Here is a 57,671-nt window from a genome sequence, read left to right on the forward strand (position 1 = left end):
CTGTCCTGTCGACCCCAAGGCATTGACTCTCGGGGGGAACCGATGGATCAAAAAGAGCTTGACCTTGAGGACAGAACACCTGTCCCGGCACCTGCAACGGTCCGCAATGGAAGAACCAGGCTAAGGACCATCCTGGCCGCGGGAGCTGTGGTTACGGCAGTCGCCGTGGCCGCGGTGGGCTACTCCGCCTCCGCGCAGACGCCCAGCATCACCGACACACAGGCGGTACCGGCACCTGCGCCCGAGGCCGACAAGTCCGCAGACACTCCCGCTTCTGCAACGGCCGGAGCCGGCACGCCGGAGGCGGCCGTAGCCGCCATCCCCGAGCCCGCCGCACCGGCCCCTGCGCCGGCCGCAGAACCCGCTCCTGCGCCGGCCCCTGCCCCGGCGCCTGCCCCGGCACCTGAGGCGTCCAACCTATACACGGTGGTCGCCGGGGACACTGTGGGGGCAATAGCTGCTCGCTTCGGGGTGGACATGAACGCCATGCTGGCCGCGAACGGCCTGGGCCTGTACTCGCCGATCGTACCGGGGCAGGTCCTGAAACTGACGGGACCGGCCGTCGCCGCCCCGGCACCCGCCGCTCCGGCACCCGACCCGGCACCGGCGCCTGCTCCGGCACCGGTGCCTGCTGCGGCTCCCGCCCCGGCGCCCGCTCCGGCGGTCCGCACAATCTATGTAGCGGGTGCCGGCGGACAGTCGATGGTGGACGCCTGCATCGGCCCCATCCACTTCACACCCACCGATGCCTATGCCCTCTTCATCACGGAGCATGACTTCTGCGGAGGATGGGCCCGGTTCTCGGGGATCGGCGTCGGCGAGACCGTCAGCATTCCCGGCTACGGGACCTACACGGTGGTCGGACGGGGGCAGGTGCCAAACCCCGGCACCACCAATAATGTCTCCGCGATCTTCGGCGGCTTCCCGCGGGTCATCCTGCAGACCTGCATCCCGGGGACCAACCAGATGCTGGTGATTGGCCTCAACTGACGTTCCCGAGCTGGTCCGAGGTGCCGAACCTGCAAGGCCAGGGACGGCACACAAGGCCCAGGCGAAAGGCGGCGAATGTCCCGGACAACGAAAAAGTCTCCGGAACCTGATGGTTCCGGAGACTTTTCCTTTGGGTGGCAGATGAGGGATTCGAACCCCCGTAGGCGTTGCCAGCTGATTTACAGTCAGCCCCCTTTGGCCGCTCGGGTAATCTGCCGAACTTCAAAAGAAGATCACTCGCGGTTTCCTTGGTCAGAACTACTGTTTCCAGTCCGTTCCGCTTCCAGCAACCGCGGGCAAGACAACTTTACAGAACTTCTGCCGAAGAATCGAATCGAGCCGCCAAGGCCTCCGAATACCCCGGAAATCCGCCAAAAATCAGGCTTCGCCAAGAATGCGTCCGGCCAGTTTCGCTTCGAACTTCGCTGCCTGCTCCTCGGTGATCTGGTTCAACTGCACCGCCCGCATTAGATCCGAGTGCACACCGTCCAGGCGGGAGGAAGCCTCGGCCACGGGGCTAAGGATGATCGAGGCAGCCACGGCCGCGGCTGCCACAGAGGTGGCCGCAGCGGCGAGGGAGGTGGCCGCAGCGGCAGTGGAGCGCGTGACGTAGCGGACGGCCTTCTGGTGCATGTGCTTTCCTTCCGGGACAACTCTTCCAACACCTCCAACCCTGGGGGCCAAGACTTCGTTCCCGCCGTGCGTCCGCTTTGAAGTAACTGTGAATCGACCGGAACGCGTCTGCTGCGGCCGTTTTCGCTTCGGGCCCGGCCCGGGCCCTGAGCCTTCACTTCGCCGCCATCCGTACTAGGCTGGAATGCAGACAACACTGCCCCCGAAGGGGTACCCAGGCGATCAGCAGGAGGACAGTTATGGCAGGCGAATCCACATTCGACGTCGTCAGCAAGGTAGACAAGCAGGAAGTTGCCAATGCCCTGAACCAGGCGCAGAAGGAACTGGCCCAGCGCTACGACTTCAAGGGCGTTGGCGCCGAGGTCGATTTCAGCGGTGAAAAGATCCTAATGAAGGCCAACTCCGAAGAGCGGGTGCTGGCAGTCCTGGACGTACTGCAGTCCAAGCTCATCCGCCGCGGAATCTCGCTGAAGTCGCTGGACACCGGCGAGCCCTACGCATCCGGCAAGGAATATCGGCTGGAGGCGTCCATCAAGGAGGGCATCGCCCAGGACCTTGCAAAGAAGATCAACAAGCTGATCCGCGACGAGGCGCCCAAGTCCGTCAAATCCCAGATCCAGGGCGATGAACTTCGCGTGACGTCCAAGTCCCGCGACGATCTGCAGGCCACCATGGCCCTCCTGAAGGACTTTGACGAAGCCGACCTGCAGTTCGTCAACTTCCGCAGCTGAACCGAGCCGCCGTTTTCGACGCGCAAAAATCCACACGCTACTCAAAAAGGCTGGCGACACCGGTATATGGGTGTCGCCAGCCTTTTTGCGCGTCGGAAACCACTTTGCGCGTCAGAAGTACGACGGCGGCAACTCAGCTGGCCGGGCCGCCCGCCATCAGTTCCAGGCGGGTGATGCGGTCCTGCATCGGCGGGTGCGTTGCAAACATCCGGGTCACACCGCCGGCACGGAACGGGTTGGCGATCATCAGGTGCGAGGTGTTCACCAGCTTCTGGTCCGGCGGGAGCGGCACCATCTGCACGCCCTGATGGATCTTGCGCAGGGCTGAGGCGAGCGCCAGCGGATCGCCCGTGAGCGCGGAACCGTCCTCGTCGGCGTCGTACTCTCTGGTCCGGGAAATAGCCGACTGGATCACCACCGCCGCGAGCGGAGCGAGAAGCGCCATCGCCATCACCGCGAGCGGGTTTGAATTGCGGCGGTCCCCTCCGCCGAAGATCAGCAGCATCTGGCCCACCGAGGTGATCACGCCCGCTACTGCCGCGGCCACGGACGAGGTCAGGATGTCCCTGTTGTAAACGTGCATGAGCTCGTGGCCCAGCACCCCCCGAAGCTCCCTGAGGCTCAGGAGCCGCAGGATGCCTTCCGTGCAGCAGACGGCGGCGTTCTGCGGGTTCCTGCCGGTGGCAAAAGCATTCGGCGCCGGCGTGGGCGAGACGTAAATCCGCGGCATGGGCTGGTTCGCCTTAGCGGAGAGCTCCCGGACGATCTGGTAGAGCTGGGGCGCCTGCTCCTCGGTGACGGGGTACGCCTGCATGGAGCGGAGCGCGAGTTTGTCGCTGTTCCAGTACCCGTAGGCTGTGGTGCCCACGCCCACCAGCGCCATGATCCAGATGGGGGTGGTGCTCCGCATGCTGCTGCCGATCACGGCACCCAGCCCCAGCAGCACCGCCCAGAGCACCCCGAACAGAGCCGCGGTCTTCAGTCCGTTGTGGTGATTATGCACTGTGCCTCCTCACGACGTTCCTACCCTCGAATGACGGCCTGGGCGGCGCCGCTACGCAACGGGATTCCGCGCGTCGTACTTCAGGAATCCCGACTGCCATCGCGCCACCGTCCACGCCACGGCGATGCACAACAACCCGCCCAGCAGCAAAACCCAACCTTCACTCAAAAGTTTAGTGCCGCCGCCGGCCAGCATGTCCCCGATCCGCGGACCGCCGGCAACCACCACCACAAACACTCCCTGGAGCCGCCCGCGCAGGTGGTCCGGTGTCGCCGCCTGGAGGATGGTGGTCCGGAAAACGGCACTCACGGAGTCCGCGATGCCGGCTAGGGCACAGCAGAGCGCCGCGGGCAGCAGCCACCACGTCACACCGTCGGCGCCGGAACGCCCGGCCAGCACCACCACCAGTCCGAAGCCGGCGATGGAGGCACCCCACCCCATGACGGACCACACCACGGCGCTCCCTTGCCGGCGGATGCCGCCCAGCGGTCCGGAGAAGAGCCCGGCCAGGAACGCGCCCACTGCTGTAGACGCCAGCAGCACGCCCACGGTGGCCTCGCCGCCGCCGATCATCACCGCACCGATCGCCGGCATCAGGGCCCGCGGCTGCGCGAAGATCATGGCCACGAGGTCGATCACAAACGTCATGCGCAGATTTGGTCTGGTACCCAGGAAGCGGAAACCCTCCACCACCGAACGCAGCCCGGCCCGGTGCGTGGTCTTCCCCGGCGGCATCGGAGGGAGCCTCAGCAGGGCCCAGAACGCAAAGGCGAAGCTTGCCACGTCCAGCGTGTAGGTCCAGCCGAAGCCCACCCAGGCCACCAGCACGCCGGCCAGCAGCGGACCGGCTGTCATGCCCAGGCCGAACGTGATCATGCTCAGCGCGTTGGCGGCCGGCAGGAGTTCCTTGCGGACCAGTGCCGGGATGATGGCGCTGCGGGCGGGCTGGTTGATGGCCTGGGCGCCGCTCTGCACGGCCACCAGCACGTAGAGCAGCCACACGTTGCCCAGCCCGAGCCAGGCCTGCGCCGCCAGCCCGGCGGTGGTAAGCCACAGCATGGTGGTCGCCAGCAGGGCAACCTTGCGGCGGTCGTGGGCATCGGCGATGGAGCCGCCCAGCAGGCCTCCGAGCACCAGGGGCACCAGCGCGAAGATACTCAGCAAGCCAACGTAGAGGCTGTCCTGCGTCAGCCGGTACACCTCAAGGCTCACCGCCACCAGGGTCAGCTGGCTGCCAAGGTTGGAGACGGCGGATCCAAGCCAGAGCCGGCGGAAGTCAGGGCTCTCGCGCAGCGGAGTGATGTCAGCCAGGAATCTTCCCACCGGGCAACTCTAGCGGCGGAGGCAGCGGGATCCGGGCCATTCAGGGGCCTGCATGCTGCGGCGCCCCTGAATGCCGGACGCGGCCTTGATAGTCTCGGGCGGGGAAACACTATGGCGGAAGGAATGCACATGCAGTTGTCCAGACGGCTGCTTTTCGGCTCGGCGGTCTGGGAGGTCACCCGGCCGCGCACTCCGCTGACGGCCGGCCACCTGATGATCCGCCTGAGCAATCCGGCAACGACCCTGGACCACAGGTCGGCGGCCGACTGGCTGCGCTGCCACAACGCTGCCCGAAGGGCACTGGCCGATGTTCTCGGGGCAGACACCTGCACCCTGCTTTTTGCGCATCGCTGGCATGCGCTCGGCGCCGCTATCGGCGAACCTGCCGCGGAGTCATCCACCCCCACGTTCCACCTGTTCGGCCGCTGGGACGGCGAACCGGTCACCCCCGCCGGGCAGCTGTCCCTGCCGGCGCAGCGCCGGAAGCCGGCGCCGGACCAGGAACTGGACAAGTACGACGCCGGGCTCCGCACCGCGCTGCTGAAAGCGGCAACTGCCTCGGTGGACGGGACGGCGCACGGGACACCGGACTTCGCGGCTGACGGTGCCGGTTCGGCAGACATCGCGGAAGGCGATACGGAAGCCGCCCAGGAACAGGAAGCGCCGCTTCCCGCCATCCGGGCCTGGGCGCCGTCGTCCCCTGCGGGCTCGGACCACACGGTCCTCGCACCGGAACGGACCATCGGTTCCGTGGAGGATGTGACCCCGCGGGAACTGCTCGCCCTGGCCGCGGCGCTGGAAGCTCTGGCGCTCCGGCAGGCTGTGACCGGCCTCAGCTGCCTGGTTCCTGACACTGCCGTCACGGCCGGCCGGCTCGAACTGCACGCGCTGGGCCGCTCTGCCGGTGAAGCCGTCAACCCGTTTGAAATGTTGCTGCGGTCTCCGGAGATTAGCCCAGCCTTATTGTGATTTAGTCATAATAAGTGCTTGAATGGGGCTATGACAGTTCACGAGGCAGGCCAGGATGCATGGGCAGCCGCCCTGCGCGCCCACGGCCGCCGGGTGACCAAGCAGCGGCTGGCGGTCCTCACCGCCGTCGAACGCCACCCGCACTCGCCGGCCGAAAGCATCCTCGCCGCCGCGCGTGAAGAACTGCCTGAAATGACCGCACAGTCCGTTTACGTGGTCCTCGGTGACCTCACGGACCTGCATATGCTGCGCCGGTTCGAACCGCCCCATTCCCCCGCGCTGTACGAGACGCGGGTGGGCGACAACCACCACCACGCCATCTGCATCAGTTGCGGACGGGTGGAGGACGTGGACTGCGCCGTGGGCCATGCGCCCTGCCTCACGCCGCACTGGGATGAAAATTCCGAGCCGATGACCATCCAGATCGCTGACGTCATGTACCAGGGCATCTGCCAGGACTGCCAGCGCACCCAAAAGCTACCCGCCGAACGAAACTAAGCAAGAAACCCAACCAAAGGAGAAAGATGACTCTGAACATCTCTGCGCCCGCTGTGTCCACCACACAGTCCGGTGCTCCCGTCACTTCCGATGCTCACTCGAAGGCTGTCGGCGCTGACGGCGCCATCATCCTGACCGACCACTACCTGGTCGAGAAGCTCGCCCAGTTCAACCGCGAGCGTGTCCCGGAGCGCGTAGTCCACGCCAAGGGCGGCGGCGCGTTCGGTAAGTTCACCACCACCGAGGACATCTCCAAGTACACCAAGGCCGCCTTCCTGCAGCCGGGCGTGGAAACCGAAATGCTGATCCGCTTCTCCTCGGTGGCCGGCGAGAACGGCTCCCCCGACACCTGGCGCGATCCCCGCGGCTTCGCCGTGAAGTTCTACACCTCCGAGGGCAACTACGACCTCGTGGGCAACAACACCCCCGTCTTCTTCATCCGCGACGGCATCAAGTTCCCGGACTTCATCCACTCCCAGAAGCGCCTGCCGGGCACCCACCTGCGCGACGCCGACATGCAGTGGGATTTCTGGACCCTGTCCCCCGAGTCCGCACACCAGGTGACCTGGCTCATGGGCGACCGCGGCCTGCCGGCTTCCTGGCGTGAAATGCAGGGCTATGGCTCGCACACCTACCAGTGGATCAACGCCGAGGGCGAGCGCTTCTGGGTCAAGTACCACTTCAAGTCCAACCAGGGCGTCAAGACCATCACGGGCGACCGCGCCGAAGAGCTGGCCGGCTCGGACGCGGACTTCTACATCCGCGACCTCCAGGAGAACATTGCCGCCGGCAACTTCCCCTCCTGGGACCTGCACGTCCAGGTCATGCCGTACGAGGACGCCAAGACCTACCGCTTCAACCCGTTCGACCTCACCAAGGTGTGGCCGCACTCGGACTACCCGCTGATCAAGGTGGGCACCATGGAGCTGAACCGCAACCCGGAGAACTACTTCGCGCAGATCGAGCAGGCCACCTTCGCGCCGTCGAACTTCGTTCCGGGCATCGCCGCTTCCCCGGACAAGATGCTGCAGGCCCGCATCTTCTCCTACGCCGATGCACACCGCTACCGCGTGGGCACCAACCACGCCCAGATCCCGGTGAACCAGCCGAAGAACCAGGTCAACAACTACAGCCAGGACGGCGCCGGGCGTTACCACTTCAACGCCCCGTCCGTTCCGGTCTACGCCCCGAACTCGGTTGGCGGCCCCGCTGCTGTTGAGCCGCAGAACCCTGCCGGCGGCTGGGAGAACGACGGCGAGCTGACGCTCTCCGCCCACTCCCTGCACGCTGAGGACAACGACTTCGGCCAGGCCGGCACGCTGTACCGCGAAGTGTTCGACGACGGCGCCAAGGCCCGTCTGCTGGACACCATCACCGGTGCGGTGGGCGGCGTGAAGAACGCCGGAATCAAGGAACGCGCCATCCAGTACTGGACCAACGTTGACGCCGACCTCGGCGCCAAGCTGCGCGCCAACCTGGGCGCCGGCCAGACCGAATCCGACGCCGAGGCAGCCAACAAGCTGTAGCCTCCTCCGGCGGCGCCCCGGGCGCCCCCGGCTGTGATTCATGGGAACACCCCGCTGCGGACATCCGCGGCGGGGTGTTCTGCTCTTTCCGTTGTGCGGCTCTTACCCCTGTTTTCCACATACGCGCCACGGGCCACTGGCCGGGCCGCCGGAGCCGCCCTAGGCTCACTGCATGACCACATTCCAGGGCATCCCCGCCGCAGCATTCGGCTTCTATGCCGAACTTGAGCAGAACAACAACCGGGAGTGGTGGCTCGGACACAAACCCCGGTACGAATCGCTCGTCCGGGAACCGCTGGCGGCCCTGCTGGCCCAGCTGGAGCCAAGGTTCGGCCCTGCGAAAATCTTCCGGCCGAACCGGGACGTCCGATTCTCCCCCGACAAATCCCCCTACAAGACGGCCCAGGGAGCGCTCGCGTCCTTCCAGGAAGGCGTGGGGTACTACGTACAGCTAAGCGCCGACGGCCTCCTGGTGGGAGGCGGCTGCCATTCGAGCTCGCCCGCCCAGCTGGCCCGCTTCCGGAACTCGGTGGACGCCACCGGGACCGGAGAGTCCCTGGCGCAGATTGTGCGCAGGGTCAGCGAAGCGGGATTCACTGTGGAGGGTGAACGGCTCAAGACCGTGCCAAGGGGCTTTCCGCGGGACCATCCCCGGGCGGAGCTCCTCAAATACAAGTCGCTGTCCGCGGCCAAGGCGCTCGGTGAGCCTGACTGGCTCGCCACGCCCGCAGCCGCGGAGGAAGTTTCCCGGCTCTGGGAACAGCTCCGGCCGCTCGTTGAATGGGTGGGCCGCCACGCCGCACCCTGAGCTTTGTGACGGCGGGCTGTGCGGGCCTTGCGACGCCGGGCGGGCTACGGAGTGTCGGAGGCGGAGGTCGCTGTCGTTGGAGCCTGCGCCGCTGATGAGGCAGCCGCCGGGCGGTGGCCTCTCTTGGCCAGTTGGATCTGCTCATAGACGTGGTGCCGCAGCTCGGTAAAGCGTGGCAGCGAACGGGTGTTCAGCTGGTCACGCTCTGCCGGAAGGTCGATCACGATGTCTTCCTGGATGACCGTCGGAGAGCTGGAAAGGATGATGACCCGCTCCCCCAGGTAGACCGATTCATCGATGTCGTGCGTCACGAAGAGCACCGTTACGCCGAGCTTCTTCCATACGACCCGGATCAGGTCTTCCAGGTCGGCCCGGGTCTGGGCATCCACGGCGGCGAACGGTTCGTCCATCAGCAGGACCTCCGGCTGGTAGGCAATGGCCCGGGCGATCGCCACGCGCTGCTGCATGCCGCCGGAGAGCTGCCAGGGGTAGGACCGCGGAACGCCGGACAGGCCCACGGCCTCGAGGGCCTCATCCACCAGCCTGTCGCGCTCGGCCTTCGGCATCCCCTGGTTCTTCAGCGGAAGTTCCACGTTGTCGCGAACCCGCATCCACGGGAACAGCGAGCGTCCGTATTCCTGGAACACCACGGCCATCTTTTTCGGAGGACCGGTCACCCGCTTGCCGTCGAGCAGGACTTCTCCCTCAGTCGGGGCCATCAGGCCGGAAATGCATTTCAGGAGCGTGGTCTTGCCGGAGCCCGAGGGGCCAACGAGGCACGCCAACTCGCCGGCGCGCAGGTCGAAAGTGAGGTTCCGCACGGCCTCGATGTCGCCGCCGTCGGTCTGGTACACCTTCTTCACCCCGCGGACGGACAGCATCGCTTCCTGGGCCGTTTGAGTTGAGTCAGGCTGCATTTTCTACCTCTTTCTGGCCGTGGTACCAGCGCAGGATGTTCCGCTCAGCCCACTGGAAGATGAATGACATGCCAACACCCAGCAGGCCCAGGACCACAATGCCGGACCACATCTCCGGAATGGCGAACGAGCGCTGGAACTGGACGATGGTGAAACCCAGGCCCGAGGACGAGGCGAACATCTCGGAAATCACCATCAGGATCAGCCCGAGGGACATCGACTGGCGGACGCCGGCCATGATTTGCGGGCTGGCCGAAGGCAGGACCAGGTAACGGACCCGGGCCCAGCCGTCGATGCCGTAGGTGTGGCTGGAATCGGAGAGCACCGGGTCGACGGCGCGGACGCCCTCAATGGTGTTCAGCAGGACCGGCCAGACGCACCCGGAGATGATGACGACAACTTTCATGGAGTCGGTGATGCCCATCAGCAGCATCAGCACCGGCACCAGGACCGGAGGGGGGATGGCGCGGAAAAACTCCAGCGTCGGTTCCAGCAGCGCGCGGAGCCATCTGACCGATCCGATCAGGACCCCGCCGACGACGCCGATCACGATCGCCGCGATCACGCCCACGGCGAGCCGCCCTATGCTGGGCAGCACGTCCGTGAGGAAACGCTCGCCGAACCAGACCTTGCCAAACGTTCCGACCAGGCTGGCCGGCGTGGGGACAAAGAAGTTGACCGGCCCCAGGGTGGAGGACCACCAGACCAGGACCAGCAATACCGGCAGTCCCAGCAGGAAGCCGAAGTTCTTCAAGACCTTCATACGATCACCTCGGAACGGACCGACGAGTGCCAGGCAAGGGTCTTCTTCTCAATGAAACGCATCAGGATGTTGATCAGCACGCCGATCAGCCCGGTGGCGAGCACCAGGGCGTACATGCCGGAGATTGCGCCGCCGGACTGGGCAAGGGCGATCTCCCGGCCGAGTCCCGGGGATCCGATCACAAGTTCGGCCGTGATGGCCAGGACCAGCGCCACCGCGCCCGCCAGCCGCACCCCGGTCATCAGGTATGGCAGGGCCGTGGGAAAGACGACGTAGCGGATGCGGGCCATCCTGCCCAGGCCGTACGTCTTGGCCGTATTGTTGGCGACCATGTCGACGTCGGCCACGCCGTAGAGGACCTGTATCAGGACCTGCCAGAAGGACGCGTACACAATCAGCAGCAGCGACGACTCGATCTTCACGCCGAAGAGCAGAACGGCCAGCGGGATCAGGGCCACCGAGGGGATCGGGCGGAGGAATTCAACGGTCGAATTGGTGGCCTTCCGGAGGAAGTTGCTGGAGCCGATAATGAAGCCGAGCAGCACGGCCGCCGCCACGGCTATCAGGAGGCCCAGGAACCAGGCCTTCATGGTCTCGCCGACCGCAACCCAGAAGGCGGTGAGTCCGAAGTCGGCAACGAGCGCGGCGATGACCTCACTCGCGGGCGGCAGATAGCGCTCATCGATGATGCCGAGCCGGGGAATCAGCTCCCAGGTGCCCAGGAACCCCAGGATCCCAGCGACCCCGAGCAGTTGTTGTGTTGGTACCTTACGGACCCGCCGGTAGTGCCGCTCCGCGCCGGGAGCGGCACTACCGGAGGTTGGAGCCTGTGAACTCACGGGAGGAGTTCGTCTGCGTTCGGAGCCTTGGTCAGCGTGCCGTAGCTGGCGGCGGCGTCGCCGAGGGTCTTGAACGCATCCTTGTTGAAGTCGACCCGGTACCGCGGCAGCACGATCTTGGCCCGGGCAGCCTCGTCGATCTTCGTGTAGGTGCCCACGATGTCGCGGACCTCCTGCGGGTGCTGCTGCGCATATTCAAGCGATTTGTTCATGGCACGGGTGAACTTCTGCGTGAGCTCAGCCTTGCCCTTGATGGTGTCTCCCTTGGTGAAGTAGCCGGCGATGTCCAGCTCCGGGCTCATCTCGACGAAGTTCCAGGAAACCACTTTGCCGCCTTCAGCCACGGCCTTGGACAGGAAGGGCTCAAGGATCCACGCCGCATCCACCTGCTTGTTGGCCAGGGCCGCCGGGGCGTCCGGGAAGGCCACCTCGACGAACTTCACGCTCTTGGGGTCACCACCGTCCTTTTCGACGACCGACTTGATGGTGGTGTCGCCGATGTTGGAGAGGTTGTTCACCGAAACGGTCTTGCCTGCGAGGTCTTTCCCGGACTGGATGCTTGAGCCTGCCGGCACGACGACGCCGCCGATGTCCTTGCCCTTTTCCCCGGTGGTGGACGCACCGTTGGCGACGAATTTCAGGTCAAGGCCCTTGTCCTTGGCGACCATCACCGAGATCAGATTTGAGAACGCGAAGTCGAAACTGCCACTGACGACACCGGGGACGATCGCCGCACCGCCGGTTGCGGTCTGGATGTCCAGCTGGAGGCCCTCTTCCTTGAAGAAGCCCTGCTTGTCTCCGAGGTAGATGGGGGCGCAGTCGACGATGGGAATGACACCGACGCTGACCTTCGTCAGGTCCGAACCTCCACCGGCGGTGCCCGAGGCAGTTCCGCCTCCCGTGGAACTGGGCGAGCCACTTCCGCAGGCCGACAATCCCAGAACAGACGCGGCTGCCAGAACGGCAATAAATCGACGTTTCATGTTCACTCCTTTGTGCCCACTGACCGGGAGCGCTGACTCCAAGCCACAGCCATTCGCCATTCGAACAGCTGTTCAACAATCGGATCTAAGCGAATGTGAGGTCAACCACATCTACTTAGGGCTCATTGTTACAGCTCTGAGACGGCGGGGTAAGGGCCGGCTGCCCCTGTTGGGAGGTCAGACGTGCTGGCCGTCCGTGGCCAGGCGGTGTTCAAGGTTCGAGAAGAACACGGCCACCATCAGTTCGAAGGCCTTGGTGGCTTCCTCTGGCTGGTTCATCACCACAAAATCGAACTGTAAGCCGTAGAAAGTGGAGGTGAAGAGGCGGGCGTCGGTGTCTGCATACTCCGGCCGGATGCCCTGCACCACCAACCAGTCGCGTGCTTTTTCGTGGAGCATGCGGAAGTGGTCCTGGGCTGTCCCGCGGGGCGAGGCCGCCACAACGTCCTGCGCCGTGGCCTCGAACTCAAGCCTTGCGAGGTGGCGGTTGCGCTGGGCCATGGTCCACTGCCAGGACTCCATCAGGAAGGACCGCCACGCTTCCCGGTCGATGTCACGCACGTCGGTACTGCGCATGCTGTCCAGCCTGGATTCGATGGAGCGGATGATCTCATTGACCAGTTGTTCCCGGTTGCCGAAGTGGTAGACCAGCACGTACGAGCTGATGCCCAGGCCCTCCGCGAGGCTCCGGAAGGTGAGCTCGGCCAGGGTCTTGTCCATCAGGTAGTCCTGAATGGCAGACAACAGCTCCACCTTGCGTTGCGGTTTAACAGCTCTGGCCATGACTCCATCTTATGGAGTCATGGCCAGAGCTAATTCCGGGGCCGGAGGTCAGGGGCGGGTAAGCGCGTCCTCATCCTTATCCGCCACTGCCTGCGGGACGCCATTGACGGCGGCCTTGGCCTCAGCGAACTTCTCGTTCAACCGGGAGTGCCGCTGGCCGTAGGCGAAGTAGATGGCTACACCGATGACGAGCCAGATGGCGAAGAAAATCCAGGTCTCCACCGCGAGGTTTGTCATCAGGTACAGGCACAGGAGGGCGGACACCACCGGGATAACCTTGCCGAACGGCACGCGGAACGCCGGCTTCAGGTCCGGGCGCTTCTTCCGCAGGACCAGGATGCCCAGGCTCACCATCACAAAGGCGGACAACGTGCCGATGTTGATCATTTCCTCGAGCAGATCCACGTTGGTCAGGCCGGCCACGACGGCCACTGCCGCGCCGCAGATCACCTGGAGGCGGACCGGCGTCGCACGGATGGTGCTGGTCTTGGACAGCGAGCGCGGCAGCAGGCCGTCGCGGCTCATCGCCAGGACCACCCGGGACAGGCCCATGAGCAGGACCATGATCACCGTGGTGAGGCCCACCAGGGAGCCGAAGGCGATGACCTTGGCGGCGTCGGTGTTGCCTACGGCTTCGAACGCGGTGGTGAGGGTTGGGTTCTTGGCCTCCGCCAGCTGCGTGTAGGACACCATGCCGGTCAGGGCGAGCGACACGAGGATGTAGAGAACGGTGACAATGGCCAGGCCGCCGAAGATGCCGCGAGGCAGGGTCTTCTGCGGGTTCTTGACCTCTTCGGCCGAGGTGGCAACAACGTCGAATCCGATGAAGGCGAAGAACACGAGCGCCGCGCCGGCAAAGATGCCCAGCGTGCCGTATTGCGCCGGGACGGCTCCGGTCAGGAAGCCGAAGAAGGACTGCTTGAGCACGTCGGCGGTGCCGGAGGCTGCAGTCGGTTCGGAGGCGGGAACGAAGGGCGAGTAGTTCTCGAACTTCACGTAGCTGAAGCCCACCACGATCACGAACAGCACCACGGCGATCTTGATGAGGGTGAAGATGTTGCCCACGCGGGCGGACAGCTTTGTCCCGAGCACCAGCAGGACGGTGAAGACGGCCACGATCAGGAATGCGCCCCAGTAGAGGTCGATTCCGCCGAGCGAGATGGAGGGCGGAATGTCCACGCCCATGAGGGCAAAGACCTTGCTGAGGTAAATGCCCCAGTACTTGGCGATCACGGCACCTGCCGTGAAGAGCTCCAGGATGAGGTTCCAGCCGATAATCCAGGCCAGCAGTTCCCCCATGGTGGCGTACGTGAAGACGTAGGCGGAACCCGCGACCGGAATGGCCGTGGCAAATTCTGCGTAGCACATGATGGCCAACGCGCACGTGACCGCAGCAATGGCGAAGGAGATCGTCACAGCGGGGCCGGCGAAGTTCGCAGCGGCCTTGGCTCCGACGGAAAAGATCCCCGCGCCGACAGCAACGGCGACACCCATGATCATGAGGTCCCACGTGCTCAGGGAACGCTTCAGCTTGCGTCCGGGTTCATCGGCGTCGGCGATCGACTGCTCGATGGATTTCGTCCGGAAAAGGTTCATAGGAAAGTCCACAATCTCGATAGCTTGCTGGAAACAGACTTATCAAGAGTAGTGTCCATCCAGTGGACGGTCACATTTATCCCGGATAGTGAGACGGCGAAAAGCGCGGACGGACAGTTGGGACCCCTCGCAGGAGGGGCCCCAACGGTACGTCCGCGCTAGTGGACTCAGGCCCTCAGACCGGCCAGTCCATCAGCGTTGACCGGATCAGGAACCGCTTGCCTTCCGGTGCCTCCACCGAGAAGCCGCTCCCCCGGCCCTGGACCACGTCCACAGTCAGGTGCGTGTGGCTCCAGTAGTTGAACTGCTCCCGGGACATCCAAAACTCGAGCGTCTTCGGCTCCACGCCGTCGGCGATGTCGAACAGCCCCAGGAGCACATCCGCTTCGGCGGTGATGAAGTCCCCCGCCGGATAGCACATGGGCGAGGAGCCGTCACAGCAGCCGCCGGACTGGTGGAACATCAGCGGCCCGTGCTGGATCCAGAGTTTCCTGAGCAGATCCACAGCCGGTTCGGTGAGCGCCACCCGGGAGAAGTCCTCCCCGGGCAGCGTCACCGCGGCGTCAAGCCTCGTCTTTGCCATCAGTATTTGATGACCACGCGGCCGTCGATCTTGGCGTGCTTCATCTCGTCAAGAACCGCATTGACTTCCGAGAGTTCACGGGTGGATACCGTGGGGTGGATCTTGCCCTGGGCGTAGAAATCCAGGGCCTCCTCCAGGTCCTGCCGGGTGCCCACGATCGAGCCGCGGACGGTCAGGCCCTTGAGCACAATCTCGAAGATCGGTGCCGGGAAGTCGCCCGGCGGCAGGCCGTTGAACACAATCGTCCCGCCGCGGCGGGCCATCCCGATGGCCTGTCCGAAAGCTGACGGGTGCACCGCCGTGACCAGGACTCCATGGCAACCTCCGGTTTCGCGCTGGATGACTTCCGCCGGATCTTCGTGCAACGCGTTGACGGTGAGCTCAGCGCCGTGTTTCTTGGCCAGGGCGAGTTTGTCGTCCGCGATATCCACGGCGGCCACCCGCAGGCCCATGGCCACGGCGTACTGCACGGCGATGTGGCCCAGGCCGCCGATACCCGAAATGGTGACCCACTGGCCCGGCTTGGCCTCGGTCATCTTCAGTCCCTTGTAGACCGTGACGCCGGCACAGAGCACCGGGGCGACCTCCACGGGGTCGGAGCCCGCCGGAATCCGGGCGGCGAAGCGGGTGTCAACGAGCATGTACTCGCCGAACGAGCCGTCCACGCTATAGCCGGCGTTCTTTTGCGCTTCGCAGAGGGTTTCCCAGCCCGTGCGGCAGTACTGGCAGTCGCCGCAGGCGGACCAGAGCCAGGCGTTGCCCACTAGGTCCCCGACGGCCAGGTCGGTGACACCCTCGCCGAGGGCGACCACTTCGCCCACGCCTTCGTGGCCCGGGATGAAGGGCGGTGTCGGCTTGACCGGCCAGTCACCCTCCGCGGCGTGAAGGTCGGTATGGCAGACCCCGGTGGTGATGACCTTGACCAGCGCCTCGCCACGGCCCGGAGTGGGAACGGGGAGGGATTGGATCTGGAGGTCTTTTCCGAATTCAGTTACTACGGCTGCTTGCATTGTCGTCGTCATTGGCGAAATCCTTGCGTCGTTGAAGCATTGCTTGGGTGGCGCGGGCGGGGACGGATCAGTGCTAATCCGTCCCCGCCCGGGTTCAGTGCGGCTTAGAAGAAGCCGAGTTTGTTTTCGTTGTAGCTGACCAGGAGGTTCTTGGTCTGCTGGTAGTGGTCCAGCATCATGGAGTGGTTCTCACGTCCGATGCCGGAGGACTTGTAGCCGCCGAACGCGGCACCGGCCGGGTAGGCGTGGTAGTTGTTGACCCAGACACGGCCCGCCTGGATTTCACGCCCGGCGCGGTACGCCACGTTGCCGTTGCGGGACCAGACGCCGGCGCCGAGGCCGTAGAGGGTGTCGTTGGCGATGCCCATGGCGTCGTTGTAGTCGCTGAAGCGCGTCACGGACACCACCGGACCGAAGATCTCCTCCTGGAAGATCCGCATCTTGTTGTGGCCTTCGAAGACGGTGGGCTGGACGTAGAAGCCGCCGGCCAGGTCGCCGGGAAGCTCGGCGCGGGCGCCGCCGGTGAGCACCTTGGCACCCTCCTGCTTTCCGATGTCGATGTAGGAGAGGATCTTCTCGAGCTGGTCATTGGAGGCCTGGGCGCCCACCTGGGTTTCGGTGTCCAGCGGGTTGCCCTGGATCATCTTCTCCACGCGCGCCACGGCATCGGCCATGAAGGAGTCGTAGATGTCCTCCTGGACCAGGGCGCGGGACGGGCAGGTGCAGACTTCGCCCTGGTTGAACGCAAACAGCGCGAAGCCCTCCTGCGCCTTGTCGTAGAACGCGTCGTCCTTGTCGGCAACGTCGTTGAAGAAGATGTTCGGGCTCTTGCCGCCCAGCTCGAGGGTGACCGGGATCAGGTTCTGGCTGGCGTACTGGCTGATCAGGCGGCCGGTGGTGGTTTCACCGGTGAACGCGATCTTGCGGATCCGGGGGCTGGAGGCCAGCGGCTTGCCGGCTTCGACGCCGAAGCCGTTGACCACGTTGATGACACCGGCGGGAAGGATGTCGCCGATGAGCTCCATCAGGACCAGGATGGACGACGGCGTCTGCTCGGCCGGCTTGAGGACCACGGCGTTGCCGGCGGCCAGGGCCGGGGCGAGCTTCCAGACGGCCATGAGGATGGGGAAGTTCCACGGAATGATCTGGCCCACGACGCCGAGCGGCTCGTGGTAGTGGTAGGCCGTGGTGTCATCGTCAAGCTGTGACAGGCGGCCTTCCTGGGCGCGGACCGCGGAGGCGAAGTAGCGGAAGTGGTCGGCAGCCAGCGGAATGTCCGCGTTGAGGGTTTCGCGGATCGGCTTGCCGTTGTCCCAGGACTCGGCCACGGCGAGCATCTCGAGGTTCTCGTCGATGCGGTCGGCGATCTTGTTCAGGATGGCTGCGCGCTCGGCAACGGAGGTCTTGCCCCACGAGGGTGCGATCTTGTGCGCGGCGTCCAGGGCCAGCTCGATGTCTTCGGCCGTGCCGCGGGCCACCTCGCAGAATGCCTTGCCGGTGACCGGGGTGATGTTCTCGAAGTACTGGCCCTTGACGGGAGCCACCCATTCGCCGCCGATCCAGTTCTCGTAGCGGTCCTTGAACGTAACCTTCGAACCTTCGGTACCGGGCTGTGCGTAGACAGTCATTGCTAGCTCCTTTGCTGTGCAGATGATGAGCGGCCTGTGCTGGCGGCCGCCGTTGCATTCAGCGTAGGAGCAGGGAGGTTGCAGTCAGGTTGCAACCCGAGTGACGCAGCTCACGTTGGCGGGTCAGGCGCTGAGTTCCGTTTCCAGCCGTTCGAGATCGGCGACGACAGCGGCCCGCTTGGGTGAGCGCGGCGGCAGGAGCTTCAGCGCGGCGAGGCGGACGCCGACGTCGTCCTTTGCTTCCGGGAGTTCCGCGTACTTCAGCAGCGCATCAGCGCTGCCGTCGGTCAACACCGCTTCGCGCAGCAGCGAGGAAACGCGGTCCCGGAGTTCCACGATGCCCGGAGCTTCGGACCGCGGCAGCACAGCGCCGCGGTAGATCTCCAAGGCGATGCGGTGCGCCCCGCGCTGCAGGCAGTTCAGGACCTGGCTGGAATCGGGCATGAGGTCCATGGGCAGCCGGTACGGGCGCGAGCCGGGGACGGCTTCCGGGCTGAGCTGTTGCAGGACCTTGCGCAGCCGCACCATCTCGGGGCGCAGCGTCATGGAAGAGCCGTCCCCCGGGTAGAGCAGGGTGCAGAGTTCCTCCGCGCTGAGCCCGTCCGGATGGACGCTGAGGAGTGCCAGGATTTCGCTGTGCCGGGCCGAAAGCGCCACGGTGCGGCCCTCGATGCTGAGCAGGGCCTGGTCGCGGCCCAGGAGCTGGAGGCTGTTGCGGTAAAGGCTGCCTTCCGCAGCGGATGCGGTCCGTGCCGCCGAAGCCTGGGTCCGCCGTCGTGCCGGCGCTGCCTGGCGCGCCGCCGCCAGCTGGAGCCGCTCCACGCGCAACTGGGCCTGGGCCGCCGCAACGGTTGCCTCGACTAATGACAGCGTGTGGGGCGCGACGGCTGACTCGGTGCCGGTGATGTCCACAACACCCAGCAGGGCGCCGGAATCGGGGTCGTGGAACGGCACTGCCGTGCAACTCCACGGGTGGACGGAACGCTTGTAGTGTTCGGCGCCGGCAATCTGGATGCTGCGGCCCACGGCCAGGGCGGTGCCCGGGGCACTGGTGCCCACACTGGCCTCGGACCAGTCAGCGCCGGCCACGAACATCATGCCCTCTGCCCGGCGCTGCATCACGGCGTCGCCCTCCACCCACAGGAGCCGGCCCACTTCGTCGCCCACGGCAACCAGCAGGCCGCTGTCGTGGCTGGGGAGGACCAGGAGTTTATGGATGACGGGCATGATGGTGGCCAGGGGGTGCTGCCTGCGGTATTCCTCGAGCTCTTCCTGGTCCAGTGCCAGGGGCGCCTCGGGGTTGTCCGGGTTCGCCCGGAACTGGACGGACCGCTGCCAGGATTCCTCCACCAGGCTGCGCAGTCCGGGCACGCGCACACCCGCAGGGCCGCCCGCGCTGCCCGCACCCAGCGGTCCCGGTCCGGCCAGCAGCTCGTGGCCTGCCAGGGCATCGCGCTGGAGCAGAGCCGCAGCGTCGTACCTGTCTGCGGTGCCCGCGACAGCCGGCTGCATGATCTTCCTCATTGGACTCCCCTGCCTGCACAACAGTGTGCCAGGCGTGACGGCATGCCGAAGTGGCTTGGTCCGGACAGTCTAGTTCCCGCCCGGCCCCGCCGCCACAGGAATTAGTCTTCGGCGCTGCGGGAAATGCGGATCATTTCTTCACGCGGCACAACCTTGATGCGTTCACGCACGACGCCGGTGTCCGCTTCCGCTTCGGTCCACGCCTTCCCGAGGGCTGCTTCGTGCGCGTCGAGCCTGTTCCAGCCTTCCCAGGTGGTGTACTCCACGCCGCGCTCCTCGAGCAGGGCGATGATGGCGTGCGGGTCCGGGTTCTGCGCGGGCGGCAGGGTCAGCCGGTCTTCGAGCAGGCAGCCTATGGTCTCCAGGGCATCCCCCTTCGTGTGCCCGATCAGGCCCACCGGCCCGCGCTTGATCCAGCCGGTGGCATAGATCCCCGGGACGGGGTTCCCCGCTTCATCCAGCACGCGGCCGCCCTCGTTGGGGATCACACCTGCCTTGGCGTCGTATTCCAGTTCATCCAGCGGGGAACCGTGGTACCCGATGGCCCGGTAGACAGCCTGGACGGGGTAGTCAATGTACTCCCCGGTGCCTTTGACGTTGCCCGTGCCGTCCAGCTGCATCCGTTCAAACTTGATGCCCGCAACCTTGCCCGTGCCCGCGGAGTTGCCCGCGGCGTCGTAAATCTCCACCGGGCTGTGCAGGAAGTGCAGGTGGAGCCGGCGGGAGGAAGGCACCTCGGCCTCGGTGTGCTCCTCGACCAGCCAGTTGGTCATCGTATTGACCATGGTCTTGGTCTGGTTGTTGGTCCGGATGGCTTCCTCGGAGGCTTCGTCGAACTCGAAGTCCTCCGGGTAGAGCACAATGTCAACGTCCTTGGCATGGCTCAGTTCGCGCAGTTCCAGCGGGGTGAACTTCACCTGGGCGGGGCCGCGGCGGCCGAAGACGTGGACGTCGGTAACCGGGGACTTCTTCAGCGCCTGGTAGACGTTGTCCGGGATTTCCGTGGACAGCAGCTCGTCGGCGTGCTTGACCAGCATGCGGGCCACGTCCAGGGCCACGTTGCCGTTGCCGATCACGGCGATTTCCTTGGCATCCAGCGGCCATTCGCGCGGCACGTCGGGGTGGCCGTCGTACCAGGAGACGAAGTCCGCGCCGCCGAAGGAGCCTTCAAGCTCGACGCCGGGAACGTTGAGGTCGGCGTCCTTGATGGCTCCCGTGGAGAAGATCACGGCATCATAGAAGGCGCGGAAATCGTGGAGTTTCAGGTCGCGGCCGTACGTCACATTGCCGAGGAAGCGGATGTCGCCGCGGTCCAGGACCTTGTGCAGGGCGTTGACGATGCCCTTGATGCGCGGGTGGTCCGGGGCCACGCCGTAGCGGATCAGGCCGTACGGGGCGGGATAGGCCTCGAAGAGGTCGATGCTGACCTCGAAGTCGCCGTCTTTGACTTCATTGGACTTGGTCAGGATGTCCGCGGCATAGACGCCGGCCGGTCCGGCGCCGACGATCGCGACGCGGAGGGGACGTTTGGGAGTGGTTTCGGCCGAATTGGACACCGGGAGCCCTTCTGGAACTGAGAGACGGCGCCAGGTCACTTAGCGCACAATTCCCCCATTCTAATTGCTCAGCCGGCTTTCTTCGGGGAGCTGTTGATGGATACGACGTCGCCTTCGCGGTACAGCATGGCGCGCAGTTCCGCTTCCGCCGAACCGGTCCGGCGGGGGTCGATGGTCTCCCCCGCGGAAAAGTGGTCCAACAGCCGCGGATCCACGTAGCTCTTCCGGGCGATCGACGGCGTGTTCCCCAGCACCGCGGCAGCGTCCTGCATCGCAAGGCTGATGGCGCGCTTCTTCGCAGCCACCGTCGCCTGCGGCCCGGTGCGGGCCAGGCTGACGGCTGCCGCCACGGTGCCGCGGAGGGTGCGGAAGTCCTTGGCGGTGAAGTCCGCGCCCGTGCGTTCCTTGACGTACTCGTTGATTTCCGCGCTGCCTACAGGGTGCCAGCTGCGCCCGTTCCTGTACGCCAGCAGCCTGGCGTTCCCGCCGCGGCGCTTCAGCGAGCGGACCAGGGCGGCGAGGTCGGCGTCGTCGATCTCCGAATCCCAGGTCTTGCCGCTCTTCGCGGGGAAACTGAGCCGGAGGCTGTCCTGCTTGACCTTCACGTGGGCGCACAGCAGGGTGGCCAGGCCGTGGCTGCCGTTCTCGTTGGTGTACCGCTCCGATCCCACCCGCAGTGAACCGCTGTCCAGCATCCTGAAGGCACCCGCCAGGACACGCTCGCGCGAGAACCCCTCGCTCCGGAGGTCCAGGGTGACCAGCCTGCGTGCGGTCGGCAGGGATTCGGCGAGCTGAAGGGCACGGTCGAACTTGAGCCGGTCCTTCTTTTCCCGCCAGGCCGGATGGTAGATGTACTGCCGGCGGCCCACGGCGTCGAGCCCCGTCGCCTGGATGTGGCCGTTGTCGTAGGGCGCGATCCACACATCGGTCCAGGCCGGCGGGATGCCGATGCTTTCCAGCCGCTCCCGCACGGGACCCGGCGGAAGCGTGGAACCGTCAAGGTCGCGGTACGTAAAGCCGGTTCCCGCGGCCAGGCGCCGGTAGCCCCTGCCCGAGGCGTTGCTGTGGCGGAGCCTCATCGTGCGGCCCGCTCAGGATGCGAATTCATAGTGGTAAGCGTACTGAGTACCGCAAGTCCCCGGGACACCGCGTGCGGGGAATCTGTACCGTGTTGGCGGAATACCGTCCACGGAGGTGGTGTTATGGATCGTGTGCCTATACCCGACGGAACCGCCCCAGCATCTGCCCTGACCACCACGGGTGCGCCCGCTCCCGGCGGGCATTCCGGTGGCACATCCGGCGGACTGCCGCCCCGCCCGGGCGTCGTTCTTAAGGCGGTGGACAAGGACACGACGGCGGGTGTCCTCTTCGGGATCGGCGCTTACGGGCTCTGGGGGCTTCTGCCCCTGTACTTCTTCGTCCTGCAGCCCGCCGGGGCGGTGGAAATCGTGGCCAACCGGGTGGTGTGGTCGCTGGTGTTCTGCACACTGCTGATCACGGTCACCCGTTCATGGCGTGTCCTGGCGGCTGCCTTCCGGGACCGGACCGTCCTCGGCCCGTTGTCCATCGCCGCGGCCCTTATCGCCGTCAACTGGCTGACGTACACCTACGGCGTGACCACCGGCCAGGCCGTGGAGGCGTCCCTGGGTTACTTCATCAACCCGCTCGTCTCAGTCCTGCTGGGCGTGTTCGTGCTGAAGGAAACGCTGCGTCCGCTCCAATGGGCCGCCGTCGGAATCGGCTTTGTTGCCGTGGTGGTCCTGACGATTTCCTACGGCAAGCTCCCGTGGATCGCGCTGACGCTGGCCTTCAGCTTCGGGCTGTACGGGTTCGTGAAGAAACGGATCGGGCCCAGGGCGGATGCCGTCACCAGCCTGACGATGGAGACCGTGGTGCTGACTCCCTTGGCGGCCGCCACGATGATCTACCTGGCAGTCAGCGGCACCAACACGCTTGGGACGCAGGGCCCCGGGCACTTCTGGCTGCTGGTTGCTTCGGGCGTGATCACGGCCGTGCCGCTGCTGTTCTTCGGAGCCTCCGCGCGCCGCCTGCCCATGACCACCATCGGGCTGCTGCAGTACTTTGCCCCGGTGCTGCAGTTCATCGTTGCCCTGGTGGTGTTCAGGGAAACCATGACCCTGGACCGCTGGATCGGCTTCGGTGTGGTCTGGCTTGCGCTGGTGGTGTTGACCGTGGACATGCTGGCAGCGACCCGCCGGAACTCCGTGGCGCGGAAGCGTGCCCTGGCCGGAGCGCGAACGGGCAGCTAAGCCCCGCCACTGGGCCGCTCAGCTGGGTGGTGAGCAGGCCGGGTCAGGGAGCCATGGCGGTGTCCACCCGCTCGTACTCGCGCGGAATAACCACCATGGGCACCGGCAGCGCCCGGAGCACTTTGTTGGCCGTGCTGCCGATGAACAGCTTGTTCCGCTCGGCCAGGCGCGAGGAGCCGACGATCAGGATCTCCCCGTCATCCCACTCGAGGTCGTCGATGCACTCCTCGATGGTGCGGCCGTGGGCCACTTCCACCGTGACCTTGTGTCCTTCGGGGAGCCTGCGCGAGGCTTCGGTGAGCACGGTGTTGGCGTGGATGTGGGCCGCGTTGACCACTTCTCCCGGATCCCCTTCTGCGTCCAGCTCCACCAGGGAGACCATGCGCAGCGGAACGCCACGTCGCTCGGCGGATCCGATGGCGACGTCGATGGCGGCATCCGCCCCGGGCCGCTGTCCGACGGCGAGTGTCAGCCGGGATATGGCCTCGGTCCGGCGGTACCCGCGCGGGGCCAGCGCCACAGGCACCGGCGAGGCGTGCAGGAGCGCGTTCGCCACGCTGCCCACGGTGTGGCGTTTGAACAGCCCGTTGCTTGCCGCGCCCACCACGATGAGTCCGGCTTCGATATCGACCGCGGCCTCGATCAGTCCCGCGGCGAACGACTCGGCGTGGCGAACGTGGAATTCGACGGGCACGTCGGCCGGGACCAGGCCAAGCCCTTCGCGCTGCGCGTCCTGCACAGCCTTCTCGCGGGCGAGGTCATGGCCGCTTGCCACCTCGTGCGCAACGTGCAGGCCCCTGTCCACCACATAGACGAGGTCGAGCTGCGCGCCCTGTGCCTTGGCCAACGCGGACGCCAGGGCAACTGCATCGGCGCCGCGCTCGTTTGGTGTGTAGCCAACTACGTATCGCATGGGTGATACCCCTTTTTGGGTCTGGGGCAGAATCCAGCCTCGCTCGGGGTTTCCGGGCGACGTCGGCCGGTCTGCGTTCCTGCAGTGGTACTGCTGACTCTAGCCCACAGCGGCTCAAATCAGAGGTGACATTCGGCCCGAAAAACAATCCATGGACACCCGCACCGGCGGCACAAACGGAAGAGCCGCGGACGGTCGGTCCGCGGCTCTTCGGTTGGCGCCCGGGTGCCCGGATCAGGCACCCGGGTGGAGTCCCAGTGGTTGGGCCCTGGTGGGGTCCCGGGTCTTGGTGGGGTGTTAGGCGTGTGCCTTGATGGCGGCGGCCAGCACCTCGAGGCCGTCCAGCAGCAGCTCATCGCCGATGACCAGCGGCGGCAGCAGCCGGATGACGTTGCCGTAGGTGCCGCAGGTGAGGATGATGACGCCCTCCTTGAGGCAGGCGGCGGCAACGGCCTTGGTCAGTTCCGGGTTCGGTTCCTTGGAGCCGGCCTGGACGAGCTCGATGGCCAGCATGGCGCCGCGGCCGCGGATGTCGCCTATGACGGACACTTCACCCTGCAGTTCGCGGAGCCGGCCGGTGGCCAGTTCTTCAATGTGCTTGGCGCGGGCGTTGAGGTCGTATTCTTCCATGGAGCCGATGGACGCCAGTGCCGCGGCGCAGGCAACCGGGTTGCCGCCGTAGGTACCGCCGAGGCCGCCCGGGTGGACGGCGTCGAGCAGGTCGGCGCGGCCGGTGATCGCGGACAGCGGCATACCGCCGGCGATGCCCTTGGCCATGGTGATGATGTCCGGGACTACACCCTCGTGGTTGACGGCGAACCATTCGCCCGTGCGGCAGAAGCCGGACTGGACCTCGTCCGCAATGAAGACGATGCCCTTCTCTTTGGCCCAGGCCGCCAGTGCCGGAAGGAAGCCGTCGGCCGGGACAATGAAGCCGCCCTCGCCCTGGATCGGTTCGATGATGATGGCAGCAACCTGCTCGCCGCCGATCTGCTTCTCAATCGCGGTGATGGCGCGCTTGGCGGCCTCGGCACCGGTGATCGCCGGGTTTTCCTCGCGGAACGGGTAGCTCATCGGCATGCGGTAGACCTCGGGCGCAAACGGGCCGAAGTTGGTCTTGTACGGCATGGCCTTAGCGGTGAGTGCCATGGTCAGGTTGGTGCGCCCGTGGTAGGCGTGGTCAAAGGCGACGACGGCATCGCGGCCGGTGGCCAGGCGGGCCACCTTGACGGCGTTTTCCACGGCCTCGGCGCCGGAGTTGAACAGCACCGTGCGCTTCTCGTGGTCGCCCGGGGTGAGGCGGTTCAGCTGCTCGGCGACGGCCACATAGCCCTCGTACGGGGTAACCATGAAGCAGGTGTGGGTGAAGTGCTCCACGGCTTCCTTCACGGCGCCGACGACGGCGGGATCGGACGCACCGACGCTCGTTACGGCGATGCCGGAGCCGAGGTCGATGAAGGAGTTGCCGTCGACGTCGTGGATGATGCCGCCGTCTGCGTCGGAAACAAAGACGGGGACGCTGGAGGCGACGCCGGCAGCCACGACGGCCTTGCGGCGCTCGGTCAGGGCGACGGACTTGGGGCCCGGGAAGTCCGCCTGGACGCGGCGCTTCTGCTCGAGACGGTAGGTGATGTCAGGGGCGGTTGCAGTCATGGGAATGCCTTTCTGGTGGGTGCCGGTCCGGGTCTCGACTAGCTCGACCACCGGGTGGGATGGGTTCAGGGGGTGCGGGTTACGCGTCGAGTGCGCTCATCACGTGCTTGATGCGCGTGTAGTCCTCGACGCCGTACATGGAGAGGTCCTTGCCGTAGCCGGACTGTTTGAAGCCGCCGTGCGGCATTTCCGCGGTCAGCAGGATGTGGGTGTTGATCCACACCGCGCCGAAGTCCAGGTCGCGGCTGACGCGCATGGCCGTGCCGTGGTCCGTGGTCCAGACGCTGGAGGCCAGGGCGTAGTCGACGTCGTTGGCCAGCTCCACGGCTTCCGCCTCGGTGCTGAACTTCTGGACGGTAATGACGGGCCCGAAGGTTTCTTTCTGGACGACGTCATCGGTCTGCTTGGCCCCGGTGATGATGGTGGGTTCGAAGAAGAAGCCCTTCTCCCCCGCGCGGTGGCCGCCGGTGACAATCTTGCAGTTCTCCGGCAGGTGCTCCACCACAGACGTCACGGCGTTGAAGTGGTTCACGTTGTTCAGCGGGCCGAAGTAGTTGTCTTCGTCGTTCTGCGAGCCGGTGTGCAGGGTCTTGGTGTGTTCCACCATGGCTGCCACGACGTCGTCGTGGACTGAGTCCTCGACCAGCACCCGGGTGATGGCCGTGCAGTCCTGGCCCGCGTTGAAGAAGGCGAACTCGGCGATGGCCGCTGCACTCTTCTTGATGTCGGCATCCTTGAAGACGATGGCCGGGGCTTTGCCGCCGAGCTCCAGGTGCGCCCGCTTGAGGCCCTTGGCCGCTCCCGAAGCCACTGCGATGCCCGCACGGACGGATCCGGTGATGGAAACGAGGCCGGGGACCTTGTGCTCCACCATCATGGCGCCGGTTTCGCCGGTGCCGAGGACGACGTTCAGGACGCCTGCCGGGAAGATCCCACCGGCCAGGCGGGCCAGGACCAGGGTGGATTCCGGCGTGGTGTCCGAGGGCTTGAGCACCACGGTGTTGCCGGCGGCGAGCGCGGGGCCGATCTTCCAGATGGCCATCAGGAACGGATAGTTCCAGGGGGCAACCTGGGCCACGACGCCGATGGGTTCGCGGCGCACGTAGGAGGTGTGGCCTTCGAAGTACTCGCCGGCGGACTTGCCCTCCATGATGCGGGCGGCGCCGGCGAAGAAGCGGAGCTGGTCTGCCCCGGCGGCGACTTCCTCGGAGGCGATGAGGCTGCGGACCTGGCCGGTGTTGCGGTGCTGGGCTTCAACGAGTTCGTCGCTGTTGGCCTCGACGGCGTCGGCAAGCTTGAGGAGCATCAGCTGCCTCTGGCCCGGGGTGACGTGCTTCCAGGATTTGAACGCCTCGCTGGCTGCCGTCATGGCGGCGTCGACGTCGGCCTGCACGGAGATGGGCGACTTCGCCACCACCTCACCGTTGGCGGGGTTCACGATGTCCAGCAGTCCGGTGCCGGCGGGCGTGACGAACTCGCCGTTTATGAAGTTCTGCAAGGTTTGGACCACGGTGTTCAACCTCTTTCATGCGGGTTTCTGGAACCGGTTCTGCAACCGGCGCAGTATTGCGACTGCTCATGAGCCTATGCCAGGGCAGGTAGGCAGGGAATAGCCACCTGCACACCATCCCCGGAATCCTTTAGTGCGGTTGCCCAGCACGCGGCTATCCTGATTCCATGGCAATTTCCCTCGCCGCCCTGCTGGGCGTCCAGTCGCTCCAGCTCGTGAAATCAGGCCTCGCCGAGACCACGTGGCACCAGGACATCCAGTGGGTTGCCGTCACGGAGCAGGAGGACCCGCAGCGTTTCCTCAACGGCGGCGAGCTGGTGCTCACCACGGGCATGCGGCTGAAGTCCGCCCCGGAGCAGCGCCGCTTCGTGCGGCAGGTGCAGCGGGCGGGCGCGGTGGGGATCGGCTTCGGGGTCGGGCTGACGCACGAGGCCGTTCCGCCGGCACTGATCGCCGAGGCCAACCGCTGGGGCCTTCCCGTCGTGGAGGTCCCCTACGAGACGCCCTTCATCGCGATCACCAAGCTGGTGGCGGACGCCCAGTCGGCGGACCACTACGCCAAGCTGGAACGGCTCATTGCGGGCCATCAGATCCTGGCCCGCGCCCTGCTCACCGGCGGCGGCCTGGCCGAGCTCCTCAAGAACCTGGGCTCCATGCTGCGCACGGACATTGTGCTGACCCAGTTCACGGCGCAGCTCTACAACAGCGTGCCCGGCAACCCCGCGCCCACGGCGGACACGTGGGCGTCCTATCCCATCCCCACCGGCCGGCGTGACGCGTGCACCCTTTGGGTCCGGCAGCCTTTCGAGGACACCGGCATCGTGGGGTACGCGCAGAACCTGATCAGCGTGGAACTGAACAACATGGTCAAGCAACGGCAGGCGCAGCGGGCACTGTCAGGGCAGGTCCTGGAGGACGTGATCCACGGGACGTTGGAGGCCAGCGAGGCGTCCCGGCGGCTCGCCGGCATCGGCGTCAACAGCACCCGGAAGAACGTTGTCCTGCTGGCCGAGTCCGCAGCCCACCCCAAGCAGCTGGTGAGTTCCTCGATGCCCCGGCCGCTCGAGCACGGGGTGACTGCCGTCGTCGGGAAGGACCTGGTGGTTGTTGTCACGGACGACGGCAGCGGCGCCAGCGCGCTCGCCAGGAGCCTCAGCGACCATCTTGCCGAGGCGGGCATCCATGCCACGATCGGCATCGGCGGCGCCTACACCAAACCCAACGGGCTGCGCTGGAGCTACTTCGAGGCCCGGGATGCGGCGAGCCACGGCCTGCCCGTCAACGAGCCCGAACGGCTCAGCCTGACGTCGCTGCTCCTGGCCAGCGAAGATGTGCCGCTGGCGGACATGGCGAACGAGTCCCTCAACCCGCTTCGGAACTTCGACGCCCTGCACGGAGCCGAGCTGATGACCACGCTGGAGAGCTACCTGAACAACAACGGCTCGGTGGCCGCCGTGGCCGAAGCGCTGACGCTGCACCGCAACACCGTCCGGTACCGGCTGGCCCAGATCACCGAACTGACCGGCTACGACCCCGCCCAGACCCAGGACCGGGTGCAGCTCTGGCTGGCCCTCGCGGTCCAGCGGCTGAACCATCGCCAGCAGCGGTAGGAAGCGCCGGTCCCGCCGCAGCGGAACCTTGTGACGGGCGGCACGCCCCCATCCGGGGGCCGTTTAGATCCGAATTGCTTCATGGCGCCTTTTGGCGCGTGGAAACTGGACAGCTATCTAACTGGAGATGACACGTGAACAAGAACCTCAGGACTTCAACCCGGATCGCCGCAGGATCGGCCCTTGCCATTGCGGCCTTCACCTTCGCTGCCATGCCGGCCCAGGCCGCGCTGATCGACGGCCCCCTCGTCGAGGGCACCCTCATCAACGGCCCGCTGGTTGACGGTCCGCTCGTGGAGACCGGCGAGACGAGTCCCTTCCAGTTCGGCCAGACCGGCCCGTTCCAATTCGGGCAGTTCCAGTAGCCTTCCCCTGACGCGGGGGTAGGGCGGCCCGACTGCCGGCCTGCCCCCGGCCATCCTTACCCCGTTCCACCACCCCTCCTGAAAATCCCCCTGCCTGTGCTCACAGCCGGGGTCCTATCGGCGTGCCCTGATTCGGTCGCGCGGCCCCTCGAGACACCGAGAAGGAACATGAACCCGAACTCCTTGAATGCCCGGTCATCCGCTGCTGAAGGAAGGCTGGACCTGACGGCGGCGCAGCGCGGCATCTGGTACGCGCAGAAACTGGCGCCGCAGAATCCGATGTACCAGATCGGCCAGTTCGTCGAAATCGAAGGGCCGTTGGAGGCGGACGTCCTGGCCAGGGCGGTAGCGTGCGCGGTCAGTGAAACCGACGCCCTCAACGTGGCATTCGGCGAGGACTCTTCCGGCCCTTTCCAGTATCCGCGCTCCAACCGTTCCGGCCTGGTGGTCACCGACTTGAGCGGGACGAACGACGGCGGCAACCGGTCCGGCGGCAACCGCGGCGCGAGCGCCGCCCGGGAACTTATGGACTCTGACCTTGCCATGCCGAGGGACGTTGCGGCCGACGAACTGCTGCACACGGAGCTCATCACACTCTCGGAGACCAAGCACTTCTTCTACCAGCGTGTCCACCACCTGCTGCTGGACGGATACTCCGCGGTGCTGGTCCTCAAGCGGGTGGCAGAGCTGTACAACAGCCTCCTCGGTCGGGACAGCGAGGCTACCGCCCCCGCCATCTTCGGGTCGTTGTCTGAGCTGGTGGACACAGAGAGCGGGTATGCCGGGTCCCCGGCTGCAGACGGCGACCGCAGCTACTGGGAAGAGCAGTTGCGTGGCGCTGCCGTCCCGGCGGGCCTGGCCGGCCAGCCCCAAGGAACCGCACGCTCGCTGATTCGCGCCGTCAGGGCCCTCCCCCGGGAAACCGCTGCGGCGGTGGAGGCTGCCGCTGCCTCGGCACCGGCACTGGTACTCACCGCAGCCTCGCTCTACGTGCACCGCATCACCGGCGAGCGCGATGTGTCCCTGGCACTGCCGGTGACCGCACGGCGCGGCAAGCTGGCGAAATCGACGCCGTCCATGCTGTCCAACATCGTTCCGATCCGGATGGGCATCGCGCCCGGCGCCAGCGTCGGAGAAACCATCACCGCCATGGGCGCCAAACTGCGCGGGGCACTCATCCACCAGCGATTCCGCTACGAGAACCTTGCGGCACAGTCCGGCTATGTTGGCCCGTCGGTGAACATTCTTCCGGCATTGGATGCCATTTCCTTTGGCCCCGCCCGCGGAACCATGAACATCCTCTCCACCGGCCCCATCGACGACCTCTCCATCATCGTTCACGGCCTCGGCCAGGGAGGCGGAGTGACGGTACAGTTCGAGGCCAATGCCGAGCTCTACACTGCGCCGCAGCTGGAACAGCACCTCGACCGCTTCGTTCGGATACTCGGGGCCGTGGCCACCCTGCCCCACGCGACCATGGCGTCGATGCCGGTCACCACCGCCGAGGAGGAGCGCTTGCTCCTCGCGGCCGGCGACGCCGGGGACGCCGCCCTCCCAGGCCATACGATCGTGGAAGAGTTCCAGCTCAACGCCCGGAACTCCGGAGACCGGACCGCCGTCGTGGCTCCCGACGGCGAGCTGACCTTCGCTGAGCTGGAGCGTCGCTCCAACCAGCTGGCCAGGTTCCTGAAAGGGCACGGGGCCGGCCCCGGCAAAACCGTGGCCGTGCGGCTGGACCGCAGCGTGCTCCTTCCGGTCGCGCTCCTTGCAGTCCTCAAGTCCGGCGCGGCCTACCTCCCCCTGGACCCCGACTATCCCGCGGGACGTGTTGAGGGGATGCTGGAGGACGCATCGCCGGTCCGCCTGCTGACCTCGGCCGCCTTCACGGGAAGCGCCGCGAGCCATGAAGAGCTGGAGACCAGCGTTCCGGTCACCGTCCTGGACTCGGCCCTGATGGTGTCCTGCCTCGACGGCAAAGACCCGTCAGCGCCGGAGCCCTCGGCCGGGCAGCACGACCTTGCCTACGTCATCTTCACTTCGGGCTCCACCGGGCGGCCAAAGGGCGTCGGCGTGGGACATCTTGCGCTCCTGAACCTTTACACCTCCCACCGGGACAACATCTTTGCGCCGGCGGAGCAGCGGCTAGGCCGGAAACTGAAGGTTTCGCACACCGCCGGTTTGTCCTTCGACGCCTCGTGGGACCCCATCCTGTGGCTCATCGCCGGCCATGAACTCCATGTGGTGGACAACCTCACCCGCCGCGACCCGGAGGACCTCAGCCGGTACCTGTCGGCCACCGGCATCGACTCGATCGAAACCACCCCGTCCTTCGCCAAGGTGCTGCTTTCCGGCGGCCTCTTCGACCAGGGGACCCACCCGACGGTGGTGGCCCTTGGCGGCGAAGCCGTGGACGCGTCGCTGTGGAGCACGCTGGCGGAAAAGAACGGCGTGGTGGCCTACAACTTCTACGGCCCCACCGAGACCACCGTGGACTCACTCACCGCGGTCATGGAACCCGGCACCGAACCCACTTTGGGTGATTCTGTGGCCAACAGCCGCCACTACATCCTTGACTCGGGCCTGAACCCGGTGCCCGTGAACGCCATCGGCGAGCTGTATGTGGCAGGCATCAACCTGGCACGCGGCTACGTTGACCAGCCGGGCCTGAGCGCCGAACGCTTCGTGGCTGACCCCTTCGTGCCGGACGGCTCCCGGATGTACCGCACCGGCGACGTCGTCCGGCGGCTCCCTGACGGAACCCTTGAGTTTAGGGGCCGCATGGATGCGCAGGTGAAGATCCGGGGATTCCGGATCGAGCTCGCCGAAATCGAGGAAGCCCTGCGCGGCCTAGCCGGCGTTGATCAGGCTGCGGTCACTGTGTCCAAGAACCGGGCGGGCTACGACCAGCTGCTGGGCTTCGTCACGCCGGCCGGCGGCCTGGAGGATGAACTGGACGTGGCGGAACTCCGGCGCCAGGTCCGCAGGCAGCTTCCCGATTACATGGTGCCCGCCTCCATCGTGCAGATCACTGCCATACCGCTGACCCCCAACGGCAAACTGGACACCCGCGCCCTGCCGGCCCCGGCCCGGGAAACAGCCGTCAGCTCGCCCCGCAACGAACGTGAGCGGCTCGTGGCGGACGCCTTCAAGGAAGTTCTGGGACTCGACGCCGTCGGGCTGGATGACGACTTCTTTGAACTCGGCGGCCACTCCTTGCTGGCCACCAGGCTCGTGGCCCACCTGCGTGATACCGCAGGCGTGGCGCCGGCGCTGCGCACGGTGTTTGAGCATCCCACGGTCACTTCACTGGCGGAGACGCTGGAACTGGCAGCAGCCAACGCCCACCCGCTCACGCCAACGGAACGTCCCGCAGCAATGCCGCTGTCCTTTGCCCAGCGCCGGCTGTGGTTCCTGAACCGCTTCGATCCCGAGTCCGGCGCCTACAACATCCCGGTTGTCCTCGACCTGAAGGGCCGGCTGGAGGTCTCCGCGCTCCACCGGGCAATCAACGATGTTGCGGCCCAGCATGAAACCCTCCGAACGCTCTTCCCCCTTGCCGACGGCGAACCCGTCCAGCAGGTCCTTCCCGCCGGCGAGCGGCCAGTGGACCTGCTGGGTGTCCAGTGCACCGCCGGGGCACTCGCCGACGCCGTGGCGGCCGAAACCCGCCGTGGCTTCGACGTGGCCCGGGAGCTGCCCATCCGGGCGGTCCTCTTCCAGCTGGCCCCGGACCATCACGTGCTGGCCATTACGCTCCACCACATCGCCGCGGATGGCTGGTCCCTGGCGCCGTTGGCGCGAAGCCTCTCCGTGGCCTACAACGGCCATGTGTCCGGTCACGGCGCCCTGCTCCCGCCGCTCCCGCCGCTCCCGCCGCTCCCGCCGCTCCCGGTCCAGTATGCCGACTACACGCTCTGGCAGCGCGACGAACTTGGCAGCGAAGAAGACCCGGACAGCCCCATCTCCCGGCAGCTGGAATTCTGGGCCAGGGAGCTCAAAGGCGCACCGGAGGAACTCCGGCTTCCCTTCGACTTCGCCCGCGGCGCGCAGCCCGCGGGCGAACCGGCTTCGTCGGTTCCGCTAGCGCTGTCAGCCGAAACAGCAAACCGGCTCAACCAGCTGGCCCGGGAACACAATGCCAGCCTGTTCATGGTGCTGCAGGCAGCGCTGGCAGCACTGCTCACCAAGGCAGGCGCCGGCGAGGACATTCCCCTGGGCACCCCCGTTGCCGGACGGACGGACACGCAGCTCAACGAACTCGTGGGCTTCTTCGTGAACACGCTGGTGCTGCGGACCACCACGTCCGGGAACCCCACGGCGGCGGAGCTGGTGGAAAGCGTCAGGTACACCAACCTGCACGCGTACGCCAACCAGGACGCACCGTTTGAACGCGTGGTGGAAGAACTCAACCCCGCCAGATCCCAGCACCGGCACCCGCTGTTCCAGGTGATGCTCACGCTGCAGAACAATGCGCCTGCGGGGTTGTCCATGGACGGCCTCGAGGCCAGCGCAGACGCCAGCCACGAGCCGGGCGGGGCGAAGTTCGACCTTCTGCTGGACCTTGCTGAGGAAGCGCACGACTGCAGCATCCGGGGTGCACTCGCGTACAACCCGGCGCTGTTCGCCCGGGCCACTGCCGAACAGCTTGCGGCCGGTTTCCGGGCGGTTGCGGAGCAGTTCGCCGCTAATCCCGGCATCACCTTGGACCGATTGCAGGTCCAGTCACCCGGCCAGCTAGCACGCGTGATGGAGCAGAGTCGCGGCGTCCAGGCAGCCTCCCCGTGGAATACGGTCCTGGACGCCTTCCAGGACACCCTTGAACGGACACCGGACGCGCCGGCCCTCACGGACGGCTGCGGACCGGCTGCCACGTTCAGCCAGCTGCACTCACGGGTGAAGTCACTGGCCAAGGGCCTGGTGGCGTCCGGCGTGGAGCCCGGAGACCGGGTGGCGGTGGCCCTGCCGCGATCGTCCGACGTCGTTGCTGCCGCCCTGGCCGTACTGGCCGCCGGCGCCGTGTACCTCCCCGTCGATCTCTCCTATCCGGCTGCACGGATCCGCATCATCCTCGAAGACGGCGGACCCGCCGTCGTCATTGCTGCTGCCGGGGACCACGCCGCTGAGTTTCACGGCAAAGGCGCGGAAGGCCCCCGGATTCTCGACGTCGACGCCCTCCTGCAGGCCGGCGCGGGAGTCCCGGATGCCACGCTGGCCGGGCGGTACCCCGACGCCGATGATCTCGCCTACGTGCTCTACACCTCCGGTTCCACCGGCCGGCCCAAGGGGGTTGCCGTGGCGCACAGCGCCCTTGCCAACCTCTTCGGCCACCACCACCGGACCCTCTTTGCCCCGCGATTGGCGGCGTCCGGTGCAGAACCGGTGGCGGTGGCCCACATCGCCGGGCTCGGCTTCGACGCCGCGTGGGATCCGATGCTCTGGATGATCGCCGGCGCCGAGCTGCATGTGGTGGGCGACGACATCCGCAGCGATGCCGAAGCCCTCGCCCGGTACTGCGTTTCCCACGGAATCGACGTACTGGAAACCACTCCCTCCTACGCAGCCCAGCTGCTGCAATGCGGCCTGCTGGATGCGCCGCGGGCACACCCCCTGCTTCTTGCCCTGGGCGGTGAAGCGGTCAGCCCGGAGCTGTGGCAGCAGCTGGCCTCCACAGCGGGCGTGGAGGCGTACAACTTCTACGGCCCCACCGAATTCACGGTGGACTCCGTGACGGCCCGCATCACCGGGGCAACACCCACTATCGGCCGCGGCATCGGCAACACCGACGCCTACGTGCTGGACCAGTTCCTGGCCCCGGTTCCGGCCGGCGTGCCAGGCGAGCTGTACCTCGCCGGGCCCGGCGAGGCTCGCGGCTACGATCAGCGCCCCGGCGAGACCGCCGCACGATTCGTGGCCAACCCCTTCGTTGCCGACGGCAGCCGGATGTACCGCACCGGCGACCTGGTCCGGAGAGCCGCGGACGGGTCGTTGGAATTCCTCTCCCGTACCGACGATCAGGTCAAAGTCCGAGGCTTCAGGATCGAACTGGGCGAAATCGAGGCAGCCGTGGCGTCCCACCCGGACGTGTCCCGGGCCGTGGCCGTGGCCGACGGTGATCCCGCCCATCGCGTGGTTGCCTATTACACGGGTGCGGCCAGCCCGGCGGAATTGCGCGGCGTGGCCGGTGAAAAACTGCCGGACTACATGGTGCCCGCCGTGTTCATGAACGTGCCCGCCATCCCGCTCACGGCCCATGGCAAACTGGACCGGAAGGCGCTGCCTGCGCCGGCGTCGGACACGGGTACCGGACAGGGGGCCGCACCGGCGACGGCGGACGAGCACACCATGTGCGGAATCTTTGGCGAAGTGCTGGGTGCCGACAACGTGACGATGGGCGACGACTTCTTCGTGCTCGGCGGGCACTCCTTGCTGGCCATCACCATCATGGGCCGGATCCGTGAGGCCTTCGGCACTGAACTGCCGCTGCGGACCCTCTTCGACCGGCCCACCCCCGGGGGCCTGCTGGCGGCCATCGGCCAGCGGAACGGCATGGCGGACGGCCCGGTCATAACGCGTCCGGTCACGGCTACTGACGGCGTCCCGCCCGCTTTCCACGAAGGAGACTCGCAACCACTGGCGGAGTGGCTGGACAGCGAGGCCGCGGTCCGGCCTGAGCGGCTGGAACTTTCCTTTGCCCAGCAGCGCATGTGGTTCCTCAACCAGCTGGATCCGGGATCCTCCGACTACAACATTTCCCTCGCCGCGCGCCTGGGCGGGGAGTTGGACGAACGGGCCCTGGCTGCTGCTGTCAGCATGCTGTTCAGCCGGCACGAGATATTGCGGACCCTCTACCCCGCCACGGATGGCGTGCCGGAGCAGCTGATCCTTGAACCGGATACCGATCCGCGGGCCGTTGGGCTGCTTGACATCACCGACTCGGATTCCGAGGCCGGGGTCACGGCCCTGCTGCGACAGGACGCCGAACGCGGCTTCGACGTCCGGTCCGAGCTTCCGCTGCGGGCACGGCTTATCCGGACCGGATCCGCCGGCGCCGGCGGGGCCGGAACAGGCGAATGGGTCCTCCACCTGGTGATGCACCATATTGCAAGCGATGGCGCGTCCTTGGCCCCGCTGGTCCGGGACCTGTCGGTTGCCTACCAGTCCGCCCTTGCCGGACATTCCGGTCCGCCGCTGGCTCCACTGCCGCTGCAGTACGCGGACTTCAGCGCCTGGCAGCGGCAGCAGCTGGACCGAGGAGCTGCCGCCGGCCCGGACGCCAGTTTCGGAGCATCCGCCATGGCACCCAAGGTGGAGCACTGGCGGCGCACGCTGGCCGGCATTCCGGCGGAACTCCTGCTCCCGGCGGACCGCCGGCGTCCCCGCGAAGCGCGCCAGCCCGGAGGCCAGCTGTCATTCCGGCTGCAACCCGCGGCCGTGGACGGGCTCAACAGCCTGGCGGCGTCGGTCAATGCGAGCCAGTTTATGGCCCTGCACGCCGGCCTGGCCGCCTTCCTTCACCGCACGGGCTGCGGTGACGATCTGGTCATTGGTTCCCCCACGGCGGGGCGGACAGATCCGGCGCTGAACGATCTGGTGGGCTTCTTCGTCAACACTCTGCCGCTGCGCGTCGGTGCGGACGGAGACCCGAGCCTGCGGAGCATGGTCTCGCGCTCCCGGGAAAGCATCCTGGCTGCGTTCGACAACGACGTACCCTTCGAGCGGCTTGTTGAGGCCGTCAATCCGGACCGCGAACTGGGCCGCCATCCGCTGTTCCAGACAATGCTCACCGTGGACAGCGAGGCGCCGGCGGTTCCGCAGCTGCCAGGCGTCGTGGTCACGCCCGTGCCGGAGACGGCCTCGGGCGAGGCCAAGTTCGATCTCTCCTTCACCTTCAGGCCGGACGCCGGAGACGGCCTGGCCGGCACCCTCGATTACAACGCGGCCATGTTCGACGAGGCGACGGTCCGGCGAATGGTGCACAGCTTCGGCCGGTTCATCGGGCTCGCCGCCGCGTCCCCCGACACGCCCTTGTCGCTGCTGCCCCTGCTTGAGGACCATGAGGCCCGCGCCCTGATGACGTCCACCGCCAATCCCGCCGTCACCGCCGGCAAGCAGGCGGAAGGCATCTTGTCCGCCCTGGCACAGACGGTGGCTGCAACGCCCGCCGCCACCGCGGTGTCTGCGGACGGGAAGACCCTGACGTTTGCGGAGCTGGCCGCCTCCGCTTCACGGATCGCCGCTGCCCTGACAGCCGGGGGCGTCGGCAGCGGGGATGTGGTTTCCGTGATGCTCCCCCGCTCCCCGGGCACTGTTGAAAGCATGTTCGGCGTCATGGCCGCGGGCGCCGCCTACAACCCCATCGACACGGAATATCCGGACGACCGCGTGGCCGCCATCTTCGAGGACGCGGCTCCCCCGGTGATCGTCACCACCAGGGCCGTGGCAGGGCGGGTCCGGCAGATCATTGCATCACTCCCCGGGGCCGGTCCGCGGCTGGTCCTGCTGGAGGAGCTCGCAGGCGCCCCGCAGGCGGCCAAGGGATCCGACAACGAACCGTCAGCAGCCGTGTTTGCCCGGCCCGGCCCCCGCGACCTGGCATACGTGATGTTCACGTCAGGCTCCACGGGCCGGCCAAAGGGTGTCGAAATCAGCCATGGCGCCCTCGCGTCGCTTCTTGCATCGCACCGGCACACGTTGCTGGCAGACACCGGTGGCCCGCGGCGCGTGGCCCACACCACCGGGGTGGGCTTCGACGCATCCTGGGATCCGATCCTCTGGATGGTGGACGGCCACGAGCTGCACCTGATCGACGACGCAACGCGCCGGGATTCCGAGCGGCTCGCCGCCTACTTCGCCGAGCATGGAATCTCAGTCTGGGAGAGCACCCCCGGCTACCTGCGCCAGCTGCTCGGCGAGCCCGCTTTCACCGCGCTCCTGGACGCGCGCGCTGCCGCTGCGGATCCGTTCCGCCTCGCCCTGGGCGGAGAAGCGTTCGACGCCGGGCTGTGGGGCACCGTTTCCGCTCACCCGGGCCTTGAGGCGTGGAATCTCTACGGCCCCACCGAGGCCACGGTGGACACGGTGCTTGCAAGGGTGGGAGACACATCCGCGCCTGTGCTCGGACAGCCTACGGCGGCCACCCGGCTATACGTCCTCGACGCCAGGTTGCAGCATGTCACGGCCGGCGCGGCGGGCGAACTGTACGTCGCCGGCCCCCAGCTGGCCCGAGGCTACAGGGGCAGGCCGGACCTGACATCCGAACGATTCGTGGCCGACCCCTTCGCCGGCCGCGGCGAACGCATGTACCGCACCGGCGACGTGGTGTACCGGCATGCCGACGGCAGGCTGGTGTTTGCCGGACGCAACGACGACCAGCTGAAGATCCGCGGCTTCCGGGTGGAGCCGGGTGAAGTGGAGCGGGCGGTGCGCAGCACCAAAGGCGTCCGGGAGGCGGTGGTTCGCGCAGCGGTCAACGACGCCGGCACCCGCCTCGTCGCGTACGTCGTCCCCGCGAACAGTCCGGCCATGGCCGATGCTGAGCTCTCCGACGTCGTCAGAACGCACGTTCGCGGGCTCGTGCCCGATTACATGGTGCCGTCCGCCGTCGTCGTCCTCGACAAAATCCCGCTGACCCAGCACGGCAAGGTGGACGCGTCCGCGCTGCCGGACCCGGGCCGGACCGAACGCAGCGGAGGAAAGGCGCCGCGGAATCCGAAGGAAAAAACGGTGGCGCGGATCTTCGCCGAGGTGCTGTCCCTGGACCGCGCCGGAGTGGACGAGTCGTTCTTCGAACTGGGCGGGCATTCCTTCCTGGCCCAGCCGCTGATCGCCAGGATCAACGCCGCGCTGGGGACCTCGCTCCAGGTGCAGTCGCTGTTCCGTTCCCCGACGGTTGAGGGCCTTCTCCGTGAAGCCGCGCAAGGCGGGGAGGAGAGCACGGCGGACAGCCTGAAGCAGCTGTTGCCGCTGCGCACGGCCGGCTCCAAGCCGCCGCTCTTCGCCGTGCACCCTGCTTCGGGCATTGGCTGGGGATATGCCTCCATGCTGGGCCGGCTGGATCCCGAACGGCCCCTCATCGGGCTGCAGATGCCGGGAATGGAGCCCGGCCGGACCCATCGTGTGGGTGCATCCACCCTGACGGAACTCGCGGACGACTACATTGCCCGGCTGAGGTCAGTCCAGCCCGAAGGCCCGTACCACCTGATGGGCTGGTCCTTCGGCGGACATTTGGTCCACCGGGTGGCCACCAGGCTTCAGGCGCTGGGCCACGAGGTGGCCTTCCTCGCCATCCTCGATGCCTTCCCTGGCAACCAGGAACATAATGCGGACGTCGGGACCGGACCTGCCCTGTGGGCAAGCTACCTCGCGGCGCAGGGCTTCGAGCTGACGCCGGAAGAGGCCGCAAACCTCGACGGAGTGCGCGCACTGGAGATACTCCGGGAGAACCACAATCCGCTGGGAAGCGTTCCGCTGGATTCGGCGAATGCAATGGTGGAGAACTTCCCGGACCTTGCCCGCCTGATCCGCGGCCAGGAACCGGAGGTGTTCCACGGCGACCTGCTGTTCTTCCGGGCCACGCGGGACGTCCCGGAGGGGACTCCGGGGACCGATGCCTGGCAGCCCTTCATCACCGGGGCGGTCACCGATGTGGCCGTGGAAGAGCGCCACTCGCAGATGCTAAGTGACGCGGCTCTCAGTGTGATTGTGCCCGAAATAGCAATCCGGCTGGACGTCTCCACCGAATAACCAGTGATGCCTCCGATCCACGAGAGAGGCCTTCCGAACGCCAGAACCGACCAGAAAGTTCAACGTGACGAACCCATTCGATGATAAATCCGCCATGTTCTCAGTGCTCGTCAACGAGTACCAGCAGCACTCCCTCTGGCCGACGTTCGCGACCGTACCGCAGGGGTGGGTCACCATGTTCGGGCCTGACAGCCGCGAAGCATGCCTGGACTACGTTTCCCGGAGCTGGACCGACATGGCTCCGCGAAAAGTCGCCGAGCTCGCCGCGTCGCATTGATCCGCGTCGAGAACGTCAGCAAGAGCTTCGGTAGCTTCAAGGCACTGGACGGCCTCACCCTGACGGCAGGCGAAGGGACTGTCCTGGGGCTGCTCGGACCCAACGGCTCCGGCAAGACAACCACGGTCAAAGTCCTCACCACCCTGCTGGCGCCGGACGCCGGGGACGCGCGTGTGGCAGGCCATTCGGTGCTGACCCATCCTGACCTGGTTCGCCGGAACCTGGGCCTGTCCGGCCAGTACGCGGCCGTTGATGAAAAGCTCACAGCTTACGAAAACCTGCACATGGTGGGGCGCCTCTACGGCATGAACCGCCGTAATGCCTCGGCCAGGGCCCACGAGCTGCTCGCCAGTTTCAGGCTCACCGACGTGGCCGGAAAGCGCTCCGGAACGTTCTCCGGCGGCATGCGGCGGCGCCTGGACCTCGCCGGTGCAATCGTGGCCAGGCCCAAGGTGGTGGTGCTTGATGAGCCCACCACCGGGCTGGACCCGCGCGGCAGGCTCGATACCTGGGACGTCGTGTCCAGCCTCGTGGCGGACGGCACCACCGTCCTGCTGACCACCCAGTACCTGGAGGAAGCGGACCGGCTTGCCGACCATATTGCCGTCATCAACCACGGCCGCGTCATCGCGGAGGGAACGGCGACGGAACTGAAGCAGGGCGCCGGCGCGGAACGCATCGACGTCGTCATGCGCCATGCCGCGGACCTGCCCGCGGCCGTCGCGGTAATGGCCCGCGCCGCCGGTCCGGAAGCCGGTCCGGACCTTGATCCGCAGAACCGCTCCGTTTCCGTGGCTGCTCCCAGCGGCCACCGCTTGCTGGTCCAGGTCCTTTCCGAACTCGATGCAGCATCGCTCGTGGTCGAGGAAGCGTCGTTGCGCCGCCCCAGCTTGGACGACGTGTTCCTGCAGCTGACCGGCCAGCACTCAACCCCGAACGCTTCACCCGGGAAGTTGGAGGTTTCCGCATGAGCGCAATCACCGCCGCGGCACGGGACAGTTCCGTCATTGCCCGCCGCAATCTCATCAACGTCTTGCGTACCCCCGGCGCGCTGGTCACAGGCATCGTGCAGCCCGTCATGTTCGTCCTCCTGCTGGGCTTTGTGTTCGGCGGCGCCCTGGGCGGGGACCAGTACCGCAGCTTCCTGATCGGCGGCATCCTGGCGCAGACGCTCACCTTCAATGCATCCTTCACGGCCGTCTACCTCGCCAAGGACCTGCAACTGGGACTGATCGACCGGTTCCGGTCCCTTCCAATGTCCCGGGTGGCGGTGATCCTGGGGCGCACCACCTCGGACCTATCCACCAGTGTCCTGTCGGTGGTGGTCACCCTGCTCTGCGGACTGGCGATCGGCTGGCGGATCACCACCGGCCCGGGGCCCGCCCTGGCGGCACTGGCCATCCTGCTGCTTTTCGCTTTCGCTGTGTCCTGGATCGGGGCAGTCATTGCCCTCACCGCGAGGAGCGTGGAGGTAGCCCAAAGCCTGGGCCTGGTGTGGCTCTTCCCCGTCACATTCGTCTCCGGCGCCTTCGTGTCCGTCACGTCTCTGCCCGGCCCGCTGCGGTTGATCGCAGAGTGGAATCCCGTGACGGCCGTAGCCACGGCCGCCCGTGAACTCTTCGGCAACACGGCACCGGCCGGATTCGGCGTGGCCACCGGGTGGCCGGCGGAGAACGCCGTGCTCTACTCGGTCCTCTGCAGCCTGGCCATCATCGGGGTCTTTGCGCCGCTGGCCATCGGGCAGTACCGCCGCATCAGCAAGCGGTGACTGATCCGGACACGGTGAACGCGCACGACGGCGGGACTGCCGACAGCGTCGCCTTCCTCGCCGTTGCATCGGCTGAGGCCGCCTCCGCCTGTGGCCCCATCGGGGGTCTCCAGGCGTTCCTTAGTCCAGGCGAAATAGCCGCGTCCCGGCGTTTCCGGCGGACGGAAGACCAGACGGATTACCAAGCGTCTCATGCGCTATTCCGCCTGCTGGCGGCCTGGTCGCTGGGTTTGAGCCCCCGGGAAGCCGCCGCTCTCCCTGTAGCCCGGCGCTGCGGCGGCTGCGGCGGGACGGACCACGGCAAGCCGTCAGTCCCGGGCGTTTGCCTCAGCCTCTCACGCAGCCATGGCGCCGTGATGGTGGCTGCCGGTCCTGAGGGGAGCATTCTGGGAGCCGACATCGAACGCTTGCCGGAACAGGTCTTCGACGGTTTCGATGACTTCACTGCTGCGCCGTCCGAACGGGCCCTGCTGCGCTCGGCGAGCGTGACGGACCGGATGCTGCTATGGGTGGCGAAGGAAGCCGTCCTCAAGGCCGCGGGTGTCGGCCTGGCCGTGGAGCCGTCATCCGTGGCGCTTGCATTCAACGGCGGGACCCACGGCTCCCGCCGAACCGGTTTGCGGACAGCAGTCTGCCCCGGGCGGCCTGAGATCCACGGCTTGGAGGTCCGGCCCGTGACCGCTCCGCCGGGCTATGTTGCTGCCGTGTCGTCGGGGGCACGCTTGCCGGCGCACCGTTTGAGTCTTCCGGAGATGTTTGCCACATCTTTACAAACATCAAACGTCTAACGTCTAATGTTTAAGCATGGCAACCACGACGACGGCACCTCCCGGAACTGACACCTCACCCGCCGCGACAGCCGGGGCAGCCCGGCCGCGCGCCGTCGTCGTCCTCGGAATCATTGCCGTGGTGCTGATCGGACTGAACCTTCGCGCCGGCATCACCGGGGCCTCCGCGCTCCTCCACGACCTCCAGGAAGTCCTGGGCTACGGGGCGTTCATTGCCGCCGTCATCCCCTCCGTTCCAACCCTGTGTTTCGCGGTCGCCGGCGCAGCCACGTCCTGGCTGACGCGCCGGATGGGCGTGGAGAAAGCGATCCTGCTCGCGCTGGGAATGCTGGCCGCCGGGCTCCTGCTGCGCGGCATCCCGTCCACGGGCATGCTGCTGGCCGGCACGGTGGTAGGGATGTCCGGGCTCGCCGTCTGCAACGTGGCCATGCCGTCGTTCATCCGTGAGCACTATGCGCACCGCACCTCCCTCATGACGGCGCTGTACACGGTCACCATGACCACGGGCGCCACGGTCACCGCCGTGCTGGTGGTTCCGGTGGCGCAACTCCTGGGCTCCGCCCCCGCGGGCCTGGGCGCCATCGGCCTGCTGTCCGTGGCCGCCTTCCTGGGTTTCCTGCCGGTAGCACTCCACGCACACCGGAACGCCACACCTGGCCGGGGCACCAATATTTCACCGTGGCCGCTCCTGCGGACCCGGAAGGGCGCACTGCTCACCGCAATTTTCACGCTCCAGGCGCTCCTCGCCTACGCCGTGCTCAGCTGGTTCCCGTACATGCTCACCACCACCGGGCTGACGGCGACGGACAGCGGGCTGATGTTCGGACTGATGCAGCTGGTCTCCGTTCCGGCCGGCATGGTGCTGATCGCCATCGGGTCCCGGCCGCGGATGCTGCGCCCGGCTTTCTACCTCGCCAGCGTCACCATGCTCTTTGGCGTCGCCGCCCTGATGCTGCTGCCTGCCGCGCTGGCCGCCGTCCCGGCAGTGCTACTGGGGTTCGGCCTCGGCATCTTCCCGCTGGTCATGGTGATGATCAGCCGCAGCGGGCGCACGACGGCGGAAACCACTGCCATGTCCACGCTGGCACAGTCGGTGGGCTACCTGCTCGCCACGGCAGGCCCGTTCGGCATGGGCCTGCTGCACAGCGCCACCGGCGGCTGGACGGTACCCTTGGTGTTGCTGCTCGCCATCGCCCTGGCCCAGATCGTGGTGGGGCACCTACTGACGGCAAGGACCCGGCCATGACCCTCACAGCTTCGCACCGGCCCGTACTAGCCGACGAAATCACGGACAAGCTTCGCGAAATGATCCACTCGGGTGAATGGCAGCTGCAGCAGAAGATCCCCGCCGAGCCGGAGCTGATGGCCCGGCTGGGCGTCTCCCGCGGCACCCTGCGGGAGGCCATCAAGGCACTGGCCCACAGCGGAATGCTGGAAGTCCGCCGCGGCGACGGCACCTACGTCCGGGCAACCAGCGAGATCTCCGGCGCGGCACAGCGAATGTACAAGGACCACACCCAGGAACACATCCTCGAGGTCCGCATCGGCCTGGACACACAGGCGGCGCGGCTGGCAGCCCGCAACGCCAAACCGGAACACATTGCCGCCATGAAAGCCCTGCTTACCGAGCGCCGCGACGCCTGGAACTCCGAGGACTACGCCGCCTGGGCCCGTGCCGACTGGAATTTCCACGTGCTGGTGGCTCAGGCATCCGGGAATCCGCTGCTGCACGAGCTGTACGTCAGTTTCGGCGGCGTGTTCCATGCGGACCTGCTTCGCCAACAGCGCCGCAGCGGCTTCAACGGGCTCCCGGACGAAGGACACGGCGAGCTGGTGGACGCCATCGAGGCGCACGATGAAGCCGCTGCCGTGGACAGCGTCAACCGGAACCTGAACTCCTGCGCGGAGTGGCTCGGGGTGTAGCCGGGGCTGCAGCCGTTCAGCGGGAGGCCCGGTAAATCAGTAGGCTTAGCTGTTTGGGGAGTTCCCGTCCCGGCCTCAGCCGGATTGGGCGTCCCGTTCTTGCACGCTGACGAATTGGAGTACCCCTTGGCCAGATCAGTCGACATCCCTGCGGACGGCAAACGCCCGGACCCCTGGGCAGACGGCCTGGGCAGGGTGGGCGTTCGCTCGGCCCAGATCCTGCTGATCCTCACCGTTGTGGTGGTCTCCGTCTTTGCACTGCTGCAGATCCGGCTGCTGGTCATTCCCGTGCTGATCGCCCTGATCCTTGCAGCCGCCATCGCACCGTTCGTCAACCTCCTGAAGCGCCGGGGCCTGCCCGGCGCAGCGGCAACGGCGGTGGCTTTCGTGGCCCTCCTCGCCGTGCTGAGCGGCGTCACCACGGTTATTGTTGCCTCCATCCGCAGCCAGTGGGGCGAACTGGTGAGCCAGGCATCGTCTGGCCTGGACGAGCTGCAGTCCTTCCTGCTCAACGGCCCCATTCCCGTGGACGGCGAGCAGATCGAGCAGGCCCGCGCAGCCATCGTGGACTTCGCCGCCAGCAGCCAGGTCCGCTCCGGAGCCATCACCGGACTTTCCGTCATCACCGAGTTCCTTGCCGGGGCCAGCCTGATGGTGGTGATCCTGTTCTTCTTCCTCAAGGACGGGACCGGCATCTGGAATTTCTTCCTGCGGCCCTACACCGGCGCCCGCGAGGCCAAGCTGCGCCGCTCGGGCGCACGCACCATTCAGGTCCTGGGCGATTACGTGCGCGGGACGGCCATCGTTGCCCTGGTGGACACCCTGGCAATCGGCACTGCGCTGCTGATCCTGAATGTTCCGCTGGCCATCCCGCTGGCCATCATCGTCTTCATCGGCGCCTTCGTCCCGATCGTCGGCGCCACGGTAGCGGGCATCCTCGCCGCGCTGGTGGCGCTGGTGGCCAACGGACCCGTCGTTGCGCTGGTTGTGGTGATCGTGGTCATCGCCGTCAACCAGCTTGAGGGCAATCTGCTTCAACCCGTGGTGATGGGCAAGTCCCTGCAACTGCATGCTTTGGTAATCCTGTTGGCCTTGACTGCGGGAACCATCCTCGCCGGCATCATCGGCGCCGTGCTCTCCGTGCCCCTGGCCGCCGTGGTCTGGGCGATCATCCAGGTCTGGACAACTGACGAAAAGGACCAAGCCCCCGCGGGCTCCGCAACCACTGAACGCGGCAGTGACGAAGGGGAGCCCGCGGACCCGGACCTTGCTGTCGCGGACGGCAGCAGGTCCTGACCCGGGCACCGGCAGACCCGGGCACCAGCCGGTCCGGCCCGGCAGATGCCCGGGGCCGGCCCGGCAACTGCCCGGGGTCGGCCTGGTAAGCCCTAGCTGGAACGGTGCAGCAGGCCCTGCAGGACGTTCTTCGGCCGCTGCATTTCGCCATGCTGTGCACCCAGGACGATAACCCAGCCGGCAAATACCGGGATGGCCCACTGCAGGATTTTCAGCTGCTTCTGGGCCGCCTGCAGTTCATCCGAAGCGCCGGGCTTCGGCTCAGTTGCACCTTCCGCACCTTCACCGGCGAGCTTCTCCACCTTGGAGCCCAAAATTCCCGCGTACAAGGTGACCGCGGCGCCAGCCAGGGTGACCGCCGTCTTGTAGACGTTGAGAGTGGCCACGCCTTCCTGCGCCGCCGTCCGGCCCTTGTTCTCCCAAGTGATGGCCAGTCCTGAGAGAAGATGCGCCGCGAAGGCACCCGCCTGCACGGGGGCCCATCTCTTCCAGCCCAGGCTGGAGAGCCTGGTGCGCTCAGCCGGATCCTTGGCCGCAGCTGCCGCTCCATTAAGTCCGATCGCGCCCATGAGTGAGCCACCGAACCACGCCCCGGCGGTCAGGTCGTGAATTGATCGGGCAACGAGATTTCCTGCCATGATGATGTTCCTAACGTGAGTGCGGATACCGAAGTTATAGTAAGCACACTTATCAATATCTTGGTAGGGTGAATGATGCGTAGAATCAGCGACATGAACGGATCCGGGACGCTTTTCGGTTGGGCTTTTGGCGAACTCTCACGGTCCGGGGATGAGGCGTATCTGGACGAACTGCGCCGCGACGCACTCGCCAACGCCACCCAGGATGCCATCACGCGCGGCTTCGGCGTCGAGGAGGGCACCGAAACCTACACGGTCATCAACCCGGGCGAAACCCTCGCGGATGTCCACACGGCACCGGAGCAACTCATTGTCCGGTGCACCGTGAAACTTACCGGCCCGGGCGCCGACAGGGTCCATGCCGAAGGCCCCATGAACGGCTAGTGATGGCGGACGAAGACACGGCCATCGGCGAAGCCGCCGACGCGGCCGAGGCGGTGTCGAACACCAAGGCCCTGGACGTCGTCGCGCGTTCCGGTTTTGCCGTCATGGCCGTGCTTCACATCGTGATCGGAGCCATCGCCATCGCCTTGGCATTGGGCAAGCCCGGGCAGGCCGAACCGACGGGAGCCATCGAGCAGCTTGCCGCGAATCCGTGGGGTCCCGCAGTGATGTGGGCCGGGCTGATCGGCTGCGCGGGCCTGGCGTTGTGGCAGCTCAGCGAAGCCACCCTCCGGGCCCGCCACCTCCCGGCCGGCCAACGGCTCGGAAAGCTGGTCTCATCCGGTTTCCTGGCTGTAGCGTACGGCAGCGTGGGGCTCACCTTTGCGGGTTTCGCGGTTGGAATGCGCGGCGACTCGGGCGATTCCACGAGGGACTTCAGCACGGCTGTGGTGCGCGGCCCCCTGGGGGTTCCGGCGCTCATCGCGCTGGGGCTGACCGTGATCGGCGTCGGAATCTATTTCATCGTCAAGGGCGTCCGGAAGCAGTTCAAGGAAGAGTTACGTCATTTCGAAGGAACCAGGCGCGGGCGCGTGATCAGCGGGCTGGGCGTCACCGGCCATGTGGCGAAGGGCGTCGCCCTCATCCTGGCGGGACTGCTGTTCGTGGTGGCAGCCGCCACCAACCGGCCCGGCGAATCAACCGGGCTGGATGGCAGCCTCAAGGCACTGCGGGACCACCCCGCGGGGCCTTACCTCCTGGCGGCCATTGCGGCCGGCCTTATTAGCTACGGACTGTTCGCCTTGGTCCGCGCCAGATTTGGCCGCATGTAGGCTGGCACAACCGAGCACGGAGCACAGAAAGCGAGCACACGATGGCTACTGTTTCCAAGAGTTTCCTGACACCTCCGGCCGACGTCTGGAACGTCATCGCCGACGGCTGGCTGTACTCGGGCTGGGTGGTGGGCGCGTCAAGGATCAGGGATGTGGACGCGTTGTGGCCTGCTGCCGACGCGGTGCTGCACCATTCGGTCGGGGCGTGGCCGCTGCTGATCAACGACAAAACGACAGTGACGGCGTCGGATCCGGGGAAGTCCCTCGAGCTGATCGCACGGGGCTGGCCCCTGGGCGAGGCCAAGGTGGTGATCACGCTGGAACCGGAGGAAACCGGGTGCAAGGTGACCATTGCCGAGGACGCCACCAAAGGCCCGGGCCGGAAGATTCCCAAGTTCATCCGGGACCCGCTGATCACGGTCAGGAACACGGAGACGTTGAACCGGCTGGAGCTCATGGCCGCCGGCGGGGCTGGCAACTAGGTTCAGGCAGCCAATCTAAGCGCGAACAGGCAGCTATTGACGCCAACCGTGCGGTTTGCGGTCAGTAGCTGCCTGTTCGCGCTAGAGAAGGTTCGCGCTAGACCTGTGCGGCCACTCCGTCGCGGGAGATGGACACCATGTCCTCGCGCGGCACAACCTTGACCCGTTCGCGCGCAACCTCCACGCCGTGTGATCCGGTCTCGGTGGCCTTTTCGCCGAGGGTGCGTTCGTGCGCGTCCAGTGCCAGCCAGCCTTCCCAGCTGGTGTACTTCACGCCGCGGTTTTCCAGCAGTTCGACGACGGCGTCCGGCTCCGGTGATGCGGCGAGCGGAAGGTTCGCACGGTCTTCCAGCAGGTAGGTCACGGTCTCCAGGGCGTCGCCTTTGGTGTGGCCGATCAGGCCGACCGGGCCGCGCTTGATCCAGCCGGTGGCGTAGATGCCCGGCACGTGGGTGCCGGCAGCGTCCAGGACGCGGCCGCCGTCGTTCGGTACAACACCCTTCTTGTGGTCGAACTCGACCTCCGGGAGGGCGGAACCGAAGTAGCCGATCGCGCGGTACACGGCCTGGACCGGGTAGTCCACGAACTCGCCGGTGCCGCGGGCGTTGCCCGTCCCGTCCAGCTCGGTGCGCTCGAACTTGATGCCGGCAACGCGGCCGGGGGTCTCGGCGTCGTCGTACACCTCAACCGGGCTGTGCAGGAAGTGCAGGTGCAGGCGGCGGGAGGCTGTGAGCTCGGAAAGGTCCTCCGGCTGCTCGGCGATCCAGTTGGTGAGCGTGCCGACCATGGTCTTAGTCTGGTTGTTGCTCTGGACCTGGCGGTCGGATTCCTCGTCGAACTCGAAGTCCTCCGGGTACAGGATGATGTCCACGTCCTTGGAGTGGGCCAGTTCGCGCAGTTCCAGCGGGGTGAACTTCACCTGGGCCGGGCCCCGGCGGCCGAACACGTGAACATCCGTGACGGGCGAGGACTTCAGGCCGGCGTAGACGTTGTCCGGGATCTCGGAGACCAGGAGGTCGTCGGCGTGCTTGGAGAGCATGCGGGCCACGTCCAGTGCCACGTTGCCGTTGCCGATCACGGCGATTTCCTTGGCATCCAGCGGCCATTCGCGGGACACGTCGGGGTGGCCGTCGTACCAGGACACGAAGTCGGCGCCGCCGAAGGAGCCTTCGAGTTCGATGCCCGGGATGTTCAGGTCCGCGTCCTTGATGGCGCCGGTGGCGAAGATGACGGCGTCGTAGTGGGTGCGGAGGTCCTCGATGGAGAGGTCCGTGCCGTAGTCCACGTTACCGAAGAAGCGGATGTCGCCCCGGTCCAGGACCTTGTGCAGCGCGTTGACGATGCCCTTGATGCGCGGGTGGTCGGGGGCCACGCCGTAGCGGATCAGGCCGTAGGGCGCCGGGTAGCGGTCAAAGAGGTCGATGCTCACGGTCAGCTCGCCGCTCTTGACGGCTTCGCTCTTGGTGAGGATGTCTGCGGCGTACACGCCGGCGGGGCCGGAACCCACGACGGCGACCCGGAGCGGGCGGGCGGCAGAACCTACGGTGGTGCTAGTTGACACGGCTGTGTTCCTTTTTTCTGTCACGAGTCTTCGGGCTACTTGGTCAGTACGCGGGGGCGGTTCGGGGTGGTGGTGCTGTAGTCGGCGGTCTTGAAGTGCGACGGCGCGAACGGGCTGACGCGGACAACGTCACCGATCACGATCACCGCGGGATTCGCGACTCCGGCGGCCTCGGCCTGGTCAGCGATGGAACCGACAGTGCCGATGGTCACGCGCTGATTGGGCAAATAGCCGTTCTCAACGATGCCAACTGGAGTGTCCTGAGGCAAACCGGCAGCGGCCAGGGCTGCGGTGGATTCGCGGAGCTGGCCCACTCCCATGAGCAGCACGATGGTGTGGTCTGCCCGCGCCGGGACCTCGGAGAGTTCCTCGTGGCCGGTGACCACGCTGAAGCCCTTGGCCAGGCCTCGGTGCGTAACGGGAATGCCGGCTGCTGCCGGAACGGATATCGCTGACGTCACGCCGGAGACTACTTCAACCTCGACGCCGTGCTGGCGGCAGAACTCGGCTTCTTCGCCGCCGCGTCCCAGCACGTAGGGGTCGCCACCCTTGAGCCGGACCACCCGGTGGCCTTTGAGTGCCTCTTCCACGAGGATCCGGTTGATCTCGGCCTGCGGCACGGGATGGTGGCCGGGGGTCTTGCCCACCTCGATGACGCGGACGTCCGGGGCGAGTTCGTTCAGCAGTTCGCGGGGGCCCAGTCGGTCCGCCACCACGACGTCGGCCTGGCCGAGGAGCCTGCGGCCGCGGACGGTGATGAGCCCGGTGTCGCCGGGACCGCCGCCCACCAGGGCAACGCTTCCCCGGTGCGCCCGCTGGCGGCGCAGCGGGAGGTCGCCGGTTTCCAGCGCGGTGGCCACGGCGTCACGCAGGGCCATGGCCCGGCGCGGGTCTCCCCCGGCGTTCACGGCGATCTGCACGTCATCCACGACGGCAACGGCGGGAGTCCAGGCGGCGGAGGCTTCGTGGTCGGAGGCATTGACGCACCAGACGCGCTGCGCTTCGGCCTCGGCCGAAACCCGGGCGTCCACGGCGGAATCGCCGGTGGCTGTCTGAACGAACCAGACGCCGTCGACGTCGGACGAACGGTAGGGGCGCTGCTCCCAGGTGAGGAGGCCGGCGTCGGCCATTTCCATGAGTCCCGCGGAGGCAGCGGGGGCAACCACGGTTACCCGGGCACCGGCGTCGAGCAGCCCTTTGGCGCGGCGCGTGGCCACCGGCCCGCCGCCCACAACCAGTGCGGGGCGGCCCAGCAGGCGCAGTGCCGTGGGGTAGATGTCCTGAATTGCCATGGATCAACGGTATGGCCGCGTCATATTCCGGAACAACGGCGCGGAAACACCAGTTCACGTGAGGTAACGCTGCGTCACATTGCTTGTGCGCTCATTCGGCGGCCGGCGGTCCCTGCGTCAAAGCCTGGTTCAGCAGGGCGTTGGCCGTCCACCGCATCGAGGCAACGGCAGCGTCCCTGCTCAGGCCGCCCACATCGGTCAGCCAGACCAGCGACTCGATGCCGGTGGCGCTGCGGATCGCAAGGACCAGCCGATGGATCTCCGCATCGGACAGCTCAGGCTGCAACGGGGCAAGTGCCTCGGTGATCCAGGCTATGGCGCGGCCCTGGCGCAGCGGCAGGCTTTGTTCCTGGCCGCCCGCGGGTTCCAGCGAGAGCCGCAGCATCGTGCGCTGCTGCGCCTCCGTTTCGATGATCATCCCGGTGAACTCACGCACCACGGCATCCAGGCGCTCGGCCACGTCCGCCGGCGGATTGTCAGGCAGCATTGACGTCCGCGCAGTCTCCGGATGGGCGGCCGCGAGCAATTCCCGCTGCCCCGGGAAGTAGCGGTAGGCAGTACTGCGGGCGACACCGGCCACAAGCGCGGCCTCATCCACGGTGGGTGTCGCACCGGACGCGACGAGTTGGCGCGCCGCGGCAACCAAAGCTTCACGGGTGCGGCGCTTCTGACCGGTGCGCCCGACGTCGGCATAGGCTCTTGACATGTCCTTCATGGTACTCCAGTCTTGTTATGGGACATGAGTCCCATAAGTCTTTCGACCAGTATCGAGGCGACTCACCATGGAGACGAAGAAAGTTGCATCCGCCCTAGTGCTCCAGCCCGGAGAGGGAGCCCGCCGCTGGTTCTTCGGCGGCGGCGTGCAGACCTGGAAAGCCACGGAGGAGGACACCGCGGGCGCGTTCCTGCTCTTCGAAGATGAGATGGCCCTGAATAAGGTCACTCCGCTGCACACCCATCCCGACTCGGACGAGACCATGTACGTCCTGGCCGGAGAGATCCTGATGAACATGGACGGCACGGAGCACCGGGTCGCCGCAGGCGGAGTGACCATCGCGCCCAGGGGTGTTCCGCACGCGTTCAAAGTCACCCAGGCGGGGACCCGGGTGCTCTGCCTGCACACACCGGGCGGCGCGCAGGCGTTCTACTTCGGCGCGAGCGAGCCCATTGGCCCCGATGATGATGCTGCTGCGCGGGTGGCGGACTTCGATCGGATCCGCGAATCCGGGCGTGTGAACGGCGGCATTGAGATCATCGGGCCGCCTCCGTTTCTGGGGGCGGCAGGGTTTCCCGAAGCAGTGACCTAGACCGCCGCGGTCCCCGGGTTCAAGGGTGGCGCCGGGGGAACCTGTCCGGCGAGGTACAGCCCCCGGACTGCGATCAGCCGTTCCAGGTACCGGCGCAGCACCAGCTTCTCCGCGATCCGCCCCAAGGGCCCGAACGGAGCCGTGAACTCCACCCTGTCCGTCATGATGCTGCCCGTGGCGGTGGCTTCGAACTCGTGGACGTGACGGAACGACTGGAACGGCCCGCGGACCTGCTCGTCCACGAACCGTGCGGGGTACTCCAGCGACGTGATGCGGCTGGTCATGCGGACCGGCAGCCCGAAGTGCCGGGCCCGCCAGGTCACTTCCTGCCCCTCCCGGATCAAGCCGGACGTTACGCCCGCCACGGCCCGCTCTCCTGCGTCGGCCTGGGAGTCCAGGTGCGCGTCGATGCTCCGCGCGAGGTCGAACAGTTGTTCCCTGTTCAGGGCGGATTCAGTGCGGCACACGAAGCTGACGGTCATGGCGCCAGTCTGCCAGACTCCCCTCGCGCAGTCGGTGGCGCGCGTCGCCGCCGTCGTGGGGCACTTTGACGCCGGTTCGGCCCGCAGGAGGCCCAAGTCGCGGCGTGTCCGTGTCGAAGTGCCCCATTTAGGCCGCCGGCGCACCTCACCGAAACAGAAACAGCAGAGCCCGACGGCGGGACTCGCCGTCGGGCTCTGCTGTTGCGTGTGCGGCCGACCCTAGCGGGTGCTGCCGGCAAGGAGGCCCCGGCGGCGGAGGAGGCGCTTTTCAATCGGTGCGAACACCAGCAGTTCGATCAGGATGCCGACGGCCAGGATCAGCAGGATGGCCGACATCACGATGGTCATGTCCGCCAGGTCACGGCCCTGGTTCAGCATGGAGCCCAAGCCGAAGCCGATCGTGCCGCCAACCGCAATGATTTCCGCGGCCATGAGGGACCGCCAGGAGAAAGCCCACCCCTGCTTCAAGCCACTCAGATAGCCCGGCAACGCCGCAGGAAGGACGATCTGGAGGGCCATCTGCAGCCGGTTGGCGCCCAGCACCGTGCCCACGCTGCGGTACTGCGGCGGGATCTGGTCCACGCCGGAAATCAGGCCGTTGATGATGGACGGGATGGCGCCCATGAACACCACGAAGTACACCGTGGCATCGGTGAGGCCGAACCAGATGATGGCTGCGGGCACCCAGGCCACGGACGGCAGCACCTGCAGCCCGGAGATGAGCGGACCGAAGGCGCGGCGCAGCGGGGCCACCTGTGCCAGCAGGAGTCCGATCGGCGTGGCAATGACCACGCTGATCAGGAAGCCGACGATTCCGCGCTGCAGCGACGTCCAGACTGCTTCCTGCAGTGAACCGTCGGCCCACAGGGTGCCGAACTGGCCGAGCACGTCCAGCGGTCCTGGCACCAGGTCACGCCGTTTCAGGCCGAGCGAAACGTAGAACTGCCACGCCAGGACGAGCACCACGAGCGCTGCCACCGGGAGCAGGACGCGGCTCCAGTCGACGCGCGCCGCACGGGCTGCGTCCGACTGCAGGGAATCTAGTCCGGATTCCAGCTCGCGCAGGTCCTCGTTGCCGGTGGAGGAACGCGTCAGGGCAGCGTGCACCTTGCGGGTTTCGGGTGCAGCGCTGGATGCCTCGCCGTTAACGGGGGCTTCGGCCACGGGCGTTGGGTTACTTGGCATGGCGGCGGATCTCCTCTCGCAGCCGGGCGGTGATGACCCCGGTCAGCTGTCCGGCAAGACCGGCGTCGGTACGGTGTTCCTCGGTGACGTTCCATTCCTGGACCACCCGGCCGGGGCGGGAGGACAGCAGGAGCACCCGCTGGCCCAGCCGGACGGCTTCGCGGACGTTGTGCGTCACAAAGACGATGGTGCGGCCGGTTTCCTTCCAGATCCGTTCCAGTTCGTCGTGGAGGAGGTCGCGGGTGATGGCGTCCAGGGCGGCGAACGGCTCGTCCATGAGCAGCAACTGCCGGTCCTGGGCCAGCGAACGGGCCAGCGAGACGCGCTGGCGCATGCCGCCGGAGAGTTCGTGCGGACGCTTGTCGCCGGCTCCGCCCAGGTGGACCAGGTCCAGGAGTTCGTTGGCCTTGGTGCGCCGCCCGGCCTTGCCCACGCCGCGAAGCTTCAGGGCGAGTTCAATGTTTTCCCGGGCCGTCAGCCAGGGGAAGAGGGCGGCGTCCTGGAACATAAAGGCTGCGCCGTCGCTGGGTACCTCAAGGGCGCCCGACGTCGGGAGCTCCAGTCCCGCCATGATGTTCAGCAGGGTTGACTTGCCGCAGCCGGAGGCGCCGAGGAGGGCGACGAACTCGCCTTGCGCGATGCTGGCGTTGACGTCGTCCAGCACCGGGGCGCCGTCGCCGAAGCGTTTGCCCAGGTTTTCCAGTACGACTGGCATGGTCCTGTCCTTACGTTGAGGGGTCTGGAGATGGTGCTAGGAGGAGGTGCTTAGGGTGGTGCGGCCGCTTAGTCGTTGCCGAGTCCGGCGGCGGAGACCTTGCTGCCGCCTGTTTCGGCGGTGACGCTGTTCAGGGCGGTGAGGTCGAAGATGCCGGTGATGTCCGCCTGCTTGGTGGTACCGGCCTTCACCCCGTCCTCAAGCAGCTTTTTGTAGGTTCCGGCCAGCGGATCCACGGTGAAGACGATGTTCTTCAGGGACCGCTCAATGACGTCGGCCGGGAGTTCGGCGCTTCCGAATTCCTTCAGCGCGGCATTCAGCACGCCCGCCTTTTCCGCGGCGGCCGCGGAGTTGAGCCAGGCCACGGACTCGGCGTGGCCCTTCAGCAGGGCCTTGACGGTGTCCGGGTGGTCAGCGGCGAACTTCTTGTTCACGATCAGGATGGTGGTGGGGAACTCGCCCGGCTTGCCCGTCAGCGACCCGTCCCACAAATCCTTCTCGTCCACCAGGACCTTCGCGCCGGCCTGCAGCACCAGCCGGGACGCCCACGGTTCCGGCAGCCACGCGCCGTCGAGCTTGCCGTCCTGGAACAGCTTCAGCGTCTGCGCGTTCTCGGTCGGGTTGATCGCCACATCCCCGCTGCCGTCCGTGTTCGTCTTGTACCCCTGCCCGGCGAGCCAGGCGCGCAGCGCCACGTCCTGGGTCCCGCCCAGCTGCGGCGTAGACAGGGTCTTGCCCCTCAAATCCGCGGCCGAGCCGATCTCCGGCTTCACCACCAGCTGGGCGCCGCCCGCCGCGGCGCCGGCAATGATGCTCACGGACTCGCCCCGGCTCTTCACGAAGGAGTTGATCGCCGGGTTCGGGCCGATATACGTGGCGTCGATCGCGCCGGCGTTCAGCGCCTCGATCGCGGCCGGACCGGCATTGAACACCTGCGTGCTCAGCTTCGTCCCGCCCAGGCTCCCGGCAATGAAACCTTCCTTCACCCCCACCAGCGCCGGGGCGTGCGTGACATTGCTGAAGAAGCCAAGCTTCAACTCCGCGGCAGGCGCGGGGGCGGCTGCCTGGGCTGAGGAATCGCGGGAAAGGGTTGACGCCACCACGGCACCGGCGGCAATAAGCAGCACCAGGCCGAGGGCAACCAGGACCTCCACGGCGCGCTTGCGCTTCGGGTTGTTGCTCTCTCCTGCCACGATGCGGATCATTCCGGGCTGGGGACTTGTCATTGTTTCACCATAGGGAGTGACATAAACCCGTTCAATGACGCGGAAACGGGGGGTCACGCAGGTTCATCTAGCGTCATATTCGGACGTCCCAGGCTCAGGCCACGTAGGTGTCTGCTGCCGCCAGGGCCTCATCCAGGATGGCCAGCCCCGCGGCGGCGTCGGAGTCGTTCACGTTGAGCGGAGGGGCGACGTGGACGCGGTTGCCCTGGACCAGCGGCAGCAGGCCCCGTTCCCGGCAGGCCTTGACGACGGAGACCATCGGCGCGTTCGCCGTGCCGGTGGCTCCGGCCGGGACGAGCGGCTCTTTGGTCAGCCGGTTGCGGACCAGTTCGAGGGACCAGAGTCCGCCGATGCCGCGAACGTCCCCGACTGACTCGTGCTTGTCTGCGAGCGCCCGGAGTCCCGGCCCCAGGACGTCCGCCCCGAGGCGGCCGGCTGCCGCAACCGTGTCTTCCTCGTGCATTGCCCTGATGGCGCCGACGGCAGCCGCGCAGGCGAGCGGATGTCCGCTGTACGTCAGGCCCGCCGGGTACGGGCGCTCGGTGAACATCTCATAGATCGCGTCCCCCACCAGCACGCCGCCCAGCGGCACGTACCCGGAGTTCACGCCCTTCGCAAACGCCATCAGGTCGGGAGCCACGCCGCCGTGCTCAACCCCGAACCAGGCTCCCGTGCGCCCGAAGCCGACCATCACTTCGTCGGCGATATAGACGATGCCGTGGCGGGTGCACAGGTCACGGACCCCGCGCAGGTAGCCGGGCGGTGGCACGATGACGCCCGAGCTGCCGGTCACGGACTCCAGGACCAGGCCGGCGATGGTCGACGGGCCCTCCAGGAGGATTACCTGCTCGAGATGTGCGAGCGCCCGTTCGGATTCCTCCTCCGGGGTCCGCGACCCGAACGCCGTCCGGTACAGGAAGGGACCGAAGAAGTGGACGGCGGCTGCCGCCCCGGTGTCCGAGGCCCAGCGGCGCGGGTCCCCGGTGAGGTGGATTGAGGCCGCCGTCGAGCCATGGTATGAGCGGTAGGCGGCGAGCACTTTCGGCCGTCCTGTGTACAGGCGCGACATCCGGACCGCATGCTCGATGGCTTCCGTTCCGCCGGTGGTGAAGAGCACGTGCCCCAGGCCCTTGGGCGCGACCTCCACAATCAGCCGCGCCGCCTCGCCTCGGATATCGGACGCATTGCCGGGTGCGAGCGCGCACAGGCGGTCTGCCTGCTCCTTGATCGCGGCAACGATGCGCGGATGTTGGTGGCCAAGGTTGGTGAAAACCAGTTGCGAACTGAAGTCCAGGTAGCGCCGTCCGTTGACGTCGGTGACATAGCTTCCGGAGCCACCGACCAAGGTAGGCACGTCGCGCGGCCCTTGCACTACCCAGGGGTGGAAGACCAGATCGTCGAGATTCATGACATCCTCCGTTTCTATTCTTTGGACTGACCAGGTTCAGTCGCCTTTGACGTTGACGAGCTGCCGCAGCCTGTGGCGGACCTTCACCAGGTCCTCCGCATCGCGCATGACGACGTCAATGGGCTTGTACGCCGCGGGAATCTCGTCGATGAAGGCCTCCGAGGCACGAAACTCAATCCCTTGCATCGCCTTCTTCAGCTCGGCCAGGGAGAACGCCTTTCGCGCCGCTGTGCGCGAATACTCGCGGCCCGCACCATGCGGCGAGGAATTCAGCGACATGCGGTTGCCACGGCCGGCCACCACATACGAGGCTGTGCCCATGGACCCCGGGATCAGGCCCGGGTCCCCTGTCTCGGCCCGGATGGCTCCCTTGCGCGAAACC

49 protein-coding genes and 1 tRNA gene (1 of these 50 running past the window's edge) are annotated in these 57,671 nt (G+C 66.7%); 21 read left to right on the forward strand and 29 right to left on the reverse strand.

The window, feature by feature from the left end:
* Positions 1-42: 42 nt before the first annotated feature.
* Entirely contained in the window at positions 43-990 is a 948-nt protein-coding gene (locus ARTH_RS15605; RefSeq protein WP_011692902.1) for a LysM peptidoglycan-binding domain-containing protein, read from the forward strand.
* A 135-nt stretch (positions 991-1,125) separates the two neighbouring features.
* Here the strand turns inward: ARTH_RS15605 and ARTH_RS15610 are convergent.
* A tRNA-Tyr gene (locus tag ARTH_RS15610) sits at positions 1,126-1,207 on the reverse strand.
* Between the two features lie 161 nt (positions 1,208-1,368).
* A complete protein-coding gene (locus ARTH_RS15615) occupies positions 1,369-1,623 on the reverse strand; it encodes a hypothetical protein (RefSeq protein ID WP_011692903.1) in 255 nt (84 codons plus the stop codon).
* Positions 1,624-1,862: 239 nt separating this feature from the next.
* Between ARTH_RS15615 and ARTH_RS15620 the strand changes: the two genes are divergently transcribed.
* Entirely contained in the window at positions 1,863-2,354 is a 492-nt protein-coding gene (locus tag ARTH_RS15620; RefSeq protein ID WP_003804256.1) for a YajQ family cyclic di-GMP-binding protein, read from the forward strand.
* A 133-nt stretch (positions 2,355-2,487) separates the two neighbouring features.
* Here ARTH_RS15620 and htpX read toward each other — a convergent pair whose 3' ends face one another.
* Positions 2,488-3,357, reverse strand: coding sequence for a zinc metalloprotease HtpX (gene htpX, locus ARTH_RS15625; protein ID WP_011692904.1), 870 nt, complete (start codon positions 3,355-3,357; stop codon positions 2,488-2,490).
* A gap of 51 nt (positions 3,358-3,408) precedes the next feature.
* Entirely contained in the window at positions 3,409-4,680 is a 1,272-nt protein-coding gene (locus ARTH_RS15630) for an MFS transporter (RefSeq protein ID WP_011692905.1), read from the reverse strand.
* 129 nt (positions 4,681-4,809) lie between these two features.
* On the opposite strand from ARTH_RS15630, the gene ARTH_RS15635 reads away from it, so the two are divergent.
* From ARTH_RS15635 to ARTH_RS15650, 4 genes are all read left to right on the forward strand, one after another.
* A complete protein-coding gene (locus ARTH_RS15635) occupies positions 4,810-5,649 on the forward strand; it encodes a hypothetical protein (protein ID WP_011692906.1) in 840 nt (279 codons plus the stop codon).
* Between the two features lie 30 nt (positions 5,650-5,679).
* Positions 5,680-6,147: a Fur family transcriptional regulator gene (locus tag ARTH_RS15640; protein WP_011692907.1), complete on the forward strand. Its 468-nt coding sequence runs from the start codon at positions 5,680-5,682 to the stop codon at positions 6,145-6,147.
* A 26-nt stretch (positions 6,148-6,173) separates the two neighbouring features.
* A complete protein-coding gene (locus ARTH_RS15645; RefSeq protein ID WP_011692908.1) occupies positions 6,174-7,673 on the forward strand; it encodes a catalase in 1,500 nt (499 codons plus the stop codon).
* 172 nt (positions 7,674-7,845) lie between these two features.
* Entirely contained in the window at positions 7,846-8,481 is a 636-nt protein-coding gene (locus ARTH_RS15650) for a DUF2461 domain-containing protein (protein ID WP_011692909.1), read from the forward strand.
* 44 nt (positions 8,482-8,525) lie between these two features.
* On the opposite strand, the gene ARTH_RS15655 is transcribed toward ARTH_RS15650, so the two are convergent.
* The 12 genes from ARTH_RS15655 to ARTH_RS15710 form a co-directional block, all read right to left on the reverse strand.
* Positions 8,526-9,398, reverse strand: a complete 873-nt coding sequence (locus tag ARTH_RS15655) for an ABC transporter ATP-binding protein (RefSeq protein ID WP_011692910.1) — start codon at positions 9,396-9,398, stop codon at positions 8,526-8,528.
* Positions 9,388-10,161: an ABC transporter permease gene (locus ARTH_RS15660; RefSeq protein ID WP_011692911.1), complete on the reverse strand. Its 774-nt coding sequence runs from the start codon at positions 10,159-10,161 to the stop codon at positions 9,388-9,390. Before ARTH_RS15660 ends, ARTH_RS15655 begins: the two co-directional genes overlap by 11 nt.
* Positions 10,158-11,000 carry an ABC transporter permease gene (locus ARTH_RS15665; RefSeq protein ID WP_011692912.1) on the reverse strand — a complete coding sequence of 281 codons (843 nt, stop codon included), beginning with the start codon at positions 10,998-11,000 and terminating at the stop codon, positions 10,158-10,160. Before ARTH_RS15665 ends, ARTH_RS15660 begins: the two co-directional genes overlap by 4 nt.
* Positions 10,997-11,983, reverse strand: coding sequence for an ABC transporter substrate-binding protein (locus ARTH_RS15670; protein ID WP_011692913.1), 987 nt, complete (start codon positions 11,981-11,983; stop codon positions 10,997-10,999). The genes ARTH_RS15665 and ARTH_RS15670 overlap by 4 nt, the downstream gene beginning before the upstream one ends.
* A gap of 177 nt (positions 11,984-12,160) precedes the next feature.
* Complete coding sequence (locus tag ARTH_RS15675) at positions 12,161-12,766, reverse strand: TetR/AcrR family transcriptional regulator (protein WP_011692914.1); 606 nt, start codon at positions 12,764-12,766, stop codon at positions 12,161-12,163.
* Between the two features lie 48 nt (positions 12,767-12,814).
* Positions 12,815-14,362: an amino acid permease gene (locus tag ARTH_RS15680; RefSeq protein ID WP_011692915.1), complete on the reverse strand. Its 1,548-nt coding sequence runs from the start codon at positions 14,360-14,362 to the stop codon at positions 12,815-12,817.
* A 175-nt stretch (positions 14,363-14,537) separates the two neighbouring features.
* Positions 14,538-14,945 (reverse strand): DUF779 domain-containing protein, encoded by a 408-nt coding sequence (locus tag ARTH_RS15685; protein WP_011692916.1) that lies wholly within the window; start codon positions 14,943-14,945, stop codon positions 14,538-14,540.
* Positions 14,945-15,967, reverse strand: coding sequence for an alcohol dehydrogenase AdhP (adhP, locus tag ARTH_RS15690; RefSeq protein WP_011692917.1), 1,023 nt, complete (start codon positions 15,965-15,967; stop codon positions 14,945-14,947). The genes ARTH_RS15685 and adhP overlap by 1 nt, the downstream gene beginning before the upstream one ends.
* A 92-nt stretch (positions 15,968-16,059) precedes the next feature.
* Positions 16,060-17,583: an acetaldehyde dehydrogenase ExaC gene (exaC, locus tag ARTH_RS15695; protein ID WP_011692918.1), complete on the reverse strand. Its 1,524-nt coding sequence runs from the start codon at positions 17,581-17,583 to the stop codon at positions 16,060-16,062.
* A 123-nt stretch (positions 17,584-17,706) separates the two neighbouring features.
* The gene (locus tag ARTH_RS15700) at positions 17,707-19,107 is read right to left on the reverse strand and encodes a GAF domain-containing protein (RefSeq protein ID WP_011692919.1); all 1,401 of its coding nucleotides are present in this window, start codon (positions 19,105-19,107) and stop codon (positions 17,707-17,709) included.
* A gap of 101 nt (positions 19,108-19,208) precedes the next feature.
* Entirely contained in the window at positions 19,209-20,663 is a 1,455-nt protein-coding gene (locus tag ARTH_RS15705; protein ID WP_011692920.1) for an FAD-dependent oxidoreductase, read from the reverse strand.
* Between the two features lie 68 nt (positions 20,664-20,731).
* Complete coding sequence (locus tag ARTH_RS15710) at positions 20,732-21,742, reverse strand: DNA topoisomerase IB (RefSeq protein WP_011692921.1); 1,011 nt, start codon at positions 21,740-21,742, stop codon at positions 20,732-20,734.
* 123 nt (positions 21,743-21,865) lie between these two features.
* On the opposite strand from ARTH_RS15710, the gene rarD reads away from it, so the two are divergent.
* Complete coding sequence (rarD, locus tag ARTH_RS15715) at positions 21,866-22,933, forward strand: EamA family transporter RarD (protein ID WP_043429963.1); 1,068 nt, start codon at positions 21,866-21,868, stop codon at positions 22,931-22,933.
* 43 nt (positions 22,934-22,976) lie between these two features.
* Here the strand turns inward: rarD and ARTH_RS15720 are convergent, their stop codons facing one another.
* From ARTH_RS15720 to ARTH_RS15730, 3 genes are all read right to left on the reverse strand, one after another.
* The gene (locus ARTH_RS15720; protein ID WP_011692923.1) at positions 22,977-23,846 is read right to left on the reverse strand and encodes a universal stress protein; all 870 of its coding nucleotides are present in this window, start codon (positions 23,844-23,846) and stop codon (positions 22,977-22,979) included.
* A 297-nt stretch (positions 23,847-24,143) separates the two neighbouring features.
* Positions 24,144-25,499 (reverse strand): 4-aminobutyrate--2-oxoglutarate transaminase, encoded by a 1,356-nt coding sequence (gene gabT, locus ARTH_RS15725; RefSeq protein WP_043430919.1) that lies wholly within the window; start codon positions 25,497-25,499, stop codon positions 24,144-24,146.
* Positions 25,500-25,578: 79 nt separating this feature from the next.
* A complete protein-coding gene (locus ARTH_RS15730; RefSeq protein WP_011692925.1) occupies positions 25,579-27,009 on the reverse strand; it encodes a gamma-aminobutyraldehyde dehydrogenase in 1,431 nt (476 codons plus the stop codon).
* Positions 27,010-27,176: 167 nt separating this feature from the next.
* Here ARTH_RS15730 and ARTH_RS15735 point away from each other — a divergent pair, with 167 nt between their 5' ends.
* The 10 genes from ARTH_RS15735 (at position 27,177) to ARTH_RS15780 (ending at position 45,779) form a co-directional block, all read left to right on the forward strand.
* Complete coding sequence (locus ARTH_RS15735; protein ID WP_011692926.1) at positions 27,177-28,619, forward strand: PucR family transcriptional regulator; 1,443 nt, start codon at positions 27,177-27,179, stop codon at positions 28,617-28,619.
* 134 nt (positions 28,620-28,753) lie between these two features.
* Positions 28,754-28,984 (forward strand): hypothetical protein, encoded by a 231-nt coding sequence (locus ARTH_RS15740; protein ID WP_011692927.1) that lies wholly within the window; start codon positions 28,754-28,756, stop codon positions 28,982-28,984.
* Between the two features lie 168 nt (positions 28,985-29,152).
* Entirely contained in the window at positions 29,153-39,727 is a 10,575-nt protein-coding gene (locus ARTH_RS15745; protein WP_011692928.1) for a non-ribosomal peptide synthetase, read from the forward strand.
* Positions 39,728-39,791: 64 nt separating this feature from the next.
* Entirely contained in the window at positions 39,792-40,004 is a 213-nt protein-coding gene (locus ARTH_RS15750; RefSeq protein ID WP_011692929.1) for an MbtH family protein, read from the forward strand.
* A complete protein-coding gene (locus ARTH_RS15755; protein WP_011692930.1) occupies positions 40,001-40,975 on the forward strand; it encodes a daunorubicin resistance protein DrrA family ABC transporter ATP-binding protein in 975 nt (324 codons plus the stop codon). Before ARTH_RS15750 ends, ARTH_RS15755 begins: the two co-directional genes overlap by 4 nt.
* Positions 40,972-41,772, forward strand: a complete 801-nt coding sequence (locus tag ARTH_RS15760) for an ABC transporter permease (RefSeq protein WP_011692931.1) — start codon at positions 40,972-40,974, stop codon at positions 41,770-41,772. The genes ARTH_RS15755 and ARTH_RS15760 overlap by 4 nt, the downstream gene beginning before the upstream one ends.
* Positions 41,769-42,560 (forward strand): 4'-phosphopantetheinyl transferase family protein, encoded by a 792-nt coding sequence (locus tag ARTH_RS23170; protein WP_052309707.1) that lies wholly within the window; start codon positions 41,769-41,771, stop codon positions 42,558-42,560. Before ARTH_RS15760 ends, ARTH_RS23170 begins: the two co-directional genes overlap by 4 nt.
* A gap of 16 nt (positions 42,561-42,576) precedes the next feature.
* The gene (locus ARTH_RS15770; protein ID WP_011692933.1) at positions 42,577-43,806 is read left to right on the forward strand and encodes an MFS transporter; all 1,230 of its coding nucleotides are present in this window, start codon (positions 42,577-42,579) and stop codon (positions 43,804-43,806) included.
* A complete protein-coding gene (locus ARTH_RS15775) occupies positions 43,803-44,483 on the forward strand; it encodes a FadR/GntR family transcriptional regulator (RefSeq protein WP_011692934.1) in 681 nt (226 codons plus the stop codon). The genes ARTH_RS15770 and ARTH_RS15775 overlap by 4 nt, the downstream gene beginning before the upstream one ends.
* Before the next feature lie 126 nt (positions 44,484-44,609).
* On the forward strand, positions 44,610-45,779 hold the full coding sequence (locus tag ARTH_RS15780) for an AI-2E family transporter (protein ID WP_011692935.1): 1,170 nt from the start codon (positions 44,610-44,612) through the stop codon (positions 45,777-45,779).
* A gap of 92 nt (positions 45,780-45,871) precedes the next feature.
* On the opposite strand, the gene ARTH_RS15785 is transcribed toward ARTH_RS15780, so the two are convergent.
* The gene (locus ARTH_RS15785) at positions 45,872-46,417 is read right to left on the reverse strand and encodes a hypothetical protein (RefSeq protein ID WP_011692936.1); all 546 of its coding nucleotides are present in this window, start codon (positions 46,415-46,417) and stop codon (positions 45,872-45,874) included.
* Between the two features lie 93 nt (positions 46,418-46,510).
* Here ARTH_RS15785 and ARTH_RS15790 point away from each other — a divergent pair, with 93 nt between their 5' ends.
* From ARTH_RS15790 to ARTH_RS15800, 3 genes are read left to right on the forward strand one after another with little or no spacing between them, the layout of a single operon-like run.
* Positions 46,511-46,801 (forward strand): hypothetical protein, encoded by a 291-nt coding sequence (locus ARTH_RS15790; RefSeq protein WP_043429965.1) that lies wholly within the window; start codon positions 46,511-46,513, stop codon positions 46,799-46,801.
* A 2-nt stretch (positions 46,802-46,803) separates the two neighbouring features.
* On the forward strand, positions 46,804-47,631 hold the full coding sequence (locus ARTH_RS15795; protein WP_011692938.1) for a DUF1206 domain-containing protein: 828 nt from the start codon (positions 46,804-46,806) through the stop codon (positions 47,629-47,631).
* Positions 47,632-47,672: 41 nt separating this feature from the next.
* Positions 47,673-48,113, forward strand: a complete 441-nt coding sequence (locus ARTH_RS15800; RefSeq protein WP_011692939.1) for an SRPBCC family protein — start codon at positions 47,673-47,675, stop codon at positions 48,111-48,113.
* A 97-nt stretch (positions 48,114-48,210) separates the two neighbouring features.
* Here the strand turns inward: ARTH_RS15800 and ARTH_RS15805 are convergent, their stop codons facing one another.
* From ARTH_RS15805 to ARTH_RS15815, 3 genes are all read right to left on the reverse strand, one after another.
* Positions 48,211-49,674, reverse strand: a complete 1,464-nt coding sequence (locus tag ARTH_RS15805; RefSeq protein WP_043429966.1) for an FAD-dependent oxidoreductase — start codon at positions 49,672-49,674, stop codon at positions 48,211-48,213.
* Between the two features lie 35 nt (positions 49,675-49,709).
* Entirely contained in the window at positions 49,710-50,966 is a 1,257-nt protein-coding gene (cobA, locus tag ARTH_RS15810) for a uroporphyrinogen-III C-methyltransferase (protein ID WP_011692941.1), read from the reverse strand.
* A 91-nt stretch (positions 50,967-51,057) separates the two neighbouring features.
* A complete protein-coding gene (locus ARTH_RS15815; RefSeq protein ID WP_043430923.1) occupies positions 51,058-51,672 on the reverse strand; it encodes a TetR/AcrR family transcriptional regulator in 615 nt (204 codons plus the stop codon).
* 76 nt (positions 51,673-51,748) lie between these two features.
* Between ARTH_RS15815 and ARTH_RS15820 the strand changes: the two genes are divergently transcribed.
* Positions 51,749-52,273: a cupin domain-containing protein gene (locus ARTH_RS15820; protein ID WP_011692943.1), complete on the forward strand. Its 525-nt coding sequence runs from the start codon at positions 51,749-51,751 to the stop codon at positions 52,271-52,273.
* Here ARTH_RS15820 and ARTH_RS15825 read toward each other — a convergent pair.
* The 6 genes from ARTH_RS15825 to ARTH_RS15850 all read right to left on the reverse strand — a co-directional run.
* Entirely contained in the window at positions 52,270-52,755 is a 486-nt protein-coding gene (locus ARTH_RS15825) for an SRPBCC family protein (protein ID WP_043429967.1), read from the reverse strand. The two genes, ARTH_RS15820 and ARTH_RS15825, sit on opposite strands and share 4 nt — an antisense overlap.
* Before the next feature lie 219 nt (positions 52,756-52,974).
* Positions 52,975-53,940 carry an ABC transporter permease gene (locus tag ARTH_RS15830; protein ID WP_011692945.1) on the reverse strand — a complete coding sequence of 322 codons (966 nt, stop codon included), beginning with the start codon at positions 53,938-53,940 and terminating at the stop codon, positions 52,975-52,977.
* On the reverse strand, positions 53,930-54,655 hold the full coding sequence (locus ARTH_RS15835; protein ID WP_011692946.1) for an ABC transporter ATP-binding protein: 726 nt from the start codon (positions 54,653-54,655) through the stop codon (positions 53,930-53,932). The genes ARTH_RS15830 and ARTH_RS15835 overlap by 11 nt, the downstream gene beginning before the upstream one ends.
* Positions 54,656-54,723: 68 nt before the next feature.
* The gene (locus ARTH_RS15840; RefSeq protein ID WP_011692947.1) at positions 54,724-55,881 is read right to left on the reverse strand and encodes an ABC transporter substrate-binding protein; all 1,158 of its coding nucleotides are present in this window, start codon (positions 55,879-55,881) and stop codon (positions 54,724-54,726) included.
* A gap of 94 nt (positions 55,882-55,975) precedes the next feature.
* Complete coding sequence (locus tag ARTH_RS15845) at positions 55,976-57,289, reverse strand: aspartate aminotransferase family protein (RefSeq protein WP_011692948.1); 1,314 nt, start codon at positions 57,287-57,289, stop codon at positions 55,976-55,978.
* Between the two features lie 36 nt (positions 57,290-57,325).
* Positions 57,326-57,671, reverse strand: the 3' end of a protein-coding gene (locus ARTH_RS15850) for an RtcB family protein (RefSeq protein WP_011692949.1). 821 nt of this gene lie beyond the right edge of the window; the window shows 346 of its 1,167 coding nt (coding positions 822-1,167); the start codon falls outside the window, past its right edge — the gene reads right to left on this strand; it ends in the stop codon at positions 57,326-57,328.

The sequence above is a fragment of the Arthrobacter sp. FB24 genome (assembly GCF_000196235.1).
GTDB lineage: Bacteria > Actinomycetota > Actinomycetes > Actinomycetales > Micrococcaceae > Arthrobacter.

What these genes read in the sequence shown, in the direction of transcription:
- ARTH_RS15830 (WP_011692945.1), bottom strand. Translation starts at nt 53,940, where the DNA reads ATGCCAAGTAACCCAACGCCCGTGGCCGAAGCCCCCGTTAACGGCGAG.
- ARTH_RS15660 (WP_011692911.1), bottom strand. Translation starts at nt 10,161, where the DNA reads ATGAAGGTCTTGAAGAACTTCGGCTTCCTGCTGGGACTGCCGGTATTG.
- ARTH_RS15785 (WP_011692936.1), bottom strand. Translation starts at nt 46,417, where the DNA reads ATGGCAGGAAATCTCGTTGCCCGATCAATTCACGACCTGACCGCCGGG.
- ARTH_RS15685 (WP_011692916.1), bottom strand. Translation starts at nt 14,945, where the DNA reads ATGGCAAAGACGAGGCTTGACGCCGCGGTGACGCTGCCCGGGGAGGAC.
- gabT (WP_043430919.1), bottom strand. Translation starts at nt 25,499, where the DNA reads ATGACTGCAACCGCCCCTGACATCACCTACCGTCTCGAGCAGAAGCGC.
- rarD (WP_043429963.1), top strand. Translation starts at nt 21,866, where the DNA reads ATGGATCGTGTGCCTATACCCGACGGAACCGCCCCAGCATCTGCCCTG.
- ARTH_RS15605 (WP_011692902.1), top strand. Translation starts at nt 43, where the DNA reads ATGGATCAAAAAGAGCTTGACCTTGAGGACAGAACACCTGTCCCGGCA.
- ARTH_RS15770 (WP_011692933.1), top strand. Translation starts at nt 42,577, where the DNA reads ATGGCAACCACGACGACGGCACCTCCCGGAACTGACACCTCACCCGCC.
- ARTH_RS15670 (WP_011692913.1), bottom strand. Translation starts at nt 11,983, where the DNA reads ATGAAACGTCGATTTATTGCCGTTCTGGCAGCCGCGTCTGTTCTGGGA.
- ARTH_RS15845 (WP_011692948.1), bottom strand. Translation starts at nt 57,289, where the DNA reads ATGAATCTCGACGATCTGGTCTTCCACCCCTGGGTAGTGCAAGGGCCG.
- ARTH_RS15815 (WP_043430923.1), bottom strand. Translation starts at nt 51,672, where the DNA reads ATGTCAAGAGCCTATGCCGACGTCGGGCGCACCGGTCAGAAGCGCCGC.
- ARTH_RS15835 (WP_011692946.1), bottom strand. Translation starts at nt 54,655, where the DNA reads ATGCCAGTCGTACTGGAAAACCTGGGCAAACGCTTCGGCGACGGCGCC.
- adhP (WP_011692917.1), bottom strand. Translation starts at nt 15,967, where the DNA reads ATGACGACGACAATGCAAGCAGCCGTAGTAACTGAATTCGGAAAAGAC.
- exaC (WP_011692918.1), bottom strand. Translation starts at nt 17,583, where the DNA reads ATGACTGTCTACGCACAGCCCGGTACCGAAGGTTCGAAGGTTACGTTC.
- ARTH_RS15820 (WP_011692943.1), top strand. Translation starts at nt 51,749, where the DNA reads ATGGAGACGAAGAAAGTTGCATCCGCCCTAGTGCTCCAGCCCGGAGAG.
- ARTH_RS15700 (WP_011692919.1), bottom strand. Translation starts at nt 19,107, where the DNA reads ATGAGGAAGATCATGCAGCCGGCTGTCGCGGGCACCGCAGACAGGTAC.
- ARTH_RS15735 (WP_011692926.1), top strand. Translation starts at nt 27,177, where the DNA reads ATGGCAATTTCCCTCGCCGCCCTGCTGGGCGTCCAGTCGCTCCAGCTC.
- ARTH_RS15800 (WP_011692939.1), top strand. Translation starts at nt 47,673, where the DNA reads ATGGCTACTGTTTCCAAGAGTTTCCTGACACCTCCGGCCGACGTCTGG.
- ARTH_RS15840 (WP_011692947.1), bottom strand. Translation starts at nt 55,881, where the DNA reads ATGACAAGTCCCCAGCCCGGAATGATCCGCATCGTGGCAGGAGAGAGC.
- ARTH_RS15615 (WP_011692903.1), bottom strand. Translation starts at nt 1,623, where the DNA reads ATGCACCAGAAGGCCGTCCGCTACGTCACGCGCTCCACTGCCGCTGCG.
- ARTH_RS15640 (WP_011692907.1), top strand. Translation starts at nt 5,680, where the DNA reads ATGACAGTTCACGAGGCAGGCCAGGATGCATGGGCAGCCGCCCTGCGC.
- ARTH_RS15790 (WP_043429965.1), top strand. Translation starts at nt 46,511, where the DNA reads ATGAACGGATCCGGGACGCTTTTCGGTTGGGCTTTTGGCGAACTCTCA.
- ARTH_RS15675 (WP_011692914.1), bottom strand. Translation starts at nt 12,766, where the DNA reads ATGGCCAGAGCTGTTAAACCGCAACGCAAGGTGGAGCTGTTGTCTGCC.
- cobA (WP_011692941.1), bottom strand. Translation starts at nt 50,966, where the DNA reads ATGGCAATTCAGGACATCTACCCCACGGCACTGCGCCTGCTGGGCCGC.
- ARTH_RS15795 (WP_011692938.1), top strand. Translation starts at nt 46,804, where the DNA reads ATGGCGGACGAAGACACGGCCATCGGCGAAGCCGCCGACGCGGCCGAG.
- ARTH_RS15825 (WP_043429967.1), bottom strand. Translation starts at nt 52,755, where the DNA reads ATGACCGTCAGCTTCGTGTGCCGCACTGAATCCGCCCTGAACAGGGAA.
- ARTH_RS15650 (WP_011692909.1), top strand. Translation starts at nt 7,846, where the DNA reads ATGACCACATTCCAGGGCATCCCCGCCGCAGCATTCGGCTTCTATGCC.
- ARTH_RS15635 (WP_011692906.1), top strand. Translation starts at nt 4,810, where the DNA reads ATGCAGTTGTCCAGACGGCTGCTTTTCGGCTCGGCGGTCTGGGAGGTC.
- ARTH_RS15760 (WP_011692931.1), top strand. Translation starts at nt 40,972, where the DNA reads ATGAGCGCAATCACCGCCGCGGCACGGGACAGTTCCGTCATTGCCCGC.
- ARTH_RS15620 (WP_003804256.1), top strand. Translation starts at nt 1,863, where the DNA reads ATGGCAGGCGAATCCACATTCGACGTCGTCAGCAAGGTAGACAAGCAG.
- ARTH_RS15745 (WP_011692928.1), top strand. Translation starts at nt 29,153, where the DNA reads ATGAACCCGAACTCCTTGAATGCCCGGTCATCCGCTGCTGAAGGAAGG.
- ARTH_RS15680 (WP_011692915.1), bottom strand. Translation starts at nt 14,362, where the DNA reads ATGAACCTTTTCCGGACGAAATCCATCGAGCAGTCGATCGCCGACGCC.
- ARTH_RS15720 (WP_011692923.1), bottom strand. Translation starts at nt 23,846, where the DNA reads ATGCGATACGTAGTTGGCTACACACCAAACGAGCGCGGCGCCGATGCA.
- ARTH_RS15710 (WP_011692921.1), bottom strand. Translation starts at nt 21,742, where the DNA reads ATGAGGCTCCGCCACAGCAACGCCTCGGGCAGGGGCTACCGGCGCCTG.
- ARTH_RS15645 (WP_011692908.1), top strand. Translation starts at nt 6,174, where the DNA reads ATGACTCTGAACATCTCTGCGCCCGCTGTGTCCACCACACAGTCCGGT.
- ARTH_RS15775 (WP_011692934.1), top strand. Translation starts at nt 43,803, where the DNA reads ATGACCCTCACAGCTTCGCACCGGCCCGTACTAGCCGACGAAATCACG.
- ARTH_RS15655 (WP_011692910.1), bottom strand. Translation starts at nt 9,398, where the DNA reads ATGCAGCCTGACTCAACTCAAACGGCCCAGGAAGCGATGCTGTCCGTC.